Source organism: Cupriavidus sp. 05N39 (assembly GCF_056397325.1).
Genome location: NZ_JBFTNE010000052.1, coordinates 1 through 55,032, shown reverse-complemented (window position 1 = coordinate 55,032; position 55,032 = coordinate 1). Strand labels below are relative to the sequence as shown.

The window sequence follows — 55,032 nt, the reverse complement described above, 5'->3', positions numbered from 1 at the left end:
GTCTTCCGAGCCAGGGTGCGACGAGAACATGCCCGACTTGCCGCCGTCCAGCTTGGCCAGCTTCTGGAACGCCGAGACCAGGCCGCGGGTATTGGCCTTATTCTTGGTCAGCAGGTCGTACGAGTAGTCGTCGGCGGCGCTCTCCTGCGTTTGCGAGAATTGCGCGTTGATCAGCTGCTCGCCCAGTTCGCCCAGTTGCGATGCCGACAAGGCAGCCACGGCGCCATTGCCGCTGGCGGCCAGCGCGCCGCGCGCCGCCATGGCGGCGTATGCCACCTGCATCTTGTTCTTGGTGTGGCCCAGGGCCACGTGACCCAGTTCGTGGCCAACCACGCCGCGCACTTCGTCGTCGGTCATCATGTCCATCAGGCCGCTGTACACGCGCACGCAGCCGTTTGCCATGGCCCAGGCGTTGACGTCCTTGGTCAGGTAGACCTTGGCATTGACGTTCGGCACGCCGGGCGACTGCAGGYCGGCCATGATCTTGGTCAGGCGCTTGGCGTAGTTGCTGCTGGGCGCAGCTATCTTGTTGGTGCTGTCGAGCTCGGCGCACGACTTGTCGGACATGGTCTTGACGTCGCCGTCGCTCAGGGAGGCCGCCTTGAACAGCGACGTGCCGGCACCCATCATGCCGTCGACATTGGTGCCGGCGCAGCCGACCAGAATGGCGGAAAGACCGGCGATGGCCGCCAGGGAGAGTTTGTGCTTCATGCTTGGTTTTCTTCTTGGAATGTGCACCGGCTGGATTGCCGCCAGTGATCTTTATGGATATGCGCCGGTGACTAACCGGCAACCCTGCTGTGTGCCTCTTTTGACACACGGGTGGAATCATATCGCTGAAATCATTCCAAGTGAACGACAAATGTCTGAATCGCTACAGTCACAATTTTTGACATTTCTCACTCATCGACCCCGACTCCCCTGCCGGTCCGGGCATCGGCCAGGCGCCAGAAAGCAAAAAACCGCGCCGTCCCTGAGAGAGACACGGCGCGGCGCCTAAATGAAGGGCGTGATGGTCGCACGCCCTCCAGGTGACCAGCTATTGATCTGCAGATCCGAAGATCCGAAACATCAGGCCACTTTCTTGTCGTCGAAGAACTGTTCGTCTTCGGTCGAACCCTTGAGCGCGGTAGTCGACGACTGGCCGCCTTCGATGGTCTGGGTCACTGCGTCGAAGTAGCCGGTGCCGACTTCGCGCTGGTGCTTGACGGCGGTGAAGCCCTTCTCGGCCGCCTTGAACTCGTTTTCCTGCAGTTCGACGAAGGCGGTCATCTGGTTGCGGGCATAGCCGTAGGCCAGGTTGAACATCGAGTAGTTCAGCGAGTGGAAGCCAGCCAGCGTGATGAACTGGAACTTGTAGCCCATGGCGCCCAGTTCCTTCTGGAACTTGGCGATGGTGGCGTCGTCCAGGTTCTTCTTCCAGTTGAACGACGGCGAGCAGTTGTAGGCCAGCAGCTTGCCAGGGAACTTGGCGTGGACGGCTTCGGCAAACTTCTTGGCGAATTCCAGGTCCGGCTTGCCGGTTTCGCACCACACCAGGTCGGCCACTTCCGCGTAGGCCAGGGCGCGGGAGATCGATTGCTCGATGCCGGGCTTGGTGCGGTAGAAGCCTTCCACCGTGCGCTCACCGGTGCAGAACGGGCGATCGCGCTCGTCCACGTCGGAAGTCAGCAGGTCGGCGGCTTCAGCGTCGGTACGGGCGATCACCAGGGTCGGCACGCCGGACACGTCGGCAGCCAGGCGCGCGGCGGTCAGCTTGGCGACAGCTTCACGCGTCGGCACCAGCACCTTGCCACCCATGTGGCCGCACTTCTTGACCGAAGCCAGCTGGTCTTCGAAGTGAACGCCGGCTGCGCCCGCGTCGATCATGGACTTCATCAGTTCGAAGGCGTTCAGCACGCCGCCGAAACCGGCTTCGGCATCGGCCACGATGGGCGCGAAGTAGTCGGTGTCGCCCTTGCCTTCGCTCCACTGGATCTGGTCGGCGCGCTGGAAGGTGTTGTTGATGCGGCGGACCACTTGCGGCACCGAGTTGGCCGGGTACAGCGACTGGTCGGGATACATTTCGCCGGCCAGGTTGGCGTCGCCAGCGACTTGCCAGCCCGACAGGTAGATGGCCTTGAGGCCAGCCTTGACCTGTTGCATGGCCTGGTTGCCCGTCAGCGCGCCCAGCGTATTGACGAACGGTTCGGTGTTAAGCAGGTGCCACAGCTTTTCGGCACCGCGGCGGGCCAGGGTATGCTCGATCTGCACGGAGCCGCGCAGGCGCACAACGTCATCGGCGGTGTAGTGACGCGCGACGCCCTTCCAGCGGGGGTTGGTATCCCATTCTGTTTGCAGGTTCTTTGCTTCGGTTTCGCGGGACATTTCACTCTCCTAGTGATGATGACGGGTATGGCATAAGCAACTTGCGACAGGCTTGCCGGACCACGGTGCCGAGCTTGCCGACCGGTGCGCTTGGGGGGACGGTTTGGAGGCCAGGTCCTGCTGCCTCGCCACCCCTGTTTTTCACGCCTCAGGTCATGTGTCTTATATAAGAGTGTAGGGAAACGTCCCGCGTCGCAACAGCACGGAATGCAGTCGCTGCTGAGTTTTTTTACTGTTTTAAATCAATAACTTACGAAACATATTTCACGATACGGCAAACGGTTCTCCATCATGAGAAACGGCAGTTGTGCTTCGCATCTACATTTTTTGCCGCGCAAAACATCTTTCCGCATTGTGAAAAACAAACGGCCGGCAGTGCCGGCCGCGATGCTGCTCAAGGAGGAACGCATCCAGCACCCCCCGTGCGGTCCTACGCAGGCGGATTTGCCTCGCGCTCACGCCGGTAGGCCACCCAGTCACCGGAGGCAATGCGCGGCAAACCCGCCACCGCGTCCTCCCCCACCGGGTACAGCAGGCAGCGTACGGCCTGGTCGCCAGCCGTCACCACCTGCTCCTCGCGAACGAACAGCGTGGCCTGGCCCGGATAAACCTCTTCGATTTCATCGAGCACCGGCACCAGGGCGGCATCCACCTCGTACAAATCGCCAGCCACGCCGGGGGCGCCGGCATCCAGCACCAGGCCGGGATAGGTGCCGAAGTCATAGAGCCGGCCCGGCACGGTGGCGCAGCCGAGCAGGCGCGGCGCGGCAATGCCGTGCTTGCGCGCGGCCGCGTTGAGGTCGTTGACTTCGCCCGCGCGCAGGGTGCCGTAGACAAATACCACCGGCATGCTCAGCCCTCCAGCTTGCTGTCCGCCACCAGCACGCCATCGGCGTCGGCATAGATCCAGTTGCCGGGCCGCACCACGGCGCCGGGCATCTGCACCGTGACCTCGCGCTCGCCCACATTGCGCTTCTGGCTTTTCTGCGGATGCAGTGCCAGGGCGCGCACGCCGATATCGCAGACCGCAAGCTCAGCGCTATCGCGCACGCAGCCATTGACGATGATGCCGGCCCAACCGTTTTTCTCGGCCAGCACGCCAAGGTTGCCGCCCACCAGCGCGCAGCGCAGCGAGCCGCCGCCATCCACCACCAGCACGCGGCCGTTGCCGGGCGACTCGACCGCTTCGCGCACCAGCGAATTGTCCTCGAACAGCTTCAGCGTGGCAGCCGGGCCGGAAAACGCGGCGCGTTTGCCGAAATGGTGGAATACCGGCGCCAGCACGCGCAGCGAACCGTCGGCCAGCCGTGCCTCATTGGCGTCGCAGAGATCGGTGGTAGCAAAGCTCATGAAGAACTCCCAAATCAGAAAGGTGGAAAGAACACGTTAGACGAGGCGATGGCGGCCTGCCTCAGGACGCGCCCCGCGCGGCCAGCGCCTGGTCGCGAATGGCCTGCAGCGTGGTGCGCGGCGTGATCTGTTCCGGATCGATGCGGATCTCGATCRGGCTGGCAACCGGTGCGGCCAGCGCCTCGCGCAATGCCGGCTCGAACGCTTCGTTGCGGGTCACGACGGCGCCACGCGCGCCATATGCCCGCGCCAGCGCGGCGAAATCCGGGTTGTGCAGTTCGGTGCCGCTCACATGGCCGGGATACTCACGCTCCTGGTGCATGCGGATGGTGCCGTACATGCCATTGTTGACGACGATGATGATCACGGCCGCCCCGTACTGCATCGCGGTGGCAAGTTCCTGGCCATTCATCAGGAAGCAGCCATCCCCGGCCAGCGCCACCACCGTGCGCCCTGGAAAGGCGATCTTGGCGCCCACTGCCGCGGGCACCCCGTAGCCCATGGCGCCGCTGGTCGGCGCAAGCTGGCCGCGGCCGCCGCCGGCAAAAGGGCGATAGCGGAAATAGCGGTGCAGCCAGCTAGCGTAGTTGCCCGCGCCGTTGGTCACAACGGCATCGGCCGGCAGCACGGTATCCAGCGTGCGCACGATGGCGGCCATGTCCACGCCCTGCCCGGTATAGGTCGGCGGTGCCAGGTAGGCTTCGTAACCGGCGTGCGCTGCGGCGGTCCATGCCTGCCAGCGCGGCGTGGCGGGGGCATCGAGCTGGGCCAGCCGTTTCGCGATGGCCGGCATCGAGGCCTGCACCATCAGGTCGGCCTGGTAGACGCTGCCCAGTTCCTCGGCGCCCGCATGGACATGGATCAGGGCCTGCGCCGGCCGCGGCGCGGCCAGCAGCGCATAGCCCCCGGTGGTCATCTCGCCCAGCCTCGGGCCGATGGCAAGCACCAGGTCGGCAGCGCGGATGCGTTCGGCCAGTTGCGGGTTGATGCCGATACCGACATCGCCCGCATAGCTGGCGTGGCGGCTGTCGAACAGGTCCTGGAAGCGAAAGGCGCAGCCCACCGGCAACTGGAAGCGTCCGGCAAAATGCTGCAGGTCCTGGCAGGCCTCGGGCGTCCAGCCGCTGCCGCCGGCAATCACGAAAGGCCGCTCGGCGCTGCCCAGCATACTGGCAAGGCGGGCCAGATCGCCCTCGCCCGGCCAACTCATGACGCGCTGGTAGTGCGCCAGCTGCGTTACGGCAACCTGCTGGGTCAGCATGTCCTCCGGCAGCGCCAGGACCACGGGGCCGGGCCTGCCCGAGGTAGCGGTCTGGTAGGCGCGGGCGATGTATTCGGGAATCCGCTCGGCCCGCTCGATCTGCGCCACCCACTTGGCCATCTGGCCGAACATGCGGCGGTAGTCGATCTCCTGGAAGGCCTCGCGATCGGCAAAATCGCTGCCGACCTGGCCGATGAAGAGAATCATCGGCGTGGAATCCTGGTACGCCGTATGGACGCCGATGCTGGCATTGGTGGCGCCGGGGCCGCGCGTGCAGAACGCCAGGCCGGGCTGCCCGGTCAGCTTGCCGTAGGCTTCGGCCATGACCGCCGCGCCCCCTTCCTGCCGGCAGATCACGAAGCGCAGGCGGTCGCGCCGCGCGTGGAAGCCATCGAGCACCGCCAGATAGCTCTCGCCGGGAACGCCGAAGGCCAGTTCGGCGCCGTGCGCCAGCAGCGCATCGACCAGGATATGGCCGCCCGGCTGGAGCGGCGGTGCCCCGTCGGGGGCGGCATGGGACGGCGTGGCGGCAGGATTGACCATGGGCAGTGGACAAGTTGATGGTTCCGTGCGGAACCGTGGATCAGGAATTTGGTATCAGCACAGGGCGTGGGCAGTCCGGGCCGGCAGCGTGTCAGCTGGCGGCCGCGCGGTTGCCCCCCGCATCACGGCGCGAGCGGTTGCCATTGCCTACCGTGACGGCGGTGAAGATCGCCAGCATCTGGAAAGCGCCGATCATGAAGAAGACCCAGCTCGGCCAGTGCGCATCCATCAGCATGCCGAAGAACAGCGGTCCGCTGGCCAGCCCGATATCCAGCCCGGAGTAGACCACGCCATAGACTCGCCCGGTGGCCCCGGCCGGCGCGGCGGCGCGCACCAGCAGATCGCGCGAAGGCCCGGCCGTACCGGCGCCGAAGCCGATCACGCCCATCAGCACCGGCACCATCACGGCCGGCAGCACGCCCAGCCCCACCACGATGGCGACAAGGCCCGACAGCGTGAAGCTCATCGCAATCAGGCGGTCGTGGTTGCTGGTGCGTCCCGCGGCGAAGCCGCCCACGATCATGCCGCCGGCGCTGCACAGCATGTAGACGGTGTAGGACGCCGTGGCCAGCGTCAGCGGCATGCCGTAGAGCTGGGTCAGTGCGGTCGGCGCGAAACTCTGGATGCCGGAGAACGAAAAGGTAGTGACCAGGAAGAAGGCCCAGCAGATCCACACCTGCGGCAACTTGAGAAACGCCAGCATGCTGCCGCCCGCCTTGGCCGCGGCCGGCCTGGGCGCCGCGCCGGCGGTGCCGCGCGGGTCGAGCACGTGCCGGAAGGCCAGCAGCACCGCCAGCACGCCGAAGGCCACGGCCGAAGCGCAGGCGAGCGCGGTGCGCCAGGTGCTGAACTCGGCAATGGTCACCAGGAAGATCGGCGCGGCGGCCCAGCCAAGGTTGCCCGAGATGCCGTGCACCGAGAACGCATGGCCCAGCCGCGGCTGCGACACATGTTTATTGAGCAAGGTGAAATCGGCGGGATGGAACACGCCATTGCCGATCCCCGCCACGCCGGCGCCAAGCAGCAGCATCGCGTAGCTGGGGCTGACCGACAGCAGCAGGGCCGCCGTGCCCAGCAGCCCAAGGCCGCCGAACAGCACCGGCTTGGCACCGAAGCGGTCGACCACGAAGCCAGACGCAGTCTGCACCACGGCCGAGACGGCGAAGAACACCGTCATCAGCAAACCCAGTTCGGCATAGCTCAGGCCAAACTCGGCCTTGATCCATGGGAACAGGGGCGCCAGCAGCAGGTGGAAAAAGTGGGAAACGCCGTGGGCCAGCCCGACCAGGCCAATGACCTGGGCATCGTGGCGCAACGGATTGCGAATGGGATCGAGAGCGGCGGCAGTCATCGGGCGTATCGTGCTGAACCTGGCGCGCCGGCCACTGCTGCCTGGCCCGGTCACGGACCAGGGGCGCGCTGCGAATATCGCATCATAGAGTAAAACCGCCCTCGGCAGGGGTGCCCTGCCCGCTACATCTGCTTGAACAGGTAGGCGTACTGGCGCGCCACCGGCAAGGTCTCCGCGCGATTGCGCAGCTTGAGCGCGAGCCGGCCGAGCGACTGGTTCACGGCACTGGCCACGCAGTCGATATTCACCACCGTGCCGCGATGGATCTGCCAGAAGCGTTCCGGATCGAGTTGCTGCGACAGTTCGCGCAGGCTGGTGCGGATCAGCGCTTCCCCGCTGGCGGACACGACGTTGACGTACTTGTCGGTCGCCTCTAGGTAGATCACTTCATCCACCGGGATGATGCGGATTTCCTGCCCGACCAGCGCCTTGATGAACCGCAGGTAGCCATGCTGGGGCGAACCCGCCGGGGCCTGCTGCGCTGGCGCGCCACCGGGCTCCAGGGTCTCGAGGCGGGCCAGCAACTGCGCCAGGCGATCGGTGTCGAGCGCGGAGCCGCCCTCCTCGCTCGCCTGCGCATGGGCCGCCAGCCTTGCCTTGAGGCGGTGCACAGTGGCCTCCAGCCGGTCGGGCTGCACGGGCTTGAGCACGTAGTCGACCGCCTCGCGCTCGAATGCTTCCAGCGCGAACTGGTCGTACGCCGTGACGAACACCACCAGGGGCGGCGGATCGAACGCCATCAGCTCGCGCGCCACGTCCATGCCGCTCATGCCCGGCATGCGGATATCGAGAAACGCAACCTGGGGCGCGTGCTGCCGGGCCGCCTCCAGCGCGGATACGCCGTCGTGCACCACGGAGACGATCTGCGCCTCGGGCCAGAGACTGGACAATTCGGCATGCAAGGCGCGCGCGAGCAGCGGCTCGTCGTCAGCGATCAACAAGGTCGGGGACATGGAAGCGGCAGTAATGAAGCGGATCGTTCGGAACGGCGGTTGAGACCGGGGCGGCTGTGGCAGTCAGCCGCCTCAGGGATGAGAAACGCCATGCGCGGCACGGGTAACGGGGGCCATCCCGAGTCCGGCAGGGGCGCTGGCCGGCGCCGGCGCTGGCGCCGGCACGGGCACTGGCGCCGCCAGCCGCACGACGGGCAAGGTCAGCCGGACGATCACGCCGCGCGGCGTGTTTTCTTCCATCTGCATGCTGGCCGACGCCCCGAAAATACGCGCCAGCCGCTCGCGCACATGGGTCAGGCCCAGGCCGGAGCCCTTGGTCACGGCATGCCCGAACCCCACCCCGGTATCCTGGATCACCACCTGTACCGCGTTCTCGCCCTGCGCGCGCGCCGACAGCACGATGCTGCCGCCACGCATGCATGGCTCGATGCCGTGGGTGACCGCGTTCTCCACCAGCGGCTGGATCAGCATGGGCGGGATCTCCACTTCCGCCAGCTCGGGCGGCAGTTCGATCTGATAGCTCAGGCGCGTGCCGAAACGCAGGGCCTGGATGTCGAGATAGCTGCGCAGCAACTCGAACTCCTGGCGCAGCGTGCATTGCTCGGCGCGCGTATGCGACAGCGACATGCGCAGGAAGCCGATCAGCCGCTGCAGCAGCCGCCGGGCGGCCTGCTGGTCGGTGGCGATCAGGCAATCCAGGTTGGCCAGGGAGTTGAACAGGAAGTGCGGCTCGATCTGTGCCTGCAAGGCCATGAGCTGCGCGCGCACCAGTTGCTTTTCCGCCTCCTCGCGCTGCAGGGCGTCGAGCGCGGCCTGCCGTTCCAGGTGGGCGAGCTTCTCCCGGGACCAGTAGAAATAGATCATGCTGGCCGAAGCGAGCATGCCGACCACCAGGCACATGCGCAGCGTGTCGGCGGCTTCCTCGAAGGACTTCGCCGGCTCGTTAAGGAGGATGCGCGTCGCCCAGCTGCCCATGATCACGCCAAGCGGCACGGCAATGGCGGTCAGGCACAGGAAGGGCCAGCGCCTGGGCCGCTCGTTCCACCAGATCAGCACGCGGGCGACATCGATCAGCAGCCAGATCGACAGGCCGATCAGGTGGCTATAGACGAAGTTGTGCCACAACGAGCCACCGGTACGGAAGCCATAGTTGAGGCTGACGGCGATCAAGGTGTTGATGCACAGCACGAACAACAGGTCGCGTGCGAGGATCGAGATCCGGGAAGGAATGGCGGCGGGGCAGCGATCTAGCCGATCCAGCGATTTCATGTGGGCAAGGCCTCCCTGCGCGACGGGGAAAATGGCGCCGGTCCTGCCGGCGCTACCGCAGCCGCAGGACAAGTCGGGGATGACTGATCGCTATTGTAATAGCCGCTCATAAGCTCTGGCACCCTTTGCCCGGCCCGCATGTACGCTGGGCCACCTTGCCGCCGGCTTCGCTACCGTCATCGCCGGCCGCACGGCCATGCAACGCGGCCCACCATTGGCCCGACAGGACAAAGCGCGGAAACGTGATCCACTGCTCGGCCAGGATGCGCAACGCGATATCGAGCGGGCCGGCGAACGGTTCGGGCCTGACAGCCTCAAGCCGGTGGGCGCGGCCTTGCAGCATCATGGACAAGGCCATGCACAGCACGCCAAGCGCCACCGCCGGGACGGAAAGCGCCAGCGCGCCGTAGACGAACAGCACATTGCCGGCCATGAACATCGGCACGGCGACGATGTGCAGCAGCAAGCTGCGCGGGTGATTGTGATTGCGGGCGTAGCCGCGCCACTGCCAGCGCAGCAGCCCTTCCGGGCGCGCGCTCATTGCTCCGGCCCGCGCCGGTCGACACGGCGCCAGGCGAAACGGCGCACGAGCAGGATCGCACCTATGGCGATCAACAGCACCGGCCATCCTTCGCGCACGATATGGGCGGGCAGGATGCCGCTGTTCTGCGCCAGAAAGATCGCGCCCAGCGCAATCAGGATGATCGGGACAATCAGCCCCCTGCCGCTACGGCCTCGTTTCATTGCCCTCTCCTCGTGCGGGACTCGCGCACCGTCGATAGTGCGGTGCATCATCGCCATGTGACGGCATGTGTATTCCGCCACGGACTGTAGCGACTTTACGCCGACAAAGTACGCGACGGAAGTGGCGTGCGACGAATGGAGAGCGGACGGCGCGAAACGCGGGGATGCGGCGCCACCGGCACCGCGGGGCCCCGTGTCCCCGAGGTCTTCAGGCCTCGACCACCTGCACGCCCGCGGGTTCGGACAGGGCGCTGGTGAGGGTGTCGCGCGACAGATGCGGCGCGAACATGTTGATAAAGGCATGGGCGTAGCCACGCAGGTAGGCCCCGCGCCGCACCGCCACGCTGGTGGTATTCGGCTCGAACAGGTGGTCGGCCGCAATCCGCACCAGGCCGGCGTCCTTGCGCTCGTCGTAGGCCATCGAGGCAACGATGCCCACGCCCAGGTCCAGTTCCGCGTAGGTCTTGATCACGTCCGCGTCCATGGCGGTGAGCACGATCTCCGGCTGCAGGCCGGCGGCCGCAAAGGCGCCGTCGATCTTGCGGCGCCCGGTGAAGCCGGCGTCATAGGTAATGATCGGGAAGCCGGCGATATCCTCCAGCGTCGGCTCCGGCAGGTGCGTCAGCGGGTGGTCCGGCGATACCACCAGGACATGCCGCCAGGTATAAGCCTCGAAGGAAGTCAGGCCCGCCTCGCTGGCCACCGCCTCGGTGGCGATGCCGATATCGGCCTGGCCGGTCAGCAGCAATTCGACAATGTGCGCCGGCGAGGCTTCCTGCAACGCCAGCGTCACATGCGGATAGGCGCGGCGGAAGCTCTGCACCACCTTGGGCAAGGCGTAGCGGGCCTGGGTGTGGGTCGTGGCCACCGTCAGGCGGCCGGTATGCCGGCCGGCGAATTCGTCCCCGGCCTGGCGCAGGTTCTCCGCCTCGAGCAGCAGCCGCTCGACGATGCGCACGATTTCGCGGCCGGGCTCGGTCAGGCCGGTCAGGCGCTTGCCATAGCGCTCGAAGATCTCGACCCCGAGTTCTTCCTCCAGCTCGCGGATCTGGCGCGACACGCCGGGCTGCGAGGTGTAGAGGGCATTGGCAACCTCGGTCAGGTTGAACTGGCGGCGAACCGCCTCGCGGATCGAACGCAGTTGCTGGAAATTCATAGTGCGGCTCCCGCCGGGGCAGCATTGGCCCTGGCTTGTGATTGTGTTGGTGTATTTGCCTGTGCTGCGGGTTGAGGCTGGACGAAGACACGCAACTGGCGCGGCCGCACCGCCAGCAGCTCGCCTTCGCGGAAGCCCTGGTGGCGGAAGCGTTCGAGAGGCAGCGCCACTTCAATCACTTCCTGGGTGTCTTCGCGCTCCAGTTCGAGCTGGGCCACGGGGCCCAGCGTCAGCGCGCGGCGCAGCGTCACGGCGATGCCGTCGGCGCCGGGCGCGTAGCGTTCCAGGTCGAGATCGTGCGGGCGGACATAGGCCACGGCATCGCCGGCGGTTTCATGGCCGCTGCCGATGACAGGCAGGATCGAATCGCCGGTGTGCAGCAAGCCGCCCCGCTCGCCCACTTCCAGCCGGCCGTGGAACAGGTTGACGTTGCCGAGGAAGCCGAACACGAAGGGCGTGGCCGGATGGTTGTAGACCGCCTCCGGCGTGCCCGCCTGCTCGACGTGGCCGCGATTCATCAGCACGACCTGGTCGGCGACTTCCAGCGCCTCTTCCTGGTCGTGGGTGACGAATACGCTGGTCACGTGCAGTTCGTCATGCAGGCGCCGCAGCCAGCGGCGCAGTTCCTTGCGCACCTTGGCGTCGAGCGCACCGAAAGGCTCGTCGAGCAGCAGCACGCGCGGTTCCACGGCCAGCGCGCGGGCCAGCGCGATGCGCTGGCGCTGCCCGCCGGACAACTGCGGCGGATAGCGGTCGGCCAGCCAGTCGAGCTGCACCAGCTCCAGCAGCGAGCGCACCTTCTCCCGGATCTGCGCCTCGCTCGGCCGTTCGGCGCGCGGCTTCACGCGCAGGCCGAAGGCCACGTTCTCGAACACCGTCATATGCTTGAACAGTGCGTAGTGCTGGAACACAAAGCCGACCTGGCGCTGGCGCACATGCTGGTGCGAGGCATCGCGCCCTTCCAGCAGGATCTGGCCATCGTCCGCCCGTTCAAGACCTGCGATGATGCGCAGCAAGGTAGTCTTGCCGCAGCCAGAGGGCCCCAGCAGCGCCGTCAGCTGGCCTTCGTCGAAATCGAGCGTGACATCGTCCAGCGCGACGAAATTACCGAAGCGCTTCTGCACATTCTTGACCTGGATGCTCATGATGCCTGTCCTTGCAATTTGCCAGCGACCGGATTCTCGGGCGCAAAATTGTCGTCTTCCCTGTGCTCGCCGCGCGCCCGGTATTCCACCAGCGTCTTGATACCGAGCGTGACCAGGGCCAGCAGCGTCAGCAGCGACGCCACCGCGAAGGCTGCCGCGAAGTTGTACTCGTTGTAGAGGATCTCCACGTGCAGCGGCATGGTGTTGGTAAGCCCGCGGATATGGCCCGATACCACCGAGACCGCGCCGAACTCGCCCATGGCCCGCGCATTGCACAGGATCACGCCATACAGCAGGCCCCAGCGGATATTGGGCAGCGTGATGCGGCGGAAAGTCTGCCAGCCGGAGGCGCCCAGCACGATGGCGGCCTCTTCTTCCTCGCTGCCCTGCGCCTGCATCAGCGGAATCAGCTCGCGTGCGACAAAGGGAAAGGTGACGAAGATGGTGGCCAGCACGATGCCCGGCACCGCGAACATGATCTTGATATCGTGTGCCTCCAGCCACGGACCCAGCCAGCCCTGCGCGCCGAACAGCAGCACATAGACCAGGCCGGAGATCACCGGCGACACCGAGAACGGCAGGTCGATCAGCGTGATCAGCAGGTTCTTGCCGCGGAAATCGAACTTGGCGATGGCCCACGCCGCCGCCACGCCGAACACCACGTTGAGCGGCACTGCGATGGCCGCCACCAGCAGCGTGAGCTGGATCGCGGCCACGGCATCGGGCTCGACCAGCGAATCGAAATAAGTCTGCACGCCCTTGCGCAGCGCTTCGTAAAAGACCGAAGCCAGCGGAATAAACAGGAACAGCGCGAGGAACAGCACCGCAACGGTAATCAAGGTGTAACGCACCCACGGCGCTTCGCCCGTGGCATCCCGAAAACGCGCGGCGGGGGCGGAACGGCCGCCCAGGCCCTGGGTAACAACGCCGGCCATTTCAGTTCTCCTTGCCCGGCGCCACGGAGGCGCGCACGGCCTGATGGTGGCGGCGCGTCCACGCTTGCAGCAGGTTGATCAGCAGCAACAGGGCAAAGGAGATCACCAGCATCACCACCGCCACCGCGGTGGCGCCCGCGTAGTCGTATTGTTCCAGCTTGGAATAAATCATCAGCGGCGCGATCTCGGAGATCATCGGCATGTTGCCGGAGATAAACACCACCGAACCGTACTCGCCTGTGGCCCGTGCGAACGACAGCGCAAACCCGGTCAGCAGCGCCGGCAGGATGGTCGGCAGGATCACGCGGAGAAACGTCTGCAGACGGGTGGCGCCCAGGCTGGCGGCGGCCTCCTCCAGCTCCTGCTCGGCATCCTCCAGCACCGGCTGCACCGTGCGCACCACAAAGGGCAGCCCGATGAATGTCAACGCCACCACCACGCCCAGCGGCGTGAAGGCGACCTTGACGCCCAGCGGCTCCAGGTAGCGGCCGAGCCAGCCATTGCCGGCATACAGCGCGGTCAGCGCGATACCGGCCACCGCGGTGGGCAAGGCGAACGGCAGGTCCACCAGTGCGTCAACCAGGCGCTTGCCGGGAAAGCGGTAGCGCACCAGCACCCAGGCCACCACCAGTCCGAACACGGTATTCACGATGGCGGCGATCAGCGAGGCGCCAAAGCTGAGCTGCAGGGAAGCGACGACCCGCGGCGCGCTGATTGCGCTCCAGAAGGCCTCCCAGCTCATCGTAAAGGTCTTGAGGAAGGTGGCCGACAGCGGGATCAGAACGATCAGCGTCAGGTAGAACAGCGTGAACCCCAGCGAGAGGCCAAAGCCCGGCAGCACGGTAAAGCGCTGCTTGCTTGGCCTGGCGGGCGCGCGCTTGCGCGCCTGCGGGGCATCCGGCCTCGCCGGGGGCGGAGTGTCCGCCAGGGAAATCGAGGGTGGCATGTTGTCTCGTCTGTGCCRTCAGTGTCGCATTCACCACCCGGAGAAGGATTCAGGCGAAGGCTCGGGCCAGGAATCCGGGAAAACGGGGGGGCTTCTTTATGACGCCGGCGCATAACGCACCGGCCTACGAGACAAATTCTGCAGATCCCGCCTTATAAACAGAACGAATCTTTACGTATGTTCTTAGGCGTTTTAGATATAAGGGAACGTCGACGACACCTCGACACCCGTTTCCCAAGGCTCCGAGCGGTCGTCAGACGGTCCGGCGCTGCCGTCTGCTTCAATGCGCTGTATCAATGTGGCAAGCAAGCCCAGCCCTTCGGGCCACTGGTCCAGCCCGGAATCGGCATTGATGTGGCCTGCCAGGCCCGCGTCGTGCAGTTCGCTCCCCCAAAGCGTGCCCCAGCTGAAGGCAGTGCGCTGCTGCATCCAGGGATCGTTGCGGCTGGCGATGAGGATGGTGGGAAACGGCAGCCGGCGGGCCGGCAGCAATGCCGCCACGCCGAACTTGTCGGGGTCGGCCGGCGCCACCAGGAGGGCGCCCGCAATGCCCTCGGCGTCCAGCGCCGCCTGGCGCAAGGTGGCCAGGCAGCCGAAGCTGTGCGCCACCAGGATGGCCCCGCGCGATGCCACGCGCTGCGCCCGCATCACGCTTTCCGAGACGCGCTCGGCCCACAGCGGCAGGCTGGGGCGCGACCAGTCGTGCTGCTCCACGCGCTGCCAGTCCGGAAAGCGCTGTTCCCAGCGGCTCTGCCAGTGGCCCGGCCCGCTGCCGTGCAAGCCCGGCACCGTCAGGATCTGCAATCCCTTGGGCACCTTCAGCCGCACGTCGGCGGCGCGCCCGCCGGCGCCCGCCTGCCCGCCGCGCTGGTGCGGCGCGGCAGGCCTCTTCGTCTGCGTCATATCGGCTCCTTGCTGAACGCCATCGGGACGCGGCCGGATCCGTTCCGGGCCGCCCCGCCCTCGAATTCCTCATTGCCCGCGTCACCGCCGCCAGGCCCCGCTTGCGGCACGCGCAGGTCGCGCGCGCTCACGGCCGCGCCGGTGAAACTGCCCTGCCCCAGCACGATGCCGGCCGCCTGCAGCCGCTCGGCGTTCTCGGCATTCTCCAGCCGGCGCCCGATCAGGGTCACGCCGGCGCTGTCCGCGCTGGCCTGCAACCCGGCAAGCTGCCGGTCGGTCCAGTTGCGGCGCATGTCCAGCTTGAGCCATTCGGGCAAGGCATGCGCCATCAGCGCACCCGCCTCGGCGGGGTCAGATGCCTGCAGGCTGACGGCAAAGCCGTTGCGGCGATAGTTGCCCACCACATGCAGCAGCAGCGGCAGATCGTCGTTGGCGCTGGCCGGTACCTGGATCACGAACCGTTCGAGCGGCAGTCCCAGCGATTGCAGCGCGCGCCGGAAGGCCGAGCCATGATCGTCGGCCACCGCCGCCAGCAGCCGGTTATGCACATTGAGCACCAGCTTGCGCTCGCCATCGGCGGCGAAATAATTGATGGCGTGCACCAGCCGCGAGAGGCGGTCCAGCGACACCAGCGAGGCATCGTCCGCCGCCATCGCGAACAGCTTCCACGCCGCCAGGCCGACACCGTCGCCGGCATAGGTGCGCAGCGTGCCCTCGTGCGCCACCACGTCGTGGCTGGACAAGGTAATGAGCGGCTCGAAGGCACTGGTCAGCGAACAGTTGTAGAACTGGCCCTGCACCTGCCCACGCTCGTCTCGCCAAAGCTGACGATCGCTCTCGGGCCGGCGAGGCAGCCCTTCCAGGTAATGGGTGAGTGCCGCCAGTCCCGCGCCTGTTTCGTTCGCGCTTGCCATTGCCATTTCCTTTGCGTTGCGCTTGCGCCTCGGGCGAGGCTTCAAAGCTTGGCCAGGGACACCTCGGTAGCCTTCACCAGGGCAACGACTTCGCTGCCGATGGTGAGACCGAGATCCTTGACCGAGCGGGTGGTGATGACCGAGGTGACGATGCCGGCCGGCGTCTCGACGTCGACCTCCGAGACCACCGGGCCTTCGATGATGGCGGCTACCTTGCCGCGGAACTGGTTGCGTACGTTGATCGCCTGAATGCTCATGATAGAAGTTCCTTTGCGTGAGTGAAAATGAAGATTGCGTAAAACTTTGATTCAGCGCCTTGCGTGGTGAACCGCGATGAGTGACGTTGCACGCTCAAACTTGCCGCGGCTACGCCGCGGGTTGCACCGGGTTCATGCAATTGCGYCGGCATGACTGTTGCCTCAAACTTGTTTGCAACCTGGTTTGCAGTCTTGCCTTCTGCGTGATCCGCCTGCCTGCACTCGCTGATCCGGCCACTGGCTAGATCGCCCAGCGCACCGAATCGGCCGTGCGCGCAACCGACCAGTCCACCGCGGGCGCCAGTGCCTGGCCATACCCGACGGCGTCGGCCGCCACTGCCTCGTCGCGTTGCATGACCCGCCGCAGCACCGCATCCTCCAGTTGCGCGAAAGCGGCCGAGCCTCGCTGGCGCGGTCGTGGCAACGCCACGCGCTGGTCCAGCGCAATGCGCCCGTCTTCGATCAGCACCACGCGGTCGGCCAGCGCTACCGCCTCGGAAACATCGTGCGTAACCAGCAGCGCCGTAAAGCCCAGGCGTTGCCACAGCGACTCGATCAGCCCCTGCATCTCGATGCGCGTCAGCGCGTCGAGCGCGCCCAGCGGTTCGTCCAGCAACAACAGCCGCGGGTGATGCACCAGCGCGCGCGCCAGAGCGACGCGCTGGCGCTGCCCGCCCGACAGGCGCGCCGGCCATTCGCCCGCGCGCTCGGCCAGGCCGACCTGGCCCAGCACCCTGGCGGCATCGGCCAGCCTTGAGCGAGGCAGGCCCAGCGCCACGTTGTCCAGCACCTTCTTCCACGGCAGCAAGCGTGCGTCCTGGAACATCACACGGACCGCCTCGCGCTGCTTGCGGCCCGGGCCATCGTCAAGCGTCACGGCGCCGCCGTCGCTGTCTTCCAGGCCCGCCACCAGCCGCAGCAAGGTGCTCTTGCCGCAGCCGCTGCGGCCCACGATGGCGAGGAACTCGCCGGGGGCGGCCTGCAGGTCGATGCCGTGCAGCACCTCGCGCCCGCCGTAGCGCTTCACTACCTGCTGCACGCGCAGCGACAGTCCGTTGCCGGCTTTGCTCGCTGGCACGTCCGCCAGCGCAGCCTGTTCGATCGGGTTGCTTTGCATTTCGTGTTCTCCTTGGGCCGCGGGCTCAGTGCGCCTGGTAGCCGGGGTGCCAGCGCAGCCAGAAACGTTCCAGCCCGCGCGACAGCAAGTCAGCCAGCTTGCCCAGCAGCGCGTAGAGCAGGATGCCCACCAGCACCACATCGGTCTGCAGGAACTCGCGCGCATTCATGGTCATGTAGCCGATGCCCGACTGGGCCGATATGGTCTCGGCGACGATCAGGATCACCCACATCAGGCCGAGCGAGAAACGCACGCCGACCAGGATGTTGGGCAAGGCCCCCGGCAGGATCACCTCGCGGTAAAGGCGCCAGCCCGACAGGCCGTAGCTCTTCGCCATCTCGATCAGGCCCGGGTCGACCGAACGGATGCCGTGGTAGGTGTTCAGGTAGATCGGGAAGAACACGCCCAGCGCGACCAGGAACAGCTTGGCTGTCTCGTCGATGCCGAACCACAGGATCACCAGTGGAATCAGGGCCAGCGTGGGAATGTTGCGCACCATCTGCAAGGTGCTGTCGAGCAGCGTCGCGGCCGGCCGGAACGTGCCGGTGAGCAGCCCCAGCAACAGCCCGAAGCCGCCACCGATGGTGAAACCAAGCACGGCGCGCCAGCTGCTGACCCACACATGGCGCCACAGCTCGCCCGTGATGGCCAGGCCCCAGGCAGCCTTCACCACATCGAAGGGCGCGGGCAGGATGCGATTGGACAGCCAGCCGTACTGTGAAGCCAGCTGCCACACCACGATCAGCAGCACTGGCACAGCCCAGGGCGCGGCCGGGCCAAGCACCTTGTTCAGCCAGTCGGCGCGGCGCGGCGGGAGCGTGAGGGGAGCGGACATGTCGGCCTCCTTCAGCGCTGCGCCGCGCGCGGCACGATGCCGGTCGCCATGACTTCCCCGAAGGGCCCCGACAACACCTTGCCCGGCAGCTTGTCGCGCACGGAACGCGGCAGCAGCGGGAACACCAGTTCGGCGAAGCGGTAGGCTTCCTCCAGGTGCGGGTAGCCGGACAGCACGAACGTATCGATGCCCAACTCCGCATACTCCTGCATGCGCGCCGCCACGGTGTGCGGATCTCCCACCAGCGCGGTGCCCGCGCCGCTTCGCACCAGGCCCACGCCGGCCCACAGGTTCGGGCTGATCTCCAGCTCCGCGCGGCTGCGCTCGCCACCGCCGGCATGCAGCGCGGCCATGCGGCGCTGGCCTTCGGAATCCATCCTGGCGAACACGGCCTGCGCGCGCGCCACGGTATCGTCGTCGAGCTTGCTGATCAGCTTGCCGGCGGCGGCCCAGGCTTCGTCGTCGGTCTCGCGCACGATCACGTGCAGGCGGATGCCGAACCTGACCGAGCGCCCATGGCGCGCGGCGCGCTGGCGCACGTCGGCGATTTTCTTCGCCACCTCGGCGGGCGGTTCACCCCACGTCAGGTAGGTGTCCACCTGCTCGCCGGCCAGCTCATGCGCGGCATCCGAGGAGCCGCCGAAATACACCGGTGGATGCGGCCGTTGCAGCGGCGGGAACAGGACTTTGGCGCCCTTGACCCTGAGGTGCCTGCCTTCGTAGTCGAGTTCGGCGCTTTCATGGCTGGCGGCCAGCACCTCGCGCCAGATGCGGATGAACTCGGCCGAGGCTTCGTAGCGTTCGGCGTGGTTCAGGAACAGGCCGTCGCCCTCCAGTTCCGACGCGTCGCCACCGGTCACCAGGTTCACCAGCAAGCGGCCACCCGAGAGACGGTCGAAGGTCGCCGCCATGCGCGCGGCCAGCGTGGGCGCCATCAGGCCGGGGCGCACAGCCACCAGGAAGCGCAGGCGGCGGGTGACCGCGGCCAGCGTGGAGGCCACCACCCAGGGGTCCTCGCAGGAGCGCCCGGTGGGAATCAGCACACCTTCGTAGCCCAGCGTATCGGCGGCGGTGGCGATCTGCTTCAGGTAATCGAGATTGACCTCTCGCGCCCCTTCCGAGGTGCCGAGGTAGCGGCTGTCGCCGTGCGTTGGGATAAACCAGAAAACTTGCATGCCTTTGCCTCTTCAGCTTGTCTTGTTGATTTCGTCCATTCGGTATGACGGCATCGCGGGGTTCCGCGCAGGCACGGTGCCAGCCGTCGCGGCGTGCATGGCCGCCGCCCTGCCCCACTTCGCCGTGCCCAGGCCGAGCGCGAGCAAGGCGGCGCCCAATCCGCCAGTGAGCAAGGCCGCGATCAGCACGTGGCGCAGTCGAGCGCGGCGCACGGCGTGGCCCTGCTTGCCAGCCGCGTTCAACGCTGTGCCTGCCAGGCGGCATCCGCCGCATCGACCGGCTCCTCCGCCTGCGCGCGGCCGGGCAGCAGCGCATAGGCCAGACCCGTGGCTGCAACCAGCGCTGCCAGGACCAGGCGGCGCTTCAGGTTGCCGGTGCCCGCAACGCGCTGGCGTCGCGCGCCGTTGCCGGCTGGCGTTCCCTGAATATCGCGTTCGTCGGGATGCTTGAAAACTGCCGAGTTCATATCGATGTCCCTGTGCAAGATGCAAACGCGATCACGCCGGCAGCGTGCGGGTGCACGCTCCCCCGCCGGCCTGCAAGGCAGACGGCGCAGCAATCACGGATAAGGCTGGTTCTCCCCGGGCGGCGCTCGCGCCCCCGCATCAACTCAGGCGGAACATCGCTCGGCCGGCACAGGGCGCTGCGCGGCACGACCGAAGGTGCCAGGCAGTACGTCCGGCGGCAGCAGGTCCAGGGGCGTCTTGAGCAGGCCGCCATAGGCAGCCTTGTAGACCGGGGTGGCAAGGGTCACCACCTGGGCCTCGCCCACCGCGCTGATGGTGGCAGCGATATCGGGATCGTCCACCCTGGCCGCCAGCAGCGCCGCGGGCGGAAGCTCGCGCAGCGCCAGGTGACTGGTGCGTTCGCCGGCGACTTCGAGCCCGCTGCGCAGATGCGCCAGCAGGTGCCCGGAACGCGACGGGGCGGACGGACTGCCGGACAGGGTCAGGATGGACATCGGGCTTCCTTCTCAACTGAATGGCGCGGCGGACGCAGTTCGCGCCCGCCCATGCCGCTGATTACTTCTTGCCGGGCTGGTAGACCTGGTCGAACGAACCACCATCGGCGAAGTGCGCTTTCTGCGCCTTCTGCCAGCCGCCGAAGGCCTCGTCGATGGTGAACAGCTTGACCTTCGGGAAATTGGCCGCGTACTTGGCCGCAATCTTTTCCGAAATCGGTCGGTAGTAATTCTTCGCCGCGATTTCCTGGCCCTCGTCGGTGTACAGGAACTGCAGGTAGGCCTCGGCCACCTTGCGCGTGCCCTTCTTGTCCACCACCTTGTCGACCACCGCCACCGGCGGCTCGGCCAGGATCGAGATCGACGGCGCGACGATGTCGAACTTGTCCGGACCCAGTTCCTTGATTGCCAGGATCGCCTCGTTCTCCCAGGCAATCAGCACGTCGCCCAGGCCGCGCTCGACAAAGGTCGTGGTGGCGCCGCGGGCGCCGGAGTCCAGCACCGGCACGTTCTTCAGCAACTGGCCAACAAACTCCCTGGCCTTCTGCTCGTTGCCGCCCGGCTGGCGCAGCGCGTAGCCCCAGGCAGCCAGGTAGTTCCAGCGCGCGCCACCCGAGGTCTTCGGGTTCGGCGTGATCACCTGCACACCCGGCTTGACCAGGTCGTTCCAGTCCTTGATGCCCTTGGGGTTGCCCTTGCGCACCAGGAACACGATGGTCGAGGTATAGGGCGAGGCATTGTGCGGCAGGCGCTTCTGCCAGTCCGCCTTGAGCAGACCCTTCTCGGCAATGGCGTCGATGTCATAGCCCAGCGCCAGCGTGACCACATCCGCGTCCAGCCCGTCGATCACCGAACGCGCCTGCTTGCCCGAGCCGCCGTGCGACTGGCGGATGGTCAGCGCGTCGCCACCCTTGGCCTTCCAGGCCTTGGCGAAGGCGGCATTCACATCCACGTACAACTCCCGCGTCGGGTCGTACGAAACATTCAACAGGTTGGTGTTGGCCCAGGCGGTCTGGGTGGAACCGATCACGGCCAGTGCCGCCAATCCGATGGCCAGCTTGCGAATCATCTGTCTTGCTCCCGTCTTGTCGTCGTGAATTGGCGGCTGCGCGCCTCGTTTCAAGGCCCTCCTTGTGTGGGAAGGCTGGTGTCAGGGAAGAAGACTACCGAGGGGGCTATGTGAAAGGAACGAATGGTTTCGCCGATCCTTGCACGTTTTCCGCATAAGATTCGGCGGAAATATGGACATGCCGCAGGGAGTACCGTCGAAACCGTCAGTCTTCGACAACGAGAGGCTGCGGGGATGCCCGCGTGCTACAGGTTGTGCCGAAGGTTGGCTGCAGAAATGCAAATGAGTACAATTCGTATTTGAGAATCATCCGTTGGCGTGAAGACAGATCACCCCACGGTATGGCAACCAAGGAGCTTTCCGCGGGAAGGCCTTGGCATGGCGGAATGCCGTGGCTGCCATCCACGCGACCCCGCCGTTGTAGAGGAAGGGAAGCCGGTCTTGTCGGTGCGCTTGAAGTGGCTTTCGCTGCGGGTGTTGGTTGCGGCTTCTACCCTGAGGTCGTTCTTCGCCACGATGACGGTGCGCGCATCGGACACCACATTGCTGCCAGTGACCGTGACGTTTTGCCCCTGCACCGCCACGCTATTGCCGCTGAAGGTGATGGCCACCGCGTTGGTTTCTTCCAGGCTGTCGCGGCTGGTCCTGGTGCTGGAGCCGAGCAGGCCGCGGGATATGTGCTTGCGCCCTTCGCTCCAGTTGCTGCCGGCTTCACCGGCAACAATATTGACATCGCCCTGGGCCACGGCCATCAGCGCGCCTTGCTCGCTGGTGACGGTGGCGGCGCGGGCATTGAGATCGCCGCACTTCATCTTGACGCCTTCAAGAAAATGGAAATTGCCTTCCAGACTTGTGGCGGCAGGGCCTCAGACAACGCAAACGGTGTGTGGGCACCAGAACGACCGAGTTCCATATGTTGCAGAACAGTTTCCCCCCGCCGTTAGTCCGCGCTGGGTATTATTCTCAAGCTCGGCGCTATTGAACCTTGCAGGCTGGATATGTGTGCCGTATCGAGCCTTCACAAGAACCGGTATAGCGATAGCCTTTTTTAAGCATACATTGCTGTATCTCCATATATTTCGCACCAGCTGCATCTCGCATCTCTTGAGCGTCAACTCCAGACTTTGGGCTACTGTATCCTCCATCCCGCATCCCCCCACATTCCACCCAGTCCAGATTTCTGTCTTCCACACCTCCAACCTTTTTTTCCCAATAATCACTGAGAGGCGTGATATTCATTCCCGCAGATGGATTTCCATTCATCCAAAACCCTCCTATCCCACACCCAAATAATAAGAGAGGGAGAAAAACAACTATAAAAAATTTAATCTTCATCAAAAACCATCAAAACATACAAAATGGATAAAAATATTTTATTTAAGGAGGTAAAGTTAATCTGGCAGCTCTTAAATTCCCGACTTTAGAAGAAGAGAAATAGCCTGCCAGACTTCGGGGGGCAATGCCTCGGCCATTGCGAAAGGCCCGGAAATAGGAATTGCCGCGATACTCCATGCCTCATGCCCGACTTTTACCGCAAGTGAGCGCTCTCGCTTCGCATTGCCTTCCTCGTCGTAGAGCCCCCCCAACTTTCCACCAATCATGTCATGAGTGCCGGCAAAGGATTCGATCAATCTATCTTGCCAACTACCAGTCCCGTAAGGCACACCGAATAAAGTGCCTCTTACACCCTGTATCCCACCGGTAAGGCCGCCCATTTCTTTACCTTTCTCTGTCCCCAAAAATTCAGCCAAACTCATCCCGACAGCCCCGTTATCAAACTGAACCTGTTTTTTGTCATCAAGATCCAGACTTCCATCGGTTTTCTTTAGACACCGCTCATTAGTTTTTCCGCATAGCTTTTCCAAATCAATTCGTGTGCCACCAAGTTTTACACCGTCCCCATTGGACCCCACACTTTCGCCAGATATATTATTGATAGTAGTTTGACCATCTGTTACTCCCGCAAACTTCGCAGAATCTTCAATCATCAATTCACGCATTTTACTGGCGGCAGCTGACAGAGTTTCCTTGGTAACCGCCGATGTGCCAGAGCCAGTGACAGCGCCAATTAGTACGTTCATCACGCGCTCTTGCAACTTAAGATCCTTCAGTTCAGCTTCGACAACCGCCTTCTCCTCCGTAGTCTTCACTTGCTTCAAGCGTGCTTGCAGTTCGGCACGTTCGGTTTTCACGTAGCTATCCACTGCCGTGTATGCTTGCTGCGAAAATGCTGCCGCGATCTCCGCCTGGGCCTGCACTTGCGCGACCAGCTTGCCGGCATCCCAGTCCTTGACAAGACCATTCGCGCTATCGCCAATGAGGATGTCTCGATTAATACTGGCAACCGTTTCTTCGACGGTCTTGCCTGTCATTGCCTTATGCTCAGTCTCGTTTCGAGCCTCGATAGCACCACCACTGATACCACTACGAGTGACGCTGCTGTCGCTGCCACTGATCCTGCTGTACCCGGGGGCCCCGGCACCGACGCTGTTGCCGAAGTTCTGCAGCGACCAGTCGCTGCCCTTGCCTGCGACATTAGTGGCTTTGGAGCTTTCCGATTGCTTGTCGGTCTCTTTTCCATCCGCCTTCTTGTCATCGCCGCTCACGCTGAAGCCACCCGATAGGCTCACACCAGTGGCCTTGTGCTTGCTGCGATTTTCGATATCGCTAACGGTCAAGGTGCCGGTGCTCACGCGGTTGAGACCATCCTTCACGGCCTGGTCTGTACTGGCGATGGCGGCCCCCTTGAGGTCGGTGTTGCCCTTGACCTTGACATCGAAACCGCCGTCGCCGRCCTGGATGCCGCTTTGCCCCCGGACGCTGGCGAAATCGCCGTCGACCTTGCTGTTGGAATAGCTGGCGCTGGCGGCAAAACCAACACCTACGGTGACGCTCCCACCAAGGCTTTGATCCTTGCTTTTAAAGGTACTGGTGTCTTGCAGGCTCTCGATATTGAGGTTGCCGCCGACATCGGCCACCACCTGTTTACCACTGGCCACCGCGCCGCGCAGGGTGGTGTCGCCGCCCGATTCCAGGGTCAGGCGTTCGCCCGCGTTGACATGGGCGTTGCTCCAGGTGACGTCCTTGCCTTCGCCCTTGCCTTTGGAGCCGCTGGCATTGGCTGTGACACCGAAGCCGACGCCATTGGAACCAACCGAGATGGCCACGCCGACGCCACCACTGGCGCTGCTGCTCTTGCGGTCGGTTTCGTTGGTGTTTTGAGCGGCCAGCAGGGTGAGGTCGCCGTCGGCCTTGAGGTGAGCGTTGCCACCGGCGCGGATGCGGCTGCCCTGGACAGTGAGGTCGGAATCCTGGCCGGCGCCAGTGGCACTGATACGCACGTCGCCGCCGGCAGCCACGGTGGAGCCGACGGCGGTGTCGCGGGTGCTGGTGAACTTGCTGTCGCTCTTGCTGCCGCCCACGGTGATTGAGATATTGAGGCCACCGGCCGCCTTGGGGTCGGCCTTGATGGTGTCGAGCGTATTCTTGGCCGTCAGCACGGTGGTTGCGGCGGCCAGTGCCTTCATCCGTGGATCCTCAGTCTTGCCAGCCGCACTCTTCATCTGCTCGGCAGCCTGCAAGGCCGAGATCACCGGTGCGGTCACCGCCACGGTCAGGCCGGACTGGCGGAATTTACTCTCCTCCGTGCTGCGCCCGCTTTCGCGAGTCTCGACGATATCCACCTTCCTGGCGTGGATATCGATATCCCCTTTGGGCGCCAGTACGTGGCTGCCGGTCTGCTGGTAGTGGTTGCCCGCGACCAGGGTAACGCTACCGCCGGTGGCGCCCACGGTGGAGGCCGCGGCGCTGGTGCTCATATCCTTCTTGCCTACGCTCTGCATCTGACTGCCGAGGGTGATTGCGACCCCGCCGTTGTAGAGGAAGCCGGTCTTGTCGGTGCGCTTGAAGTGGCTTTCGCTGCGGGTGTTGGTTGCGGCTTCTACCCTGAGGTCGTTCTTCGCCACGATGACGGTGCGCGCATCGGACACCACATTGCTGCCAGTGACCGTGACGTTCTGCCCCTGCACCGCCACGGTGTTGCCGCTGAAGGTGCTGGCTACGGCGTTGGTTTCCTCCACGCTGTTACGGCTGGTTTTGGTGGTGGAGCCGAACAGGCCGCTGCTCTTGTGCTTGCGGCCTTCGCTCCAGGTGCTTCCGGCCTCGCCGGCGACGATGTTGACGTCGCCTTGTGCCACGGCCACCAAAGCGCCTTTGTCGCTGGTGACGTTGGCGGCGCGGGCGTTGAGATCGCCGACGGCCTGCAGGCGAACGTCGCCTTCGGTTCGCACGGTGGTGCCAACATCCTGCCCATGGCCCTGTTTGAGGTAGTTGCTGGTGTTGCGGACGTTGTTTTCCTGCTCGGCGACCTGGACGGTGCCGAGGTTGAGGTCGCGCCCGGCGACGATGGCGGTCTTGCCGTCCTTGCCGGCATTGATGATTTGCGCGGCCATCAGGTTGGCGTCGCGCCCGGCCATGGCCACCAGGGTGCCGCCGGGGTTGCTGACGTACAGGCCGGCGGCGCGGTCGATGTGGGTGCGGCTGAAGTCGCTCAGGCCCGCCCGCTTGGCGTCGCTGTGGATGGTGGTGACCACATTGAGGTCGCGTCCGGCTGTCGCGGACAGCGCCTTGCCCGCATCCAGCGTACCGCCGATATTGTCCAGATCGTTGCGGGCCTTCAGGGCCACCGCGTCGCCTGTGATGCGGCCACCGAGGTTGCGCAGGTTCTCGCCGGTGAGCTTGACGGCGGTGCGCCCGGCGATGGTGCCGGAGTTGACCAGGTCGCCCTTCAACTCGAGGTCAATGCTGTCGGCGGCGATCAGCGTGCCATTGCCGTTGAGGTCGCCGGGCTTGACGCGCACGTAGACCTGCGGCACCAGGGCACGGCTGCGCGTGCCGTCGGCCAGGGTGACATCTTGCTCCACCAGCCAGACCATGTCGCTGGTGAGCTGGGCCATCTGCTCGGCGCTCAGCGCCACGCCGGGGCGCAGGCTCCAGGCCTTGGCATAGGTGCCGCCGGCTTCCAGCAGCGCGCGGTACTGCGCTTCGTCGCTGCCGTAGCCCTGGAGGAAGCGCCGGCCGGTGAGCTGGCCGATCTGGTCGCGCACCAGGCCCTGTTCGTAGAAGCCGTCGCCCAGGCGCTTGTGCATGGCGGCCGGGTCGTAGCCCAACTGCGACAGCAGGTAGTCGGAGCTGAGCCAGTTGCGGTAGTTGGCAAAGCGCGGGTCGGTTTCGATCAGGTAGCTGCCGCTGTCCGGCTGGACGCGGAACAGGCTGTTGGTGGGGACCTGGGTGTCGACGCCCACGGTACGGATCACGGCGGGGTCGTTGCCACTGGCGGCACCGACGCTGCTGCTCGTGCTGGCGCCCGGGCCGTCCGCGGATGCCGCGTCTTGTCCCTGGAGGGTGCCAGGGCCGCTGACGCTTCCCACCGCGGCCGCCACTTCGATGATCTCGCGCGAGCTGGCGCCGCCGGAGGTACCGCTGCCACCGGCGATGGTGCCACCCACGCCGCCGGTGTTGCGCCCGCCGACGCTGTAGCCACTGCCGTTGCTGGCGGTGTGTTGCTGGGCCTTGGACACGTTCAGGGGGATGGTCTGGATCGTGTCGGCGGGGGTGTAGGCGATCCTGCCGTCCCACTTGCGCTCGTGATACCACTTGAAGCCGCCGCGCCAGCGGCTGTAGGTGTACTGGCTGGTGCCTTGCTCGCGCTGGATGTGCTCGCCGAACACCTGTTCGTTCTTCAGGTTGTGCAAGTCGCCCTGCAAGGCGCCGCCGGCGAAGATGTGGCTTCTATCATTGGTCAGTTCGTCGCCGCGCAGCGTCATGTTGCCGCCGGAGCGCATCAGCGCCGGCGCGCTTTGGGTGACCTGGGTTTCGTACTCGGTGCGGGTGATGTCGTACTGGGTCCAGGCCTTCACTTCGGCGCCGGTCTGCTTGTTGCGGTAGAGGCCCGCTTTGCTCCAACGCTCCCAGGCGAAATCGCCAATATCGTGTTTGTTCGGGTCACCGTTGGGCTGCAGGTACATGCCCTTGGTCGGCCCGCCAACCTGCACCACCTCGGCGCCGAAGTGCAGGTTGCCGTTGCGCAGGCGGCTGGCGTCGATGGTGAGGCCGCCGAGGGATTCGATGGTGGCGCTGTCGTTGAGCAGCAGGCCAGCGCGGCCGGTGGCATGCCCTTCGGCATCGAGCGCCCCGCCGATATTCATGGCGTCGCTGCCACCACCGGCGCTGAAGATCAGCGCCTGTTCGCGGTTGTTGACAACGCCGGCGCCGATGTCGAGGCGCTGGCGCGCGGCGATGGCGGCGGCCTTGGTCTGGCCGTTGGCGTGCTCCTCGCGGTTTAGCACGCTCCCCGCCTGGATGCCGACATGGTCGCCGTAGATGCGCCCGGTGCCGACGTTATCGAGGGTGCCGGCTTCGATGCGGGTCCGGCCGCCGTCGATCAGGCCGCGGTTGCCCAGTGTGCCGCCGGCCGCCACCAGGGTGCGCCCGCCGCTGATCTGGCCGCTGGCGGTGTTGTCCACATGGCTGCCGCGGACTTCCAGGTCGCCGGCCTGCAAGGTGCTGCGGTTGGTCAGGCGGCCAGCGGTACTGATGAGCGCGCGACCGTTGGCGGTGATTTCGCCGCTATTGTCGAAGGCCTGCTGCAAGGCAACGGTCAGGTCGCCCTTGGAAAGCACCCTGCCATCGCCGGCCATCCCCCCGGCCTCGATGGACTGGCGGGTGCCGGACAGCAGCGTGCCGGCACTGTTGACGATGCGGTTGGCGGTCACGGCGATGCTGCCCGCCGAAGAGACGCTGCCGCCGGTGTTGTCCAGGGTGTTACCCACGCCGGCGCCGGTAATGCCGATGTKACGGTCGGCGGCGATGGTGCCGGCGGTGTTGTCGATGCGGTTGCCGGCCAGGGCCACGGTGCCGCCCTGCAAACCCAGCGGCGCTTGGGGATCGGCGCTTTGGGTGTCGCGATTGAGGATGGTGTCGGCGTTCACGCCCAGATCGTCGCCGGCCGCCATCAGGCCGTTGTGGTTGTCGGCGGTACCGGTCAGCGTCACGGTCAGTTTTTTGCTGGCCTGGACCTTGCCGCCCTGGTTCTGCAGCGCGCTGCCGTCCAGGCACACGCCAGCGTTGCCGCTGAACTGGCCACCGTTGCGGTTGTCGAGGGTACCGACTTGTGCGGCCAGATCTCCCTGGCTGTGGAGCACGCCGGCACGATTGTCCAGGTCGCCGCCGCTCAAGCCGAGGGCGCCGGCCGATTGCAGCAGGCCTGCGGTGTTGTCGAATGCGCCGCTGCGGATGTCGAGCCTGCCCGCCGTGCTGGCGAGGGTGCCGTGGGCGTTGTCCAGCGCCGCCTGGCGGGTGTCGATGCGCAAATTGGCGCCAAGGACGGTGCCGGCAGCGTTGCCGAGCCCGGTGCTGTCCAGCGCCAGGCCACCGGCGGCCTGAAGCGTGCCACCGGCGTTATCGGTACGGCCACGGGAGTCCACGGTCACCCCGCCTTTGGTGGAGGCGACGAGGCCGCCATCGCGGTTGTCCAGGCTGCCGGTGGTCAGGCCCAGGTCGCCATGGCTGACGAGCTTGCCGGCGCGGTTGTCCAGCCCTTCGCTGGCACTGACGGTCAGGGTGCCACGGGCGTTGAGGGTACCACCGCGATTGTCGAGGGAACCTGCCGTGACCTGGCCCGCGCCGCCGCTGACAATGACGCCGCCGTCGCGGTTGTCGAGCCGGCCGTCGACCCGGACGTCCAGTCCGGCTTCTCCGGCCGCTTGCAGCGTGCCCCCCTGGTTGTGCAGCGTTCCAGCCTGGATGGCGGTGTCCCCCGCCGCTGCCAGGGTGCCGCCCGTGTTATCCAGCGTTTCGGCCACGGCAAGGCGGGTATCGGCAGCGCCGGCTGCCTGGATATTGCCGTCGCGGTTGCCCAGGGATTTCGCATTCAGGTCGAGGGCGCCGTTACCGGCGATGGTGCCGCCATGATTGTCCAGCGCCCCGCGCACCTTCACGTCGAGTGCGTCGGTGCCGCTGGCGCTCAGGCTGCCCGCGGCGCTGGTCAGCTTGCCGGTGTCAATTTCGATCTTGCGGGCCAGGATGGTGCCGCCGAACAGGTCAGTGGTCTCGCCGGTAAGGGTGAGGGCGCCATTGCTGGCGAGCGTTCCGCCGGCACCGTTGAGTGTGCCGGCAGCGATATCCAGGCGACCGTTGCCGGCGTGTTGCACGGTACCGTCCGCGTTGCCGAACGTGCTGGCGCGGATGCTCAGGTCGCCATTGGTTGCAATCGTGCCTTGGCTGTTGTCGAGCGAGCCGGCCACGTGGAGCCGGTTGCCGTGCTCGCCACTGGCGACGATCTTGCCGCCGCGGTTGTCGAACGACTCGGCAGTGAGGTCGATCCGGGCCGCGCTCAGGCTGGCGTTGCGGTGGTCAGCGCTGCCGAGCTTGAAGGCCGCCGCGCCCGCCGTGGCGATCTGGCCGTCTTTGCCGTTGAGCGTGTCAACCTGCATCTTCAGGGCAGCATCGCCGGCGTGGTTGAGCTTGCCACTCTGGTTGATGAGCTGGCGGGACGACAGACTCAATTGCGACGCATTGCTCACCAGGGTGCCATCGCTGTTGTCGAGCGTATCGGCCACCTGCAGATGGGTGGCATCCGTGCCGCCGTGCAGGAAAGCCCCCGCGCGGTTGGAGAGGTTGTCGGCCGTGAAGGTCAGCGCGCCGCCCAGTTGCAGGCGGCCATCGTCGTTGCTCACCTGGCCAGCGCGGATGCTGGCGGCGTCCGAGACATGCAGTTCGCCGCTGCGGTTGGCCAGGTCTCCCCCGCTGACGCTGAGCTGGCGCACGCCCAGATGGCCGCCGTCGTTGTTCAGGCCGCCACTGGCGGCAAGGTCGATCGCGCCGCCGGCGAAGATGCGGCCGCCGTCGTTGTCGAGGGTCTTGGCAATATTGAGCGCACCGTCGGCCAGGCGGGCCGGAGGGTGCGGCGCGGGCGCGGTGCCAGCATCGACCTCCACAATGCCTCCGGTGCTTGTGCTGCCGCCTTCGCTACCGCTYCCCGGGACGCCTCCGTTACCCGAGCTGCCTGGGCCACCACCGCTGCTGGCTTCGACCAGGCCAATGCGCCCGCCATGGCGGTTGGAGGCGACCGTTACGCGCAAGGCCAGGTTCTGTACGCCGGTCTGCTCGATCGCGCCGTCACGATTGGCGAGCGATTGCGCATTGACCTCTACGCGCCGGCCGTTGAGGGTGCCGCCACGGTTGTCCACATCCTGCGGGGTGTTCACCACCAACTCGCGCCCGGCGCTGAGGGTGCCGGCATTGGCGACGCCGCCGCTTGCGTTCACCCGGGTATCGGTCCGCGCCTGCATGGCACCGCTATTCTCCAGGCGGCCATCGGCGGTCACGACCAGTTCGCCCGCCTGGGTGCCCAGGTTCCCGGCGTTGCGAACCCCGACGCCATGTTCCGTGCCCAATAAAACGATCTTCTGGCTATACATGCCGCCCAGGCTGCTCACGTCCACGGCGAAGGCCGGAGCCTTGCCGCCAGCGGCCTTGGCCGCCACCCGGGTGTGATCGGCGCTGACATCGTTGACGCCCGTCGTGACTTGCAGTTGGCTGGCCCAGATGCCGGCGTTGACCTCCATCGAGCGAGCGATCACGTCGGTGTAATCGGCACCGCTGGCGTCCAGGCCCTTGCCCTGGACCCGGAGGGCGCCGCCTTCGACACGATAGCCCTCCAGAGAGCCGCCGTTGACGACCGGCGTACCGGTGGTCAGGGTCAGCCGGTTGGCATTGATGAAGCCGCAGCCGTCGCAGGAAATCCCGGCCGGGTTGGCGATGACCAGTTGCGCCCGGCTACCGGCGATTTCGACGTAGCCGTTAAGCCGGCTGGGGTTGCTGGAATTGACTTCGTTGAGAATGACCTTGGCCGTCCCCTTGCCCAGCCATGGGTTGCCCTGCACCCAGCCGCCCAACTGCGTTTGTGTGTTCCCGCGGGAGTTGTTGAGGATCGCCCCCTGCTGGCCCACGTCAAATTGCTGGTAGGTGTTACGCGAAACACCGGCTGCACTTGGGGTCTGGATGTTGACCAAGGGAGTGCCATTCGGTGCTAGCAGCACGGTCGGACGCTGGTTGCCCGGCGCGCTGGGATCGGCCACCACCTGCGCAAGCGCCGTGCCGCCCAGGACGACGTGCCCCATGATGACCCACACGGCGAAATTCAATGGCCGCACCATCACGACGCAAGGTCTGCTGGCCGCTATGCCCCGCCCCCCGCCACCGCTGCTGTGGCCTCGGGCGATTTCGGCGACGACCTGGAGCATGCCGCGGGCACGGTTGAAAATGATGCGGTAGAGGTTCTTGTTCATGCGGCCATTCCCATTTATGCAGATACGAATGCGGGCGCACTCGCCCCAAGGAGATCAGTAAGACCAGCCCATGCTGAAGCCGGCGATGACAGAGTCGGTCCGGAACCCTTGGGGCTTGTACAGCGGCGTGCCTAAGAAGACGTCCCAGTAGCCGCCATGCATGCCGCCGCGCAAGCCGATGGCCGAACCCGCGAGGGTGCGGCCCGGTTGCCAGCGGGTGGCGGGACCGCCGACACGCCCCACATCGACGGCGACGTACACTTCCTGCCCGGCGCCCAGGGCCAGCCCCAGGTCGTTGCGCCATAGCCATCCGCGCTCGCCCATGAGCGTGAGTTCGCCGTCGAAGCCGCGCACGGTATAGCGCCCGCCGATGGCGAAACGGTCCYGCGGCACCAGCGGCGTGCGGTTCCATTGCGCCCGCCAGTTGGCGGTGTAGCGCAGGGATTGGTTGGCGATCCGGAATGGCACGGCGAACTGGGCGTCGGCGGTGATGACCTGCATGCGCGAGGTGCCTTCACCGAAGTCTTCCTCCGGCGCCGCCATCGCCCCGAAGGCGCCAGTGCCGCGCCGGTAGGCAAGCGTGGCATCGAGGGTGGACGTGCCCAGGTACTCCCGATGCGTCAGCCCCAGCTCCCAGCCGCCGGTGCGGCGGCGCTGCACTTCGATCTCGGTGTCGTCGATGTAGTTGCCGGATTGGCGCAGCCAGCCGCGGACGTAGGCGCCGGTCTTGCGCGTCGCATCGCGATACAACAGGCGCGACAAGCGGACTTCGGCGTTTTCGCTGGTGCCGCGGTAGACATAGTTCTGCGAGTAGCCGGCCACGGTCTGGCGGTATTTGTAGCCACCGGCGGTGGCGCCCAGCTGCCAGTAGCCAAGCGGGACGCTGTAATGGATGGTGTAGCCCTGCGTGCCCTTGCCGCCGGGGCTGAACACGTCGTGGTTGACGTTGGCGTAGAAGAGATCGTTCAGCATCAAGGTATCGTCCAGCGAGAGCGTGGCGCTCGCCTGGTACTTGCCCGTCGCCCGGCTGCCGGAATCGTCCAGCGCGACGTTCAGCCGCATGGGCCGGCGCTGCGACCAGGCGATGACCAGGTCGCTTTCGCCAGGCCGTGCGTCCTCACCTTCCGCCGGCACGATCTGGATGTCGGCCTCCACGGTGGGGACGCGCTTGAAGTTCTCCAGCGCCTGTTCGATATCGCGCAGGTTGAGCAGATCGCCACGGCGGATCGGTACGGCGTTCCAGGCGGTGGCACGCGAGGAGGTATCCGCGGCGAAGCGGACCGCCCGTACCCGCCCCGGGACCACCGAGAGCGTCAGGACGCCGCTGCTCAGGTCCTGCGGGGCCGCCAGCACACGCGTGGTCACAAAGCCACGCGCGACGATGGCATTCTGGATGCGCTTCATCACCACGTTGATGCCTGCGGTGCCCAGGCAACGGCCGGTAGCGGGATCGGTGGCAGGGTCAGCCGCCTTCAGCGCCCACAGGAATTTGCCGGCATCCTCGCCAGTCAGCTGGATCTCGTGGATCGTGAAGCAGGGACTTTCTTCCCTCGGCAACTGATCGGGCGCCGCCAGGGCCGGCATCTGCATGCGCACATCCGGCGTGGTTTCCTGCTGCTCGCGCAAGACGCGTTCGCGCTCCTGCTGGCGCAGTAATTCCTGCGCCGGGCTTCCGGGTGCCTGCCCCTGCGAGGCGATCGGAAACACCAGCAGGCCGCAAGCCAGGCACCACGAGCGCATTACCGATGACCAGTACCTCCGTTGCTCCATGTTTGTTCTTCCCTGTATTGGCCCATGCCCCCTGCTGGCGGGCATCCAGTACCGCCTATGGCAGGCCAGAGAAGTTGCACTTGTCCGCTCACGCGACTGAGAGTGACTTGCAACCAAACCTAGAGTGTTCGCGCTGCGAAGTGCGGCGTGCTTAGGAAATTTCTTGAAATTGGGGAGATTCTTCCCAACCTTGCGCGGTTCTTTCGCACGGCTGCAGACCGCGCCTGCGGCTCCGCGTCAGCACCGCATGGGGTGATTCCGTGTCACAGGATCTGCTGGCCTGGCGAACCCCATCATGTCCTGGGGTCGAAGCGCTGCAGCTATCGCACATGCGCTTCCCTGGGTGGGTTTCCTGGGCGCAAGAGCGATGGTGAACCTGGCGCCAAGACAATCTGGATCGGCATGCAGCGAACCATGGACGGCGCACCCGCTATTCAGGCACTGCGGGAAGAACCATGACTTCCGCATAAGGGAATGGACATAAGGTCACTTGCCGAAACTGAGATACTGCAACTGGAAGGAGCCATGAACCTAGACGGCGACGCCATGTCCACCAACATCCCGTCCTGGCGCGATCACATAGCGCGTGGGCATCGGCAGCGTCCGGCTTGTGTTGCCATTGAAGTCGGGCAGGTCATTCCTGAGTTGCTCGCGGAGCGTCACCAAGTAGTCCAAGCATGACGCTTGCCGATATAGGGCTGCGCCATATTCCAAACACACTGGCGCATTTGCTAGCATCTGCCATCGTCTCGCCGGCCCGTTCCGGCCGGCCACCCGTCCCACCTGCAACTGGTTCCAGCAGTCACCTGAATGCCACGCTTTCCGGGCGACATGCCTTTTGAAGTGAAACGCAGCAAAACAAGACCAATTCGGGAGAAGACAGACCATGAACACCAGGACACTGAGCATGCTTGCGGGCGCCGGGCTATGGCTCGCCTCTGGCGCCGTGCTGGCGCAGGGCAGCGGCCTTACGCGTACCCTTGTCGGCAAGGAGGACGTTTCCGTGCCGGGGCGGGAGGCTGTGGTGGCACGGGTGGAGGTGGCGCCCGGCGCCTATGCGGGACGGCATACGCATCCGGGCGACGAGGTCAGCTACATATTGGCAGGCCAGGCCGAACTCCTGATCGACGGGCAACCGCCGCGGGTCGTCAAGGCGGGCGAGTCGTTCGTGGTTCCGGCCGGGGTCGTGCATGACGCGCACAATCCCGGCACCGCGCCGGTCAGCCTGGTCGGCGTGTATGTGGTCGAAAAGGGCAAGCCGCTCGCGACGCCCGCGCCCTGATATCGCTGTCGCTGCATCGGGGCACGTTTGTCGTTTGTCTCCGCCGCGATGCAGCGCACGGTCGATCCCGCGCATCCAGCATGAGGCTCGCCACAATAAAAAAGCCCGCCCCACTTGCGTGGCGCGGGCCAAGTTTCCGTATTCTGGAAACGGGTAGACAAGTCATGAAGAGCGCCCCCGCATCTCCATGACGGAAACCATCTTATCCGGACTGACCGTTGCGGCACTTGACCCATGTCAAACGGACCGCACGTGCCGGAGAACCCCCTCTGCAGGCACGATTTCCGTGGGCGCGGCCATCGACCGGAGATGGCCTACGCCGCATCGTCCAGCTTGACCGCAAAGCCGCGCTGTACCCCTGGCCGGGCAAACAAGGCGTCATACCAGCGCCGGATGTTGGGAAAACGATCGAGCGAAACCTGATGGCGCTCATGCCGCCATGCCCACCCGAGGATCGCGAAATCCGCCACGGATAGCTCGCCCGCGACGAATTCCACTTCCGCCAGCCGCCGGTCAAGCACGCCGTAAAGACGGTTGGTTTCCTCTGAATAGCGCTTGAGCCCATAGTGCCGGTCGGCCTCCGACTCCACAGTGCGGAAGTGATGGACTTGTCCCGGCATGGGCCCGAAGCCGCCCATCTGCCACATCAGCCACTCCAGCACCGGTACCCGTTCGCGCAGGGATGCTGGCAGGAATTTGCCGGTTTTCTCGCCGAGGTAGAGCAGGATCGCGCCGGATTCGAACACGCTGATCGGCTGGCCGCCGGGACCATCGGGATCGACGATGGCCGGAATCCGGTTGTTGGGGCTGATGCGCAGGAAGTCCGCCTGGTGCTGCTCGCCCTTGGTGATGTTCACCGTCTTGACGGTGTACGGCAAGGCCATTTCCTCGAGCGCGACGCTGATCTTGCGTCCGTTCGGCGTGTTCCATGTGTGCAGGATGATGGTCATGGGAATTGGTAGGTGATGAGGGACGGCACCCTGGCTTGCGCCTGGATCAGCTCAGCGGCACGCCAACATGCTGCCGGAAGCCGGCACGCCCGCCGATGCCCTGGTACCAGCGGTCCAGGTCCGGCGTTGCGGGGCGGTCGATCTGGGCGTCGAGGCCGTACCAGCGGCGCGCGTACGCACCCAGCACCAGGTCAGCCAGCGTGAACGTGCCGCACTCGAGAAAATCGCGGCCTTGCAACTGCCGGTCGATCATCCGCCACAGGCCCGCCACGGTGGCGGCGTCGGCATTCAGGCGCGCCACGTCGCGCTCTGCGGCCGACGTTCGCACATAACCCCAGAATACCGGCCTTTCCGCCGGCTGCAAGGTCGAAAGGGACCAGTCCAGCCAGCGGTCCACGCTTGCGCGCACCTTCGGCTCGGCCGGGTACAGCGTGGTGCCCTTCCCGTACTGCATGGCAAGGTAGCGCAGGATCGAATTCGACTCCCACAACACAAAGCCGTCATCGATGAGCGTAGGGACGCGCCCGTTCGGATTCATCGCAAGATACTCGGGCCGGTCGTTGCCGCCGAATTGCATGCCGGCGTCGATGCGCTCGAACGGCAGGCCGAGTTCGTCGCAACACCAAAGCACCTTCTGCACATTGACCGAATTCGCCCTGCCCCAGATCGTCAGCATTCCATGCGTCCCCAGTGAAAACACCTTGTTTGCGGAAGACGTCAACGATACACCAGGCAAGGCCGCGCTGCCGGGACGCCGGGCGATGGCCGCTGGGCTACCCGGTTTGGATATCGGACTCAGTGCGAGAACAGCACGGGAATCGTCATGGTTTCCAGCAACGTCCGGGTCACGCCACCCAGCATCACCTCACGGAACCTGTTGTGCCCATAGGCGCCGGCCACGATGAGATCGGCATCCAGGTCGGCGGCTTCCGACAGCAGCCGCTCGCCCGCGTCGGCCAGGTCGGTCACGGGGAGATTGCATACCGCCGCCGTCACGCCATGCGCCGCCAGCCAGGTCGCGGCGTACTGCGCAGGCGTGTTCCAGGGGTCGTCGGCCTTGCCCGCCACCGTGCAAGTGACAATGGTCACGGCCTCGGCCTGGCGCAGAAATGGCAGCGCATCGTGGATAGCGCGTGCCGCCTCGCGCCCGCCGTCCCAGGCGATCAGCACGCGGCTGCCAACGGTGTTGAACCGGCCCGCCCTGGGAATCGCCAGTACCGGCCGGCCACTGGCAAGCACGATGGATTCGACAAACCCCTCGGCCACGAAGGCCGTCGGATCCGCCGGGTCGGCCTGGCCGACCACCAGCAAGTCCGCCAGGCGCGCTTCGCGCTGGCCGATGGCCAGGGGAAGCCCGTCGAAAGCCTGCCATTGCGCAGTGATCGGCAGCTCTTCCGTCGCGCCCTCGAAGCTGCGCCGCACGATCTCGCCATCCTCCTCGTAACGTGCCTGAAGGGCATCGAGGTAACCGGCGCCGTCGGGCAGCCGGTACACCCACGCGGGTTCGGGTCGATGGCAGGCGAACATGCCGACCAGCGTGGCATTGTGCCTGGCGGCAAGCTGCGCGGCGATTTCGATGCGATGGTATGACCGCCGGCTGGGATCGAGAATCACCATGATGGTGGCGTAGGACATAAGGAGGCTCCCGCCCGTCGGCCGGGCTCGTGATCGGGTCAGAATGCACTGTAGCGCCTGCGCCGCGCAGCGCAAGCGCGGACTGTCCGGTCGTTGCGCCAGGTCAATATGGCCGGGCCGGGGCCATCGGGCAACGCTGTACATGGGAATCCGCGGCAGTGCGAGCCGCGCTTCGATGCCTTCGCGATGCGCGCAACGGATGTTGGCATTCTGTGAACACCCGGCAGGCACGCCTACATGACGGCCATCCGCCCGTCGGCAAGCAATTGCGAGAACCAGCCGCCTGCCAGCGTGGCCAGGTCCTCGATCGCGGCGGGCTCCTCGAATACCCGGCCCTCGCCCGCCACCAGCCGCAGTTGCCGCGGACAGCGAAGGCTGGCGAACGCCAAGTCATTGATCCGGATGCCTTCCGGATCGCCGGCACCCACCACAAGAAGCGTGGGTACGGCCACCTTGCCCAGGGTATCGGCGTCGGCCAGGTCCACTCGCCCCGCGGCGAGCACGAGCGTGCGCAAATCCGCGCCCGCGTCTCCCGCCAGCTTCAACGCGGCGGCGGCGGCGGTGCCGGTGCCAAAGCAGCCGACGGGCAGCGCCGGCAAGCGCAGCCGCGTGCGAACGTAGCCCGGCACCGCTTGCATCACCGCTCGCAGCCGTCCGGCCAGCATGGCAATATCCTGGCGCTTTTCCGCCCGCATGGGCTCCCTGGGCCCGATCAGGTCCACCAGCAGCGTAGCCAGTCCCCTGGCGTTCAGTTTCCTCGCGACATACTGGTTTCGCACAGCGTGGTCGCCGCCCCCGTTGGCATGGACCATCAGCACCAGCCCGACCGGATTGCCGGGGGCGTCGAGCACGCCGTGAAGCCTGGTGCCGTCGCACGCGATGCCAACCGGCAAGCCATCGGCCAGGGCTCTTGCTCCGATGGCCCCGGCGTTGCGCGATTCGATGTCGCGCCACAACAGCGCACGGACCTCCGCGTCGTCCACCAGCGGAAAGCGCTGGTAGGCGTGGTGGATATCGGGATCCGTCCCGGCTGCCCGCAGGCACACGACCTCGTCGGCGCAGGCGCGGACCACCGCCAGGCCTTTTGGTGCGCCGATGGGAACGGCGCAAACCAGCCTGGCCGGCTGCTGCCTGCGCACGGTATGGATCGCCGCCATCATGGTGGCGCCAGTGCAGATACCGTCGTCCACCAGGATCACAACACGGCCACGCGGGTCCAGCCGCGCGCGATGCGACGTGTAGATCGCGCATTGTTGCCGCAGCAGATCGAGCTTTGCCAGCCGCTCCTGCGCAAAATGGACGGGATCGGGCTGTCCCCCCGCCGGGCACTCGACGGCGTAGGTCCAGCCGTTCTCCGTCACGGCGCCAATCGCGGCGACGGCGTTGTCCGGGCCGGCAAGCTTGCTGACCAGCATCACATCGAGATCGCCCTCCAGGGCGTCGGCAAGTCCGCGCCCGACAGCTACTCCGCCCTTCGGAACGGCAAGGATCAGGGGATGCTGGCCACGATAGGCGCGCAGCGCTTCGGCTAGCTGCGCCGCGGCGTCCTCGCGGCTCTCAAAGCGGGCAACTAGCGGATTCACGATCTGCTCCTCTGCTGTGTGCCACGGCAGCGCGGCGCGGCTAGCGCCCAGAATAGACCCCCAGCGGCGATACCACTTGCGCTATGTCAAGGATTGGCAACAGCCGGTCTCAACGTGAAGCGCACCCTACTCACGTGCCCCCCCGGATACCAGAGCGTGTTCCATATCAGGCACTGCCAGTTCACCGGTGGTGCGTCTGGCGCCGGGAACGCTAGATTCGGCCCATTACCAGCAATACGATGACGATCAGCAATACCAGTCCCAACAAGCCGCTGGGCGCGTAACCCCAGCTCCGGCTGTGCGGCCAGGCTGGCATTGCGCCGATCAGAACCAGTATCAGGAGAATTAACAGAATAGTCCCCAGCATTTCGCGTCCTCCTTGACTTCCAGCCGCTGCTTGTCAGGTCACTATATGCGGTAATGAAGCCTGGCAGTTGTCGTGTATCAAGCCGCGCGCGGGCGGGACGGGTGGCGTGCGATAGCAGCGCTGGCCCTGTCTTGCGCGGAGCATCCCGATCAGGACATCGCGTCCATGACGCAAGCCGATGCCCTAAAGGACGGCGCCAGACAGTACACCGACGCCGGCGGTGATCGCCATGGCGAGCGCGCCCCAGAAGGTGACGCGTCCCGCGCCCGAGATTCTGCTGGCACCGCCGACCTGCGCAGCGACGGCGCCTAGCGCGGCGAGAAAGATGAGCGACATTCCCGATACCCATGGCATCAGCCCGCGGCCAGGCGCCAGCCAGGCCACCACCAGCGGAAGGAGCGCGCCGACGGCAAAGCTGGCGGCCGATGCCATGGCAGCCTGGATGGGTTGTGCGCTCAGCGCCTGCGAAATGCCGAGCTCATCGCGTGCATGGGCCGCCAGGCTGTCGTGTGCCATGAGTTGCGCCGCTACCTCCCTGGCAAGACCCGGCTCAAGCCCCCGCTCCACATAAATCGTCGCGAGTTCGTGCTGCTCGGCGGCGGGATCGGCATCCAGCTCTCCACGCTCCCGCCTCAGGTCGGCCTTCTCGGTGTCCGCCTGCGAATGGACCGAGATATATTCCCCCGCGGCCATCGACATGGCTCCGGCCACCAGGCCCGCGATGCCGGTCATCAGGATGTTCGCCTGGCTCGCGCTGGCGGCGGCGACGCCCAGCACCAGGCTGGCGGTGGAGACAATGCCATCATTGGCACCGAGCACCGCGGCGCGCAGCCAGCCTGTGCGATCAACCCGGTGACGTTCACTGTGGCGGGATAAGGACCTCATGGTGCAGCGGCCTCCGATGTGGACTGCAGATGACCTGATGATGCTACCTGCGAGGCCTCCCGGTTGCAACGAAGGCACCCGTTTGCCCGGCCGTGCCTGTGCGTGGATACGCGTTCAGTCGATGGCAAAACGCCGCACCAGCCAGCCCCGCAGCACATAGGTCAGGCAGCAATAGCCAACGAGGATCGGCAACAGCAGCACCCAGAACACGCCGGGCGGCGCCACCAGCCCCAACGGCGCCGCCAGCGGCGAGTATGGCAGCCAGATGCCGGTCAGGCAGATCGCTACGCCGGTGGTGATCAGCGCGGTACTGCCACGGCTTTGTATGAACGGGATCTTGCGGGTGCGAATCACATGGACGATCAGGGTCTGCGACAGCAGCGACTCCAGGAACCAGCCGGTCTGGAACAGGTGCTGCTGCGCAGGCGTACTCGCACCCAGCAGCCAATAAAGCGTGGCAAAGGTGACATAGTCGAACAGCGAACTGATCGGACCGATGCACAGGATGTAGCGGCCGATCTTGCCGATCTCCCAGCGGCGCGGACGGCTGATGGCATCTTCGTCGACGTTGTCCGTCGGCAGCGCGGTCTGCGAGAAATCGTAGAGCAGGTTGTTCGTCAGCACCTGGATCGGCGCCATCGGCAGGAACGGCAGCCAGGCGCTCGCGCCGAGCACGCTGAACATATTGCCGAAATTCGAGCTGGCGCCCATGCGCAGGTACTTGAGCAGGTTGGCAAAGACCTTGCGGCCTTCGATCACGCCGTCGTRCAGCACCAGCAGGCTCTTTTCCAGCAGGATGATGCTGGCCGATTCCTTCGCGATATCGGCGCCACTGTCCACCGAGATGCCCACGTCGGCCGCCTTGAGCGCCGGTCCGTCGTTGATGCCGTCGCCCAGCACGCCCACCACCCGTCCGCGCGCCCGCAGGGCCTTGACGATGGCCGCCTTGTGCGCCGGCGCCAGCTTGGCGAAGAGCTGCGTGCGTTCGGCCAGTTCCCCCAGGGCTTGCGGCGAGAGCCCGTCGAGTTCGTGGCCGAGAACCGCGCGGTCCACGTCGATGCCGACTTCCCGGCAGATCTTGCGCGCGATCACCGGGCTGTCGCCGGTCAGCACCTTGACCTCGATGCCGCTGCCGCGCAGTGCCGCCAGCGCCGGCGCCGCGCTATCCTTGGGCGGGTCGATGAAAGCGATATAGCCGAGCAGGATCAGCCCGGATTCGTCCGCCACCGAGTAGGGCTGCGTATCGGGCGCCGGCGGCAAGGGCTTGTAGGCGATCGCGATCACCCGGAAGCCATCTTCGTTGAGCGCATTGCAGACCGTCATCAGGGCGTGGCGATGCGAATCATCCAGCGCAATGGCCTGCCCCCCAAGTTCGGCGCTGGCGCAGACTGCGTAGACCTCCTCCACCGCGCCCTTGCAGACCAGCAGCCTGCCCTGCGGCCCATCCACCACCACCGACATGCGGCGCCGCTCGAAATCGAACGGCACCTCGTCGATCTTGCGATAGCCGCCCTGTTGCCGCAGCATTTCGCCCACCTCGTCATGGAAGAGCACCGCCTTGTCCAGCAGGTTGTGCAAACCCGACTGGTGGTAGCTGTTCAGGTAGGCGAACTCCAGCACGCGCGCGGTCTCCCGGCCAGCCAGGTCCACATGCTTTTTCAGGATGATGCGGTCCTGCGTCAGCGTGCCGGTCTTGTCGGTGCACAGCACATCCATCGCCCCCAGGTTCTGGATGGCGCTGAGATGTTTCACGATCACCTTGCGGCGCGACATGGCAAGCGCGCCCTTCGCCAGGTTCACGGTCACCAGCATCGGCAACATCTCGGGGGTCAGCCCCACGGCGACGGCCACCGCAAACAGCAACGCCTCCAGCCAGTCGCCCTTGGTCAGTCCGTTGATCAGGAACACCAGCGGCGCAAGGATCACGATCAGGCCGATCATCAACCGGGCGAAGCGCTGCAGGCCTTGCTCGAATACCGTGCCGGACGTCTCCTCCGACAGCGAGCGGGCGATGCCGCCGAACATGGCGCGCGGCCCGGTCAGCACCACCACCACGGTCGCGCTGCCGCTGACCACGGCCGTGCCCATCAGCACGATGTTCTCCAGCGTGCCGGGTTCGTCGCCGCTGGCGCTCTCGCGCGCGAATTTCTCCACAGGCAGCGATTCCCCGGTGAGGGCCGACTGGTTGACAAACAGATCCTTCGACGCCAGCAGCCTGGCATCCGCGGGGACAAGATCGCCCGCCGCCAGGTGGACGATGTCGCCCGGCACCAGCGCGCCGATCGGCAGTTCGCTGATGGCGGGCGATGTCCCCGGCCCGGCCCTGCGCTGCGTGGCGGCGGTGGTATGGACCATGGCGCGCAGCGCTGCCGCCGCGCGTCCGGAGCGGCGCTCCTGCACCGTGGCCACGCCAACGCTGAGCATCACCATCACCGCGATCACAGCCGCGGCGTCGTAATCGCGGATGGCCGCCGATACCGCCGCCAGCGTCAGCAGCAGCACATTGAGCGGATTGAGCAGGCGGCGCAGCAGGTCGATCACCGCCGGACGCGGGCGCTCGTGCGCCACCAGGTTGGGGCCATGGCTTCGCAGCCGCAGTTCGGCCTCGGCATGGGTCAGGCCGTCCGGGCTGGCGTCCAGTTGCTTGAGCAAGGCCGCCAGCGGCGTGTTGGCAGCCCGCAGCAACGCCTCCGGCATGCCGCAGGACGCGGGCTCCGGGCCGGCCGGACCGCCGGACGATGCGGGATGCCGGCGGTGCATCCGGCTCACCCTCTCGCCAAGCCACCGGATGGCCCGGACGATCATCACGGCCGCCTTGCCTGCGCTTGCGCGGCACCGGCGTCCCAGCCCCCGCCCAGCGCCAGGAACAATGCCACGGTGTCCTGCAACCGCTGGGTCCTGGCCTGCAGGTAGCCGATATCGGCCTGGTGGTACTGCGCGTTTGCCACCAGCACCTGCAGGTAGCCGGCGGTGCCGGCCTGGAAGTTGGCCTGCAACTCCTGCAGGGCCTCGTAGGCGACGTCCCGTGCCTGGCGCGTGGCGGCGACCAGTTCGCCATCGTGCTCCAGGGCACGCAGCGCATCGGCTACCTGCCCGAAGGCAGCCAGCACAACCTGCCGGTAACCGGCCTGCGCGGCATCCCACTGGGCCACGGCGGCTTGCCGCCGGTAATACAGTCCGCCACCGTGGAACAGCGGAGCCGTGATGCCCGCCCCGAGGCTCCAGACCGCGCTATTGCCACCGAACAGGGAACCGATCTGCAAGCTGTCGCGGCCGTAGCCTGCGCTCAGGGTAATGGCAGGGAACATGGCGGCGGTGGCCACCCCCACTTCGGCACTGGCAGCGTGAAGCTGCGCTTCGGCCAGCAGCACATCCGGACGGCGCCGGACCAGTTCCGCCGGCAGCACCCGCGGAATGTCAGCCGGCAAGCGCAAGGTCTCCAGCGTCACGGCAACGGGCTCGCCCTCGGCCGGGTAACGGCCCGACAGGGTCGCCGCCAGGTGATCCGCCTGCTCCAGCCGCTGCCGCAGCGGCGGCAGCGTCGCCTCCAGCGAGGCAAGCTGCACCGCCAGGCTTAGCTCGCTGACGTGCGCGGCCGTCCCGGCCCGCACTTGCGCGCGCGTGATCTCCACCTGCTCGCGCACCAGTGCCGCCAGCTCGGTGGTGGCCTGGATCTGGGCGGCATAGCCGGCCTGCGCGACCACGGTGTTGACCAGGTTGCCGGTCAGCGCCAGGTAGGTGGCGCCCAGCGTCTGCCGCTGCAGGTCGACCTGCGCGGACAGCGCCTCGACCGCGCGCCGGTTCAGGCCGAACAGGTCGAGCGTGTAGCTGACGGTGGCGGTCAGCGAGAACAGGTTGAAGACGCTGGACGGAACGGACTGGCCAAAGCGGACCGGCGTGGCCGCCTGCCGCGTCGCCCCGGCGGTGGCGTCCAACTGTGGATAGAACACGCCGGCACCGGCGCGCATGGCGGCCTCGCTCTGCCGCAGGTTGGCCTGCGCTACCTGCAGCGTGGGGTTGCCAGCCAGTGCCGCGTCCATGGCGCTGTCCAGCGCGGTGCTGCCGAACATGCGCCACCAGTCCGCTGGCAGCGCGGACGCGTCGGTGAAGCGCTGCGAAACGCCATCGCCAGCCGGCGTCCGCGCCGCGTCTCCCCCACGCGTGAAGCTGGCCGGCACAGCCGGGTCGGGGCGCACGAAATCCGGCCCCACGGCGCAACCGCCCAGCAAGGCAAGGACCGCCGCGATCCAGGGCAGCGCATGGCGCATCACGATGCGCCGCTCACGTAGACATCGACCAGCTGGCCCGGATAGACATTGACGTCGGGCGGCGGGCTGAACTTGAACAGCAAGGGCAGCACGCGCACGTCCACGCGCTCGGTGCGCTGGTCGGAAAGCTGGATCTTGGGCGTGACGTAAGGCTGCATGCGCAAGAACTCGAGCGGGATGCTGGTGTTGGTGCCACGCACGAACATCCTCGCCTGGATGCCCTTGCCCGCCTTGGCGCCGGGCAAGCGCTGCAGCAGGATCTCGTCGACATACACGCGCACCGCCAGCGTGCCCGGCACGCTGCCCATGACGATCACGGGCGTGTAGCCCTGCGTGTAGGTGCCATAAGTGCCCAGCGAGGACACGAAGGCGCCCACCGCCGTATTGACCGACATCACCACGCCGTCCACCGGCGCGCGGATCACGAACTTGCCGAGCAATGCCGCCGAGGCGGCAGCGGCCTTGCGCAAGGCGTCCACCTGCCGTTCCTGGTTACGGATATCGTAGACCCAGGCGCCAGCGCGCGTCAGTTCCAGCTGGCGGCGCGCAACGTCGACGTTGCCGCGCGCCACGCGCACCGCGTTGGCTGCGTTGTCCATGGCGTCCTGGCTGACGGAGCGAGCGTTGAGCGCATACGATCGCTGCAGTTTGTCAAACTGATCCTGAACTGTCCTCAGGCCCGCCGCACTCGCCTCCACCTGCGCGCGCGCCACATCCAGCGTCTCCTTGCGCGGCAGCGCCTTCAGTTGCGCCAGTACGGCCTCGGCGGCCTCCGCCTGCGCCTGTTGCTGCGCCGCCAGCGCGCGCTGGACCGAATCTTCGATCACCAGCAGTTCCTCGCCCCGCCGTACCTCCTGTCCCTCGCGCACGGGGATGCGCACCACCGTGCCCGCGACTTCGGGATAGAGGTTGATGTTGGCGCCGTTCTCCTGGTAGCTCTCGATGATGCCGTTGGCGTAGATGCCAGTCTTGTAGGGATTGGCGGCCGGCTCGAATGCCGGCGGCAGCGGCGGTCTTTGCTGGGCGTAGAAGATGGCGGCCACCACGCCGGTGGCGGCTCCTGCCACGGAGAGGATGAACAACCACCTGATCTTCATCCGGCCACTCCCCGCTCGATGCATTTGAGCTTGCCATCTTCCATGTCGAGGATGCGCGTGGCCATGTCGAAGATGCGGGCGTCGTGGGTGACGATGACGATGCAGCGACGGTCGTTGAGGATATGCGTCTTGACGAAGGCCATGATGGCGTGGCCGGTATCGCCGTCCAGCGAGGCCGTGGGCTCGTCAAGGATCAGGATATCCGGCTGGCTGACGATGGCCCGCGCGATGGCCACGCGCTGCTGCTCGCCGCCGCTGAGCTTGATCGGCGGCAGCTGGGCGCGGTTGGCCAGGCCTACGATTTCCAGGTAACGCTTGGCCTCGTTCAACGCATCGTTCCAGTCGCGGCCATTGAGGATCAGCGGGATCGCCACGTTCTCCAGCGTGGTCAGGCGCGGAAACAGGTGGAAGTCCTGGAACACGAAGCCGATCCTGGCGAGCCGGAATGCGGCCAGCGCATCGTTATCGAGCGTCCAGATGCTGGTGCCGTCGATCATCACCTCGCCGCCGTCCGGGCGCAGGATGCCGGAGATGACGCTCAGCAGCGTGGTCTTGCCGCTGCCAGACGGGCCCACGATAAACAGGATCTCGCCGAAGTACGCCTCGAAGCTGACCTGCCGCAGCGCATTGGTCCGGGCCTCGCCTTCGCCGAACCATTTGTCCAGCGCCTTCGCGGCAATGGCAACGCGCGGCATGCTCACCCCCGGAAAATATCGAAGGGCTCGATGCGCAGCACCTTGCGCACGCCGATATAACCCGACACCCCGGCGATCACGATCACCATGACCAGCGCCAGGCCCAGGTTGTGGAAGGTGATCATGGCGGCGTAGTTGGGAAGGCGCAGCCGCGCCAGGCTGATCAGGATGGCGCACAGGCCAATGCCCAGGCCGTATCCCGTCAGCGCCGTGAAGGTTGCCTGGAACACGATCATCGCCACCAGTTCGTGCCCCTTGGCGCCGATCGCCTTGAGCGCGCCGAACTTTTCCAGGTTTTCCAGGATAAAGGTGTAGAAAGTCTGCCCCGAGATCGACAGCCCGACGATAAAGCTGATCACGGTCATCAGCAGGATATTGGTGCCGAGCCCGGTCTGGTACTTGTAGAAGTCGGAGATGCGCTGGATGAACTGGTCCTTGGTCAGCGCGCGGTAGCCCAGCTTCTGCACCTCTCGCTGAATCCGCGTCACATCGGCCGCGGACTTCGGTTCGACCAGGATGTAGGAGATCGTATAGCGCGCGGTCGGCAGATACTGGATGGCGCGCTGGTAGGTCGTATAGAGCGTCGGCACGCCGAACAGCCCGCTGGTGGAGACCTGCGCAATGCCGACCACCACGCCGCGATGGTCGTTGATCTCGAAATCCGTGCCGACCACGGGGTTTTCCAGCTTGCGGAATTCGGCATCCTTGACGACCAGGAAAGCATTCTCGGCATAGATGTCCTCTACCCTGCCCTGGAGCACATCCGGCCGCCCGAACAGGCTGGCATCGTCGATGCCGACCACCGTCACGGGCTGGTAGGTGCCGCTCTTCAGACGCACCAGCGCGCCGCCCGAGTAAAGCGGCACCGCGAATTTGACGCCCTCGATGCTGCGCACGGCATTGAGCATGTAGTCCGGCATGCCGATGGTATTGGCCACGGTATTGACCGCCGGGTCCATGACCCAGATGCTCGCGCCGATGTTGTACACGGTCGACGACGAGCGGTTGAGCACGCCGGCGAACAGCGACGTCATCTCGATCATCAGGAACACCGCGAACGTGATCCCGACCAGCAGGCCGGTGAACTTGGCCCGGTCGTTGACCAGCAGCTTGTAGGCGAGCTTGAGAATGCCGGGCACCATACTTTTTCTTTCTTGTCAGCGTGCCGCATTGGCCGCATTGGCCGCGCCACCTACAGCTACCTACCGCCAGCGACCACCATCGCCCACTCCGGGCGGGATCCGGGAGGGCATCTGGGGTAGGGGGCGAGCCGCGCAGCAAACCTCGCGTTCCCGCCGTTCAGGTGTGCAGCGGCGACTGCACGCTGCCTGAGCGCTCGCGCTCACGCTCGTTGTGCAGCACGCTGGCGAGCATGTTCCATTGGGAGCCGAGGGCGTCCACCAGATCATCCAGGGACAGCACGCCAACCACCGTCTCGGCATCCGTTACCGCGAGCCGGCGCACGCCGTGCGCCAGCATCGCTTGCAGCGCGTCGTCCATGCCGGCATCCTTGCCGATCGCAACCACGCCGCGCGTCATCACGTCGGCCACGGTCGCCTGCCCGGGCGCGATGCCCGCGGCGGTGCTCTCCAGCACGATGTCCCGGTCCGTCACGATGCCGATCGCGCGCTGGCCCCCGCCGAAGGGCTCGGTGACCACCAGCGCGCCGACGTGGCGGTCGCGCATCTGCACGGCGGCGTCGCGCAGCGTGCACGTATGCGGGATATGAACGGCGGACAGCGAGCAAATCTCTTCGATCCTCATCATGATTCTCCTGGCGTGGCGTGGCGTAGCCGGCCTACACGCGCCCATCAAGCTTCGCGTGCGGTACATCGGCGATGCACAGTGGCTTGCAAGGCGCGCCGGACCTGAACTCAGTCTAGCGCCGGGCGCGCGGCCGCCATTGATGCAAATCAACCCGCTTGCCGGCTTTTGCCGCGCCTGGAAGGCGGGATCGCTCCCCGCCACGGCGCCAGGCATTGATAAGGATCAACCGGCGCGCGGGCCCGCTGCCTATAGTGGGAAGTGCCTTTGCGCTATCCGCCATTGCGGATACGTCACGCTTCATGCCCCCCGTATCCACTTCGACCGAACCAGCCAGGAGAATGCCGTGAACGACCTCAGATCCGCCCTGTCCGCGCACCGTGCCACGCTACAGCACGACATCAACGTCTTGCTGGCCGATGTGCAGGCATTGCTACGCGACACCGCCGCCCTGACCGGCGAGCAAGCCGGCCAGGCCCGTGAGCAGTTCAAGGCACAGCTGGAGGCGCTTCAGCTACGCCTGCGGGATCTGCAGGCGCAAGGCCGCGACCAGGTCCGCGACTGGGCCGACGCCGGCGAGGAGTACGTGCATGCGCACCCATGGCGCACCCTTGGCGCCACCGCGGCCGTTGCCGCCGCCTGCGGGGCGCTGTTCGCCCTGGCGCTCGCCCGCCGGAACTGAGCACGGATCGCCGGGGCTGATCGCAGCATGGCGCTTTTGGAGCCCCGCCATCACCGCTGGCTCGATATCGGGCTCCTCTCGCTCTCCGCAGTCACGCTGAGCGCGGGTTCGCTGCTGTACTGGTTCGAATCGGTCGCGCACGCGCGCGCCGTGTGGCTGACAGGCGTCGTGCCGGTGCTGATCTCGCTGGCAGCCAGCACCATCCTGGCGGCATGGCGCCGCCAGGCCGGCGTGGACATCCTTGCGCTGCTGGCGATCGGCTTCGCATGGTGGCTCGGCGAGCACTTTGCCGCGGCTGTGATCAGCCTGATGCTGGCCAGCGGGCGCGCGCTGGAGAGCTACGCGGAAACGCGCGCCGCAAGCGAGATGAGCGCGCTGCTGCGCCACGCCCCGCGCGAGGCCAGCCGTTACGAAAACGGGGAATGGCGGCCGGTGCCGCTGGACCTCGTGCGTCCGGGCGACCGCTTGCTGGTACGCGCCGGCGAAGTGGCGCCTGCCGACGGGACGCTGATCCAGTCCGCCGACCTGGACGAATCCACCCTCACCGGCGAGGCCATGCCGCAGCGCCGCGCGCCGGGCGAGCCCCTGCGCAGCGGCGTGGTCAACGCCGGCGCGCCGTTCGAGATGCTCGCGGGCGCCACGGCGGCGCAAAGCACCTATTCGGGCATCGTCCGCCTTGTCATGGAGGCCCGGCAAAGCCGCAGCCCGTCGACGCGCATGGCCGACCGCTATGCCCTGCTGCTGGTGCCGCTGGCGCTGGCCGTGGCGGGCGCCGCCTGGTTCTTGACCGGCGATGCGCGCCGGGCCCTCGCGGTGCTGGTGGTGGCGACGCCCTGCCCGCTGATCCTGGCAGTGCCGGTGGCCATCGTCTGCGGCATGTCGCGCAGCGCCAGCCGCGGCATCCTGGTCAAGAGCGGCGCCGCGCTCGAAAGGCTGGCGCAGGGCCGCGTATTGTTCTTCGACAAGACGGGCACGCTGACCGCCGGCCAGGCCCGCGTCTCGGCCATTGAGGCAGCGCCGGGAGACGCGCCCGATGAAGTACTTCGCCTGGCTGCCTCGCTGGCACAGGCATCGGTGCATGTGAGTTCGCGCGCACTGGTCGCCGCAGCCCGCGAACGCGGGCTGGCACTGGCGCTGCCGGCCAAGGTCGGCGAGGAACCCGGCGCCGGACTGAGCGGCATCGTCGACGGCCACGCCGTCACCCTGGGCTCGCTGGCACATGTGGCCAGGGCAACCGTGCCCAAGCCGTGGAGCACGGCCTTGCTGCGGCGCCTGAGCCATGAAGGTGCGTCGGCCGTCTTCCTTGGCGTCGATGGCGCCATGCGCGGCGCGCTGCAACTCGCGGACCAGATCCGGCTCGACACGCCCCGCGCGCTCAGGCTGCTCAGGCAGGCCGGCATCCGGCGCATGGTGATGCTGACCGGCGATCGCGACGACGTTGCGCAGATGACCGGCGCGATGCTGGGCGTGACGGAAGTGCGCGCCCAGCAAACGCCGGCGCAAAAGCTCGAGGCGATCCGCGAGGCGCAGCGCCACGACACGGTCATCATGATCGGCGACGGCGTCAACGACGCCCCCGCGCTGGCTGCCGCCGACGTCGGCGTGGCAATGGGCGCCGCGGGCGCCGCCGCGTCGGCGCAGGCGGCTGACATCGTCCTGCTGGTCGACCGCCTGGACCGCCTGGCTGAAGCCATCCAGATCGCCAGGCGCGCGCGCCGTATCGCCGTGCAGAGCGTAGTGGCAGGCATGGCGCTTTCCCTGGCGGCCATGATCGCAGCCGCCTTCGGCTACCTGCCGCCGCTTGCGGGGGCGCTGCTGCAGGAGGCGATCGACGTCGCCGTGATTCTGAACGCACTGCGGGCCCGCAAGGCGGGACCGGACTGGCTGCCCGCGCAGCTCTCCCGGGCCGAAACCGCGAAACTGAAGACCGAGYACGCCGAACTGGGGCAGGTGCTCGACCAGGTGAGATCGATGGCGGATCGCGTTGCCAGCCTCCCCGGTGGCGTCGCCGCCCTGGAACTCGCGCATCTCAACCAGGCACTGCGCCAGCAATTGCTCGCGCATGAGCGGCATGACGACGCCGACCTCTATCCGGAACTGGCGCAACGGCTTGGCGGCAGGGACCCGCTGGCCGCGCTGAGCGGCGGGCACCGCGAGATCTTCCGCCTGGTGGGCCTGCTGGAACGCATCGCCGCCGACCAGCCCGCGGACGGGATCGACCTGGAAAGCGCGCAGGAAGTCCGGCGCCTGTTGTATGAGCTGAATGCGATCCTGCGCCTGCATTTCGCGCAGGAGGACGAGTTGTATCACGCGCTGGGCGACGCCTGACGGACTGCCCGCCGGCGCGCCCAGCCTTGCGCGTCATTGCGCTGGATCAAGCGGCAAGCCGCGCCACCGGCAATACTGGAGACACCGGCCCGCGGTTGACATAGGCGGGCAGACTCAGACACGGACCGACTCCATCATGGCTGGCAAACTTATCCCCGGCTCGCTCGCGGCAGCGGCGCTGGCTGGGCTCATCGGTACCGCACTGCCCGTGCATGCGGCGCAGCCGAATCCTGAAGCCCTGCCCCAGGTACTGCAGATCAATGGGATCGCCTATGTGTCCGGCGGTGTCGGCGAGGACGAGGCAAAGGCCATGCGCGCGGTGGCCGGCCGCTTCAATGTGCGGCTTGGCTTCTACAACGCGAAGGGCGGCGAGGCATTGTCCGACGTCACGGTATCGCTCGTGGATGGCGACGGCAAGCGGCTCCTGCGGGTCGTTTCCAGCGGCCCCCTGCTTTATATGCAGGTACCGGCGGGTGCCTATACCGTGCGTGCCCAATATCAGGCCGACAGCCAGGCGCGCCGGTTCACGGCCGGACGGAATGCGGTCAGCTACACCTTCCGCCTGCGCATCAATGAAATGGAAGATGACTGGGTCTATTGCGAGTCGCGGTGTCCGCGGCCCAGCCTGCGATGAGACCGGCAGCATCGCGGTGTGCGCTCCTTGCGTCGATTGCGCGCGGCGGTTGCCGCAGATCAAAGCCGGCGCCAGCCATCTGGCTATATTGGAATCGTGCACTCGCCGGATCGCGCAGCCGCCTCGGCGAATCACATCTACCCTGCCGGGCTATCGAAAGGAGTTCACCGTGCAAGCCAATATCGGAACCGTTGACCGGACCCTCAGGATTGTCGCCGGCCTGGCCTTGATCGGCCTTRCCGTCACCGGCACGATCGGCGCGTGGGGATGGATCGGCGTGATTCCCGTCCTGACCGGACTCGTTCGCATCTGCCCGCTCTACAGCATGCTCGGCGTCAGGACCTGTCCGTCCGCGTGCGGAAAGCCCAACTGACGTGGCCACCAATCCCAATACGGAGACTCACATGACAGACCAGACCGACGCCCCCTTCGCGTTCTTCAGCGCCAATTGCGAAGCAGGCCTGCGCGCGCTGACATTGATGCAAGAGAGCCGCGAGCGTTTCCTTGAGATCCAGCTCGACGCCATCCGCCGGGACATCGAGACCACGCGCGAAGTCGGCGAGCAGCTTGCCAATGCCAGCAACTTCGCCGCCTTCGCCACGCTGCCCGTCACCATCCTGCGTAATGAAGCCGAACACTGCGCGCAGCTGATGCAGGCGTGGATGCGTCTCGCCATCCACAACCAGACCGCCATGGTGGAACAGATGCGCGAAGCCGGCGAATCCTGGCAGCGCTGCCAGGCGACAGGCTTGCAGCAGGCGGGGAATACCGCCTCGATGATGGCGCCGGTGCAGGCTTTGTTCGAGAAATTCAGCCAGGCCGCGGCGTTGAAACCCGCGTTGAACGGCACAGGCGCGGAGCCGGCAGACGGCGCCCTGGCCGCGACGCGCAAGAAGGTCATCCATGCCAGCTGACCGCCCCGCCGGCATGCCCGCCAATCCGCCTTCAGGCCGGATCGCACTGGTGACGGGCGGCCTGGGCGGACTGGGTGAAGCCATCGCGATGCGCCTGCACGACGCCGGCCATCGCGTGGCCGTCACCCATTCGATGGGCAATGACCATGTCGAAGCCTGGCTAACGCGCCAGCGGGCAGCGGGACGCGAGTTCAGCGCCTTTGCCACCGACGTGGCCGATTTCGAAGCATGCCAGTACTGCGCCGCGCAGGTCCTTGCCGAAATGGGCCAGGTCGATATTCTGGTCAACAACGCGGGCGTCACCCGCGACATGACCTTCAGGCGCATGACCAAAGCCGACTGGGACATCGTACTCAGGACGGACCTGGACTCCATCTTCAACATGACCAAGCCCTTGTGCGACGGCATGGTCAGCCGCGGCTGGGGCCGCATCATCAACATCGCCTCGGTGAATGGCTCCAAGGGCGCCTTCGGCCAGACCAACTATTGCGCCGCCAAGGCCGGGATACACGGGTTCACCAAGGCGCTGGCGCTGGAAGTGGCAGYCGGCGGCGTGACCGTCAACACAGTCTCGCCCGGCTACCTGGCCACGCACATGGTCACCGACATGCCTGCCGACATCCTCCAGGCCAGGATCCTGCCGCAGATCCCGGTTGGCAGACTCGGGCGGCCGGAAGAAGTCGCCGCGCTGATTACCTACCTGTGCTCCGATGACGCGGCGTTTGTCACCGGCGCCAATATCGCCATCAATGGCGGACAGCACATGCAATGAACGCACCCGCTCCGACCAGTGAAATCGCCGCAGCGCCCGAGGCGGAATGCGGCTGCGGCCCCATGGAAGCCGAACGGCACCAGCTCGACGAGCAGGTACGCTCCACCCTGGCCAGCGCCACGCAAGGCATGTCGCTGGCCTCGTTCTGGCTGGCCGGGCTGGACTGGGCATTGCACCTGGCGATCTCCCCCGGCAAGGTCGACGCCGCCGTGGGAGAGTGGATGAGCGCAACGATTGCCACTGCCGCCGGCATGTGGCCGGGGCCGTCGAGCGCGCAGCCAACGCCCGGCATGCCGGCGCGGCCGTCCGACCTGCGCTTCGCCGACCCTGCCTGGTCGCAGTGGCCCTACCATTTCTGGCGCGACGTCTTTCACAACAACGAAGCGCTATGGGAGTCGCTGACGCACGGGCTGCGTGGCGTGTCTCCCCACCATGAGCGGATCGTATCGTTCTGCGCGCGGCAGATGATCGATATCTGCTCACCCGGCAATGCCTGGTGGCTCAACCCCGTGGTGCTGCAGGCCACGGCCGCCAGCGGCGGCACCAACCTCCTGCACGGCGCCCGGCACTGGCTGCACGATATGCAGGACGTGGTGGCCGACCTGTCGCGCGATCCCAGCCTGCGCCGCCCGCCCACCTTCAAGGTCGGGCGGGACGTCGCGGTCACACCCGGCAAGGTGGTGTACCGCAATGCGCTGATGGAACTGATCCAGTACTCGCCGGCCGGTGCCGAGGTATGGCGGGAGCCGGTGCTGATCGTACCGTCCTGGATCATGAAGTACTACATCCTGGATCTCCAGCCGCGGGATTCGCTGGTGCGCTACCTGGTCGGGCAAGGCCACACGGTCTTCATGATCTCGTGGAAGAACCCGGATGCCGAAGCGGCCGGCATGGGCCTCGACGACTACCTGCAACTGGGGATACGGGCCGCCTTGCGCGTGGTCGGCGAACGCTGCCCCGACGCGCGCATCCACGCCGCCGGCTATTGCCTGGGCGGCACCCTGCTGGCCGTCTGCGCCGCGGCGCTGAGCCGCGACGACAATGGCGCGCCGCTGCAAACCCTGACCTTGCTCGCCAGCGAGACGGACTTCACCGAGCCGGGAGAACTCGGCCTGTTCATCGACAGCAGCGCCTTGTCCACGCTGGACGCGATGATGCACCAGCAGGGCTACCTGGATGGCCCGCAGATGGCCGCCGCCTTCCAGATGCTGCACTCACGCGACCTGGTCTGGTCCCGCATGATGAGCGAGTACCTGCTCGGCAAGCGGCTGCGCCCGAGCGACCTGGTGTCGTGGAACCGCGATCTCACCCGATTGCCGTACCGCATGCATTCGGAATGCCTGCACAAACTGTTCCTCTCCAACGAACTCGCCACCGGGCGCTACTGCGTGGACGGGCGGCCCGTTGCCTTGTCCGACCTGCGGTTTCCGGTGTTTGCGGTGGGCACCGAGCATGACCACGTGTCGCCGTGGCGCTCGGTCTACAAGCTGCATCTGCTCACCCCTGCCCCGCTGACCTTCCTGCTTACATCTGGGGGGCACAATGCCGGCATTGTTTCCGAACCTTCGCACCCTGGCCGGCGATATCGGGTGGAAACCCGTGACGCCAATGCGCCTTATGGGAGTCCGGAGCGGTTTCTTGCCAGGGCTGAGCGGCATGAAGGGTCGTGGTGGCCATGCTGGCAAGCGTGGCTGGCGGCGCGTTCGACCGGGCGGGTTGGTGCGCGGGATGTGGGGTCTGGTGCGCTTGCGGATGCGCCTGGGGGTTATGTGTTGGAGCGGTAGTGGGTGGATTTGATGGGGGAA

Annotated in this window: 47 protein-coding genes and 2 pseudogenes; 9 read left to right on the top strand and 40 right to left on the bottom strand. The window is 66.2% G+C overall.

All coding sequences use genetic code 11. The features are described 5' to 3' along the window. The 28 genes and pseudogenes from AC1DN0_RS23780 to AC1DN0_RS23645 all read right to left on the bottom strand — a co-directional run. Positions 1-711: M48 family metalloprotease (locus AC1DN0_RS23780; RefSeq protein ID WP_477146050.1), on the bottom strand; the 711-nt coding region annotated here is incomplete at its 3' end. 360 nt (positions 712-1,071) lie between these two features. Beyond that, entirely contained in the window at positions 1,072-2,367 is a 1,296-nt protein-coding gene (gene aceA / locus AC1DN0_RS23775) for an isocitrate lyase (protein ID WP_441634654.1), read from the bottom strand. Between the two features lie 430 nt (positions 2,368-2,797). Beyond that, complete coding sequence (locus AC1DN0_RS23770; RefSeq protein WP_441634652.1) at positions 2,798-3,217, bottom strand: gamma-glutamylcyclotransferase family protein; 420 nt, start codon at positions 3,215-3,217, stop codon at positions 2,798-2,800. Between the two features lie 2 nt (positions 3,218-3,219). Then, positions 3,220-3,717 carry a ribonuclease E activity regulator RraA gene (gene rraA, locus AC1DN0_RS23765; protein WP_477102495.1) on the bottom strand — a complete coding sequence of 166 codons (498 nt, stop codon included), beginning with the start codon at positions 3,715-3,717 and terminating at the stop codon, positions 3,220-3,222. Between the two features lie 61 nt (positions 3,718-3,778). After that, the gene (locus AC1DN0_RS23760; RefSeq protein WP_477146049.1) at positions 3,779-5,521 is read right to left on the bottom strand and encodes a thiamine pyrophosphate-binding protein; all 1,743 of its coding nucleotides are present in this window, start codon (positions 5,519-5,521) and stop codon (positions 3,779-3,781) included. Between the two features lie 91 nt (positions 5,522-5,612). After that, a complete protein-coding gene (locus AC1DN0_RS23755) occupies positions 5,613-6,872 on the bottom strand; it encodes an MFS transporter (protein ID WP_441634646.1) in 1,260 nt (419 codons plus the stop codon). Between the two features lie 122 nt (positions 6,873-6,994). Further along, positions 6,995-7,825: a LytR/AlgR family response regulator transcription factor gene (locus tag AC1DN0_RS23750; protein ID WP_441634644.1), complete on the bottom strand. Its 831-nt coding sequence runs from the start codon at positions 7,823-7,825 to the stop codon at positions 6,995-6,997. A gap of 72 nt (positions 7,826-7,897) precedes the next feature. Continuing rightward, entirely contained in the window at positions 7,898-9,085 is a 1,188-nt protein-coding gene (locus AC1DN0_RS23745; RefSeq protein ID WP_441634683.1) for a sensor histidine kinase, read from the bottom strand. Between the two features lie 115 nt (positions 9,086-9,200). Then, positions 9,201-9,635, bottom strand: a complete 435-nt coding sequence (locus tag AC1DN0_RS23740; protein WP_441634642.1) for a terminase — start codon at positions 9,633-9,635, stop codon at positions 9,201-9,203. Next, positions 9,632-9,838 carry a LiaI-LiaF-like domain-containing protein gene (locus AC1DN0_RS23735; RefSeq protein WP_441634641.1) on the bottom strand — a complete coding sequence of 69 codons (207 nt, stop codon included), beginning with the start codon at positions 9,836-9,838 and terminating at the stop codon, positions 9,632-9,634. Before AC1DN0_RS23735 ends, AC1DN0_RS23740 begins: the two co-directional genes overlap by 4 nt. A 208-nt stretch (positions 9,839-10,046) precedes the next feature. Beyond that, positions 10,047-10,994 (bottom strand): CysB family HTH-type transcriptional regulator, encoded by a 948-nt coding sequence (locus AC1DN0_RS23730; protein ID WP_477102493.1) that lies wholly within the window; start codon positions 10,992-10,994, stop codon positions 10,047-10,049. Then, the gene (locus tag AC1DN0_RS23725; protein WP_477102492.1) at positions 10,991-12,139 is read right to left on the bottom strand and encodes a sulfate/molybdate ABC transporter ATP-binding protein; all 1,149 of its coding nucleotides are present in this window, start codon (positions 12,137-12,139) and stop codon (positions 10,991-10,993) included. The genes AC1DN0_RS23730 and AC1DN0_RS23725 overlap by 4 nt, the downstream gene beginning before the upstream one ends. After that, entirely contained in the window at positions 12,136-13,074 is a 939-nt protein-coding gene (gene cysW / locus AC1DN0_RS23720) for a sulfate ABC transporter permease subunit CysW (RefSeq protein WP_477102491.1), read from the bottom strand. Before cysW ends, AC1DN0_RS23725 begins: the two co-directional genes overlap by 4 nt. Position 13,075: 1 nt before the next feature. Beyond that, positions 13,076-14,020, bottom strand: a complete 945-nt coding sequence (gene cysT / locus AC1DN0_RS23715) for a sulfate ABC transporter permease subunit CysT (protein ID WP_035865018.1) — start codon at positions 14,018-14,020, stop codon at positions 13,076-13,078. A gap of 192 nt (positions 14,021-14,212) precedes the next feature. Beyond that, complete coding sequence (locus tag AC1DN0_RS23710; RefSeq protein WP_441634633.1) at positions 14,213-14,923, bottom strand: RBBP9/YdeN family alpha/beta hydrolase; 711 nt, start codon at positions 14,921-14,923, stop codon at positions 14,213-14,215. Beyond that, on the bottom strand, positions 14,920-15,837 hold the full coding sequence (locus AC1DN0_RS23705; RefSeq protein WP_441634631.1) for an EAL domain-containing protein: 918 nt from the start codon (positions 15,835-15,837) through the stop codon (positions 14,920-14,922). The genes AC1DN0_RS23710 and AC1DN0_RS23705 overlap by 4 nt, the downstream gene beginning before the upstream one ends. Positions 15,838-15,878: 41 nt before the next feature. Further along, a complete protein-coding gene (locus tag AC1DN0_RS23700; RefSeq protein WP_006161487.1) occupies positions 15,879-16,094 on the bottom strand; it encodes a TOBE domain-containing protein in 216 nt (71 codons plus the stop codon). A 241-nt stretch (positions 16,095-16,335) separates the two neighbouring features. Continuing rightward, positions 16,336-17,211, bottom strand: coding sequence for an ATP-binding cassette domain-containing protein (locus AC1DN0_RS23695; RefSeq protein ID WP_477102490.1), 876 nt, complete (start codon positions 17,209-17,211; stop codon positions 16,336-16,338). Positions 17,212-17,236: 25 nt separating this feature from the next. After that, complete coding sequence (ssuC, locus tag AC1DN0_RS23690; RefSeq protein WP_276290180.1) at positions 17,237-18,046, bottom strand: aliphatic sulfonate ABC transporter permease SsuC; 810 nt, start codon at positions 18,044-18,046, stop codon at positions 17,237-17,239. Between the two features lie 11 nt (positions 18,047-18,057). Beyond that, positions 18,058-19,221 carry an FMNH2-dependent alkanesulfonate monooxygenase gene (gene ssuD / locus AC1DN0_RS23685; protein ID WP_441633767.1) on the bottom strand — a complete coding sequence of 388 codons (1,164 nt, stop codon included), beginning with the start codon at positions 19,219-19,221 and terminating at the stop codon, positions 18,058-18,060. Between the two features lie 12 nt (positions 19,222-19,233). After that, a complete protein-coding gene (locus tag AC1DN0_RS23680) occupies positions 19,234-19,434 on the bottom strand; it encodes a hypothetical protein (protein WP_441633769.1) in 201 nt (66 codons plus the stop codon). A gap of 26 nt (positions 19,435-19,460) precedes the next feature. Beyond that, positions 19,461-19,688, bottom strand: coding sequence for a hypothetical protein (locus tag AC1DN0_RS23675; RefSeq protein ID WP_441633770.1), 228 nt, complete (start codon positions 19,686-19,688; stop codon positions 19,461-19,463). Between the two features lie 216 nt (positions 19,689-19,904). Continuing rightward, positions 19,905-20,183 (bottom strand): annotated as a pseudogene (locus AC1DN0_RS23670) (NAD(P)H-dependent oxidoreductase); the annotation flags it as partial. 61 nt (positions 20,184-20,244) lie between these two features. Continuing rightward, positions 20,245-21,252, bottom strand: coding sequence for a sulfate ABC transporter substrate-binding protein (locus AC1DN0_RS23665; RefSeq protein WP_441633772.1), 1,008 nt, complete (start codon positions 21,250-21,252; stop codon positions 20,245-20,247). A 329-nt stretch (positions 21,253-21,581) separates the two neighbouring features. After that, complete coding sequence (locus tag AC1DN0_RS23660; protein ID WP_441633774.1) at positions 21,582-22,064, bottom strand: hypothetical protein; 483 nt, start codon at positions 22,062-22,064, stop codon at positions 21,582-21,584. A 163-nt stretch (positions 22,065-22,227) separates the two neighbouring features. After that, the gene (locus AC1DN0_RS23655; RefSeq protein WP_441633776.1) at positions 22,228-22,515 is read right to left on the bottom strand and encodes a hypothetical protein; all 288 of its coding nucleotides are present in this window, start codon (positions 22,513-22,515) and stop codon (positions 22,228-22,230) included. A gap of 143 nt (positions 22,516-22,658) precedes the next feature. Next, entirely contained in the window at positions 22,659-31,601 is an 8,943-nt protein-coding gene (locus AC1DN0_RS23650; protein WP_477146048.1) for a hemagglutinin repeat-containing protein, read from the bottom strand. A gap of 54 nt (positions 31,602-31,655) precedes the next feature. Then, positions 31,656-33,371, bottom strand: a complete 1,716-nt coding sequence (locus AC1DN0_RS23645) for a ShlB/FhaC/HecB family hemolysin secretion/activation protein (RefSeq protein ID WP_477146047.1) — start codon at positions 33,369-33,371, stop codon at positions 31,656-31,658. Between the two features lie 324 nt (positions 33,372-33,695). On the opposite strand from AC1DN0_RS23645, the pseudogene AC1DN0_RS23640 reads away from it, so the two are divergent. Beyond that, positions 33,696-33,830, top strand: a pseudogene (locus AC1DN0_RS23640) (IS4 family transposase); the annotation flags it as partial. 427 nt (positions 33,831-34,257) lie between these two features. Further along, positions 34,258-34,653, top strand: a complete 396-nt coding sequence (locus AC1DN0_RS23635) for a cupin domain-containing protein (RefSeq protein WP_428180459.1) — start codon at positions 34,258-34,260, stop codon at positions 34,651-34,653. A 314-nt stretch (positions 34,654-34,967) separates the two neighbouring features. On the opposite strand, the gene AC1DN0_RS23630 is transcribed toward AC1DN0_RS23635, so the two are convergent. The 12 genes from AC1DN0_RS23630 to AC1DN0_RS23575 all read right to left on the bottom strand — a co-directional run bounded on the left by AC1DN0_RS23630 (position 34,968) and on the right by AC1DN0_RS23575 (position 47,900). Further along, complete coding sequence (locus AC1DN0_RS23630) at positions 34,968-35,603, bottom strand: glutathione S-transferase family protein (protein ID WP_441633781.1); 636 nt, start codon at positions 35,601-35,603, stop codon at positions 34,968-34,970. 46 nt (positions 35,604-35,649) lie between these two features. Next, a complete protein-coding gene (locus AC1DN0_RS23625) occupies positions 35,650-36,279 on the bottom strand; it encodes a glutathione S-transferase family protein (RefSeq protein WP_441633783.1) in 630 nt (209 codons plus the stop codon). Positions 36,280-36,398: 119 nt separating this feature from the next. Then, on the bottom strand, positions 36,399-37,238 hold the full coding sequence (locus AC1DN0_RS23620) for a universal stress protein (RefSeq protein ID WP_441633784.1): 840 nt from the start codon (positions 37,236-37,238) through the stop codon (positions 36,399-36,401). A 233-nt stretch (positions 37,239-37,471) separates the two neighbouring features. After that, positions 37,472-38,821, bottom strand: coding sequence for a phosphoribosyltransferase family protein (locus AC1DN0_RS23615; RefSeq protein WP_477111777.1), 1,350 nt, complete (start codon positions 38,819-38,821; stop codon positions 37,472-37,474). Between the two features lie 211 nt (positions 38,822-39,032). Then, the gene (locus AC1DN0_RS23610) at positions 39,033-39,188 is read right to left on the bottom strand and encodes a DUF3309 family protein (protein ID WP_441633787.1); all 156 of its coding nucleotides are present in this window, start codon (positions 39,186-39,188) and stop codon (positions 39,033-39,035) included. A 183-nt stretch (positions 39,189-39,371) separates the two neighbouring features. Further along, a complete protein-coding gene (locus tag AC1DN0_RS23605) occupies positions 39,372-40,073 on the bottom strand; it encodes a VIT1/CCC1 transporter family protein (protein ID WP_441633789.1) in 702 nt (233 codons plus the stop codon). Between the two features lie 114 nt (positions 40,074-40,187). Beyond that, positions 40,188-42,770, bottom strand: a complete 2,583-nt coding sequence (gene mgtA / locus AC1DN0_RS23600; protein ID WP_477146052.1) for a magnesium-translocating P-type ATPase — start codon at positions 42,768-42,770, stop codon at positions 40,188-40,190. 107 nt (positions 42,771-42,877) lie between these two features. After that, a complete protein-coding gene (locus tag AC1DN0_RS23595; protein ID WP_441633791.1) occupies positions 42,878-44,341 on the bottom strand; it encodes an efflux transporter outer membrane subunit in 1,464 nt (487 codons plus the stop codon). Continuing rightward, the gene (locus tag AC1DN0_RS23590) at positions 44,341-45,438 is read right to left on the bottom strand and encodes an HlyD family secretion protein (RefSeq protein ID WP_441633793.1); all 1,098 of its coding nucleotides are present in this window, start codon (positions 45,436-45,438) and stop codon (positions 44,341-44,343) included. The genes AC1DN0_RS23595 and AC1DN0_RS23590 overlap by 1 nt, the downstream gene beginning before the upstream one ends. Then, positions 45,435-46,133, bottom strand: coding sequence for an ABC transporter ATP-binding protein (locus tag AC1DN0_RS23585; RefSeq protein WP_441633795.1), 699 nt, complete (start codon positions 46,131-46,133; stop codon positions 45,435-45,437). Before AC1DN0_RS23585 ends, AC1DN0_RS23590 begins: the two co-directional genes overlap by 4 nt. Before the next feature lie 2 nt (positions 46,134-46,135). After that, positions 46,136-47,272, bottom strand: a complete 1,137-nt coding sequence (locus AC1DN0_RS23580; RefSeq protein WP_441633811.1) for an ABC transporter permease — start codon at positions 47,270-47,272, stop codon at positions 46,136-46,138. A gap of 160 nt (positions 47,273-47,432) precedes the next feature. Next, positions 47,433-47,900, bottom strand: a complete 468-nt coding sequence (locus AC1DN0_RS23575) for a CBS domain-containing protein (RefSeq protein ID WP_441633797.1) — start codon at positions 47,898-47,900, stop codon at positions 47,433-47,435. 343 nt (positions 47,901-48,243) lie between these two features. On the opposite strand from AC1DN0_RS23575, the gene AC1DN0_RS23570 reads away from it, so the two are divergent. From AC1DN0_RS23570 to AC1DN0_RS23540, 7 genes are all read left to right on the top strand, one after another. Then, complete coding sequence (locus AC1DN0_RS23570) at positions 48,244-48,579, top strand: ElaB/YgaM/YqjD family protein (protein ID WP_045241564.1); 336 nt, start codon at positions 48,244-48,246, stop codon at positions 48,577-48,579. Between the two features lie 27 nt (positions 48,580-48,606). Next, the gene (locus AC1DN0_RS23565; protein ID WP_477146046.1) at positions 48,607-50,907 is read left to right on the top strand and encodes a heavy metal translocating P-type ATPase; all 2,301 of its coding nucleotides are present in this window, start codon (positions 48,607-48,609) and stop codon (positions 50,905-50,907) included. A 136-nt stretch (positions 50,908-51,043) separates the two neighbouring features. Then, on the top strand, positions 51,044-51,541 hold the full coding sequence (locus AC1DN0_RS23560) for a hypothetical protein (protein ID WP_441633801.1): 498 nt from the start codon (positions 51,044-51,046) through the stop codon (positions 51,539-51,541). A gap of 169 nt (positions 51,542-51,710) precedes the next feature. Further along, on the top strand, positions 51,711-51,914 hold the full coding sequence (locus AC1DN0_RS23555) for a YgaP family membrane protein (RefSeq protein ID WP_477146045.1): 204 nt from the start codon (positions 51,711-51,713) through the stop codon (positions 51,912-51,914). Between the two features lie 31 nt (positions 51,915-51,945). Continuing rightward, on the top strand, positions 51,946-52,455 hold the full coding sequence (locus AC1DN0_RS23550) for a hypothetical protein (protein WP_441633805.1): 510 nt from the start codon (positions 51,946-51,948) through the stop codon (positions 52,453-52,455). Positions 52,456-52,468: 13 nt separating this feature from the next. Then, positions 52,469-53,227, top strand: a complete 759-nt coding sequence (gene phbB, locus AC1DN0_RS23545; protein WP_477146051.1) for an acetoacetyl-CoA reductase — start codon at positions 52,469-52,471, stop codon at positions 53,225-53,227. Next, positions 53,224-55,011 (top strand): PHA/PHB synthase family protein, encoded by a 1,788-nt coding sequence (locus tag AC1DN0_RS23540; protein WP_441633807.1) that lies wholly within the window; start codon positions 53,224-53,226, stop codon positions 55,009-55,011. The genes phbB and AC1DN0_RS23540 overlap by 4 nt, the downstream gene beginning before the upstream one ends. Positions 55,012-55,032 lie beyond the last annotated feature (21 nt).

Bases quoted from the DNA above. Each gene is read 5' to 3' on its own strand.
- AC1DN0_RS23770 (WP_441634652.1), bottom strand. From the start codon at position 3,217: ATGCCGGTGGTATTTGTCTACGGCACCCTGCGCGCGGGCGAAGTCAAC.
- ssuC (WP_276290180.1), bottom strand. From the start codon at position 18,046: ATGTCCGCTCCCCTCACGCTCCCGCCGCGCCGCGCCGACTGGCTGAAC.
- AC1DN0_RS23610 (WP_441633787.1), bottom strand. From the start codon at position 39,188: ATGCTGGGGACTATTCTGTTAATTCTCCTGATACTGGTTCTGATCGGC.
- AC1DN0_RS23590 (WP_441633793.1), bottom strand. From the start codon at position 45,438: ATGAAGATCAGGTGGTTGTTCATCCTCTCCGTGGCAGGAGCCGCCACC.
- AC1DN0_RS23655 (WP_441633776.1), bottom strand. From the start codon at position 22,515: ATGAATGGAAATCCATCTGCGGGAATGAATATCACGCCTCTCAGTGAT.
- AC1DN0_RS23750 (WP_441634644.1), bottom strand. From the start codon at position 7,825: ATGTCCCCGACCTTGTTGATCGCTGACGACGAGCCGCTGCTCGCGCGC.
- AC1DN0_RS23635 (WP_428180459.1), top strand. From the start codon at position 34,258: ATGAACACCAGGACACTGAGCATGCTTGCGGGCGCCGGGCTATGGCTC.
- aceA (WP_441634654.1), bottom strand. From the start codon at position 2,367: ATGTCCCGCGAAACCGAAGCAAAGAACCTGCAAACAGAATGGGATACC.
- AC1DN0_RS23630 (WP_441633781.1), bottom strand. From the start codon at position 35,603: ATGACCATCATCCTGCACACATGGAACACGCCGAACGGACGCAAGATC.
- AC1DN0_RS23620 (WP_441633784.1), bottom strand. From the start codon at position 37,238: ATGTCCTACGCCACCATCATGGTGATTCTCGATCCCAGCCGGCGGTCA.
- AC1DN0_RS23700 (WP_006161487.1), bottom strand. From the start codon at position 16,094: ATGAGCATTCAGGCGATCAACGTACGCAACCAGTTCCGCGGCAAGGTA.
- rraA (WP_477102495.1), bottom strand. From the start codon at position 3,717: ATGAGCTTTGCTACCACCGATCTCTGCGACGCCAATGAGGCACGGCTG.
- AC1DN0_RS23725 (WP_477102492.1), bottom strand. From the start codon at position 12,139: ATGAGCATCCAGGTCAAGAATGTGCAGAAGCGCTTCGGTAATTTCGTC.
- AC1DN0_RS23560 (WP_441633801.1), top strand. From the start codon at position 51,044: ATGGCTGGCAAACTTATCCCCGGCTCGCTCGCGGCAGCGGCGCTGGCT.
- AC1DN0_RS23665 (WP_441633772.1), bottom strand. From the start codon at position 21,252: ATGATTCGCAAGCTGGCCATCGGATTGGCGGCACTGGCCGTGATCGGT.
- AC1DN0_RS23550 (WP_441633805.1), top strand. From the start codon at position 51,946: ATGACAGACCAGACCGACGCCCCCTTCGCGTTCTTCAGCGCCAATTGC.
- cysT (WP_035865018.1), bottom strand. From the start codon at position 14,020: ATGCCACCCTCGATTTCCCTGGCGGACACTCCGCCCCCGGCGAGGCCG.
- AC1DN0_RS23595 (WP_441633791.1), bottom strand. From the start codon at position 44,341: ATGCGCCATGCGCTGCCCTGGATCGCGGCGGTCCTTGCCTTGCTGGGC.
- ssuD (WP_441633767.1), bottom strand. From the start codon at position 19,221: ATGCAAGTTTTCTGGTTTATCCCAACGCACGGCGACAGCCGCTACCTC.
- AC1DN0_RS23705 (WP_441634631.1), bottom strand. From the start codon at position 15,837: ATGGCAAGCGCGAACGAAACAGGCGCGGGACTGGCGGCACTCACCCAT.
- AC1DN0_RS23660 (WP_441633774.1), bottom strand. From the start codon at position 22,064: ATGAAGTGCGGCGATCTCAATGCCCGCGCCGCCACCGTCACCAGCGAG.
- AC1DN0_RS23735 (WP_441634641.1), bottom strand. From the start codon at position 9,838: ATGAAACGAGGCCGTAGCGGCAGGGGGCTGATTGTCCCGATCATCCTG.
- AC1DN0_RS23740 (WP_441634642.1), bottom strand. From the start codon at position 9,635: ATGAGCGCGCGCCCGGAAGGGCTGCTGCGCTGGCAGTGGCGCGGCTAC.
- AC1DN0_RS23710 (WP_441634633.1), bottom strand. From the start codon at position 14,923: ATGACGCAGACGAAGAGGCCTGCCGCGCCGCACCAGCGCGGCGGGCAG.
- AC1DN0_RS23585 (WP_441633795.1), bottom strand. From the start codon at position 46,133: ATGCCGCGCGTTGCCATTGCCGCGAAGGCGCTGGACAAATGGTTCGGC.
- AC1DN0_RS23675 (WP_441633770.1), bottom strand. From the start codon at position 19,688: ATGAACTCGGCAGTTTTCAAGCATCCCGACGAACGCGATATTCAGGGA.
- AC1DN0_RS23605 (WP_441633789.1), bottom strand. From the start codon at position 40,073: ATGAGGTCCTTATCCCGCCACAGTGAACGTCACCGGGTTGATCGCACA.
- cysW (WP_477102491.1), bottom strand. From the start codon at position 13,074: ATGGCCGGCGTTGTTACCCAGGGCCTGGGCGGCCGTTCCGCCCCCGCC.
- AC1DN0_RS23730 (WP_477102493.1), bottom strand. From the start codon at position 10,994: ATGAATTTCCAGCAACTGCGTTCGATCCGCGAGGCGGTTCGCCGCCAG.
- AC1DN0_RS23540 (WP_441633807.1), top strand. From the start codon at position 53,224: ATGAACGCACCCGCTCCGACCAGTGAAATCGCCGCAGCGCCCGAGGCG.
- AC1DN0_RS23575 (WP_441633797.1), bottom strand. From the start codon at position 47,900: ATGATGAGGATCGAAGAGATTTGCTCGCTGTCCGCCGTTCATATCCCG.
- AC1DN0_RS23755 (WP_441634646.1), bottom strand. From the start codon at position 6,872: ATGACTGCCGCCGCTCTCGATCCCATTCGCAATCCGTTGCGCCACGAT.
- AC1DN0_RS23695 (WP_477102490.1), bottom strand. From the start codon at position 17,211: ATGCAAAGCAACCCGATCGAACAGGCTGCGCTGGCGGACGTGCCAGCG.
- AC1DN0_RS23625 (WP_441633783.1), bottom strand. From the start codon at position 36,279: ATGCTGACGATCTGGGGCAGGGCGAATTCGGTCAATGTGCAGAAGGTG.